This window comes from Brevundimonas sp. (assembly GCF_029946145.1).
Taxonomy (GTDB): Bacteria; Pseudomonadota; Alphaproteobacteria; order Caulobacterales; family Caulobacteraceae; genus Brevundimonas.
On record NZ_JAQSDY010000005.1, the window covers coordinates 1 to 54,345 of the forward strand.

Below are 54,345 nucleotides of genomic sequence, written 5' to 3' on the forward strand. Positions count from 1 at the left end.
CAATCGTGCCGATGTTGCAGTGCGGCTTGTTACGTTCGAACTTTTCCTTGGCCATGGCCAAAACTCCTGTGGCCCGGGAAGGGGCGATTGGGTCAGCTTGAGAATTCTGGAGCGGGTAGACGGAATCGAACCGACATATTCAGCTTGGAAGGCTGCTGTACTACCATTGTACTATACCCGCACGGAGACTGCGTCGGGCCGTAAAGCCTTCCGCAGCCGACCCGATGTGGGGTCCGGACCTTCGTTTCGAAACCGCGTGGTGGGGGAAGCAGGACTCGAACCTGCGAAGCTTACGCAGGGGATTTACAGTCCCCCCCCTTTGCCACTCGGGACATTCCCCCAGCGCGTTTTCGAACCGTCGGACCGATGCGCCGGCGACCTTTCGGCCGTCGAAACAACAAAAGCTCTCGGTGTCCCGCGTCGCCTGGTTTAGGAGGGGCGCCAGACCCGAAAGCCCTCAGGGCTCCAAATCGGAGGGCGTCTTATAGTGTCGAGAAATCCAGAACGCAACGACCGGAAATCGGGCAAAAAACCGGTTTTCGGCGACAAGTCCGCGGCTCGCCCGGGCGGGCCCGGAGCCGGCGCCAAGGGCCCGTCAGCAGGTGGTCCTGACCGCGGCGGCTGGAACCCGAATCCCAAGCCGAAGACCTTCAATGATTCCGCGCCGCGCCCGTCACGGGCCAAGGCGGACGCCGACAATTTCGTCTGGGGCCGTCATCCGGTCCTCGCCGCCCTGGCCAATCCGGCCCGCAAGGGCATGGGCCGGCTGCTGGCGACCGCCGACCGCGCCGCCGAGCTTGAGCGCGATCAGGCGGCCCACGGCCACAAGATCGAGATCATCGAGATCCAGGCCCTCGACCGCATGCTGCCGCCCGGCGCCGTCCACCAGGGCCTGGCCTTCAAGGTCCAGCCGCTGGAAGGCGTGGCGCTGGAGGATATCGCGGGTGACGGCGGCGTCATCGTCATGCTGGATCAACTGACCGACCCCCAGAACGTCGGCGCCATCTTCCGCTCGGCCCTCGCCTTTGGCGCAAAGGGCATCGTGGTCCAGGACCGGCACTCCCCCGCCCTCGCCGGAGCCCTGGCCAAGGCGTCGGCCGGCGCCACCGAACGCCTGCCCTGCGCCCGCGTGACCAACCTCAGCCGCGCGCTCGAGAAGCTGGCCGATCTCGGCTGGCGCGCCGTCGGTCTGGACGGCTCGGCCGAACTGACCCTGGAACAGGCGCTGGACAGCCGTCCGACGGTGCTGGTCATGGGCTCGGAAGGCGACGGCCTCCGCCGTCTGGTGGCCGAGCATTGCGACGTGCTGGCGAAGATCCCCATGCCCGGCGGGTTCGAAAGCCTGAACGTCTCCAATGCGGCGGCCGTGGCGCTGTACGAAGCCAGTCGGAAGCAGTCCGGCTGATCCGGCATTGATGCCCGACTGATCCTGTCCTAGAGCGCGCCCATGGAATTTCTCTCGTCTCCCGAACTCGCCAGCCAGGCCTCCGCCCTCGGCCAGGTGCTGATGATCGACCTGGTGCTGGCGGGCGACAACGCCGTCGCCGTCGGCCTGGCGGCCGCCGCCCTCGCGCCCGAGCAGCGCAAGAAGGCGATCCTGATCGGCCTCGCCGCCGCCGTCGTCCTGCGCATCGGCTTCGCCCTGATCACCGTGCAGCTTCTGGCCATTATCGGCCTGCTGCTGGCGGGCGGCATCCTGCTGCTGTGGGTCTGCTGGAAGATGTGGCGCGAACTGCAGGAGCAGCGCACCCACGATCAGGCCGAGGCCGAGGCCGAGCTTGAAACCGCCCTGTCCGCCCACCACGGCGGCGGCCCGCCGCCCGAGGCCCTGGGCCTCAAGCGCAAATCCTTCGGCGCCGCGCTGCTGCAGATCATGATCGCCGACGTGACCATGTCGCTGGACAATGTGCTGGCCGTCGCGGGCGCCGCGCATGAACACCCGTGGATCATGGTCTTCGGCCTGATCCTGTCCATCGGCCTGATGGGCGTGGCCGCGACCTTCATCGCCAAGCTGCTGACGAAGCATCGCTGGATCGGCTACGTCGGCCTGGTCATCGTCCTCTATGTCGCCGTGCACATGGTCTGGGACGGCGCGCGGTCGGTGGTCGTGCGAACCGACCGGATGGACGCGTTCAACGCCGCCGCCCCGGCCTTCCTGGACATCAGTGAAGAAGAGAAGGCCAAATACCTGAAGGGTGTGAGCGGCGAGGAGAGTTCGGCCCCCGCGACGGGGTTGCCGGCCAGGCCGGCGGAGTCTCCACCCCCGGCCGCGGTGGCCCCGCCAGCGCCCTGATACGAAAAAGGGCCCCGGTGCAAACCGGGGCCCTTTTTCTGTCCGGCGCCACGACGCGCAGGCTCAGGCCCCGCCGAACCGCTCCGACCATTCCGCGACCTGCACGTCCTCGATCTTGGTGAACAGCACCCCGGCGGCGGCCACGGTCTGGCCGCGCGGCAGGACGTCCAGCAGCCGCTCGTCCGCCGTCGGCCAGCTCAGGTCCGTGGCCCCGACGGCGGCGCCGATCCTGACCGCCGAGTCCGGCATCACCGGTGCGGCCAGACGCGCGAACAGGGCCACGAGGTTCAGGCCTGTGCGCACCCCCACCGCCGCCCGATCCACGTCGGTCTTGAAGGCGGTCCAGGGCGCGGCCTCCTGCAGATATTCATTGCCCAGCACCCAGACGGCGCGCAGGGCCACGGCGGCCTTGCGGAACTCCATGGCCTCGAACCAGGCCGTGGCCTCGGCGATGCCGGCGCGCAGGTCGGCCTCCAGCTTCGCCTCCAGAGGACCGGGCTGGCCCGCGTCGGGGACGACGCCGTCGAACTTGGACTCCGCGAATTTGACGATGCGGTTGACGAAATTGCCCAGCACGTCGGCCAGGTCCTTGTTGGTCGTCGACTGGAACTGCTCCCAGGTGAAGGCGGCGTCGGAATGCTCGGGTCCGTAGGCCGTCAGGTGCCAGCGCCAGTAGTCGGCCGGCAGCAGCTCCAGCGCCTGGTCCATGAAGACGCCGCGCTTCTGGCTGGTCGAGAATTTGCCGCCGTACCAGTTCAGCCAGTTGAAGGCCTTCAGCGTATCGACCGTCTTCCACGGCTCGCCCGAACCCAGAATGGTCGCCGGGAAGCTGACGGTGTGGAAGGCGACATTGTCCTTGCCCATGAACTGGACGTAGCGGACGTCGTCGGCGCCCTCGTCCGTCCGCCACCAGTTGCGCCAGGTTCCGCCGGTCGCATCGGCCCATTCCTCGGTCGCGCCGATGTATTCGATCGGGGCGTCGAACCAGACATAGAAGACCTTGCCCTCCATGCCGGGACGCGGCCCGCCGTCGGGACCGACCACCGGCACGCCCCATTTCAGGTCGCGGGTGATGCCCCGGTCGATCAGGCCTTCGTCGAGATGCTTCAGGGCGATCGAGCGCGCCAGGGTCTGCCAGTCCGTCTTCGACCCGATCCACGCCCGGATGCGGTCGGCCAGTTTGGTCTGCAGCAGATAGAGGTGCCGCGTGTCCCGGACCTCAAGGTTCCGTGAACCCGACACGGCTGAATACGGGTCTATCAGGTCGGTGGGGTCCAGCAGCCGGCCGCAGTTGTCGCACTGATCGCCGCGCGCGCCGACGTGGGCGCAGTGCGGGCAGGTCCCCTCGACATAGCGGTCGGGCAGGAAGCGGGCGTCGTCGACGGAATAGATCATCCGGTCGACACGCTCCTCGATCAGGCCGTTCTTCTCCAGGACCTCGGCGAAATGCTGGGTCAGGCGATGGTTCGGGGCGTTCGAGGAGCGGCCGAACCAGTCGTAGCTGAGGCCGAAGGCCTGACCCGCCGCCTTCTGGATCTCGTGCTGCTCGTCGCAATAGGTCCGGACGTCCTGCCCGGCGGCGGCGGCGGCCAGCTCGGCCGGGGTGCCGTGCTCGTCGGTGGCGCAGATGTAGAGCACCTCATGCCCCTGCGCCCGCTTGAACCGGGCGTAGACGTCCGCCGGCAGCATGGAGCCCGCCAGATTCCCCAGATGCTTGATGCCGTTGATGTACGGCAGCGCCGAGGTGATGAGGATGCGGGCCATGGGAATCCGGTCGTAAAATGAGCGCTGGATATAGAGGGGCGAAGCGGGCGCGTCACCTTCTCCCTCCCTTTCATGGGGAGGGAGAACGCTAGCTTGGCAGCCTCTTCGCCACTCGCACGAACCGTCCCGTCAGCAGCGCCGACGACACCAGACTGGCGATGATCACCGCCCAGACCAGGCCGTTCACGCCGATCTCGTGCGCGAACCACCAGCCCAGCGGCATCATGATCAGGCTGTAGGCGGCGAAATGCATGATCGTCGGCCACCACACGTCGCCCGCCGCGCGGTTGGCCGAGGCCGAGACCACCTGGATGCCGTCGGCGACGAAGAACAGGGTCGTCAGCACCAGGGCGGGGATCACCACCGCCAGCAGTTCAGGGTCCCGGTTATAGGCGCTGGCGATCAGGGGCGCGCCCGGCCACACGACCAGCGCCACGATCAGCGTCAGGGCGACCACCACGCCGATTCCGACCAGGCCGGCGCGCAGCACGCCGCGCCCGTCCCGCGCTCCGTAGGCCCGACCCACCAGCACCGCCGTCGCCGACGACAGGCCCATCGGGACCATGAAGACGATGGCCGAGACGTTCAGCACGATGGCCCAGGCCGAGGTCTCGATCGCCCCCAGCTGGCCGGCGATGAAGGTCATGGCGGCGAAGGCGCCGACCTCGATGAAGTACGAACTGCCGGCGCCGTAGCCGACCTTGCGCTGCTCCCGCTCGTCGGACCGGTTGCGCGCCGGACGGCGGAACACGCCCAGCGCCCGCGCCTCGGGCAGGCGGACGATGTAGACGATCAGGAAGACCGCCAGCGACGTCCGCGCGACGAAGGTGGCCCAGGCCGAGGCCGCGGCGCCGTCGATCCCGAGGCCGAGGATGTCAGGCACCAGCAGCAAATTCAGCGCCAGATTGACGCCATTGGCGATCCACATGGCCCACATGCCGGCCCGCGGCCGATGCAGGGCCTCGAGGAAGAATTGCGCCGCCACGCTGACCAGATAGCCGGGCATCGACAGGGCGAAGACCACCAGCACCGGCGAGGCCCCCTCGCCCAGCCCCGGAGCCAGACCCATGTGCTTCAGCGCCCACGGCCCGACCAGGATCAGACCGATCATCGAGATCACGCCCAGCTGGAGCGAATAGGTCACGCCCCGGCGCAGCACCCCGCCGACCTCGCCGCGCCGCCCCTGGCCGATCAGGCGGGCGGTCATGACCTGCACCCCCATCATCAGGCCGACGGCGGTGGTGACGATGATGGCCGTGGGGGCGAGGGCCAGCGAACTGAAGGCCAGCTCCAGCCCCGAGTAGTTGCCCACCACGATCACGTCGGTCAGGCCCATGGTCATGATGCCGATTCGCGCCAGCACCACCGGCCATGCCAGGTGCAGCAGCTCGCGCAGGGTCGTCCGGGTCTGGGTGTTGAAGCCGATCATGGGACGGCGGACAGGCCACGGCCGCGCAGCAAGGTCAACCAGGGAAAGCCGGGGGATCCATAAGCTGGACCACGACGGACATCCGCGCCACGGTCATTCCGGGCGTTGTTGACGTGAGGGCCCGCACCGGAGACGTTGGTCCTCTCGCTTCGGGAGATATCCATGCTGGACCTGCTGTTCGCCGCCGCCCTGATCACCGCCCCGGCTCAGCAGGACGAGCCTCCGTGCGAAGCCTATGACTCCGACCAGCTGAGCATCGGCGTAGCCATCGCGCCCGGCCGCCCCGGGGGGGAGATTCCGATCCACGCCAACGACGGCCTGCACGGCATGATCGCCGTGCCCCTGAAATGCTTCAGCGGGTGGACGTCCTCCAGCCCCGCCGTGACGATCGCGCCCGAGCGCCAGCGGGTCGTCATCGGGCGCGGCGCGACGCCCGGCGAGGATGTGGAGATCACGGGGACGCTGGGCTCGCGGACCGTGCGGACCCGATTCCGCATCGCGCCCGCCGAGGGGCCCGTTCTGACGGGCTTCTGGTCCCAAGCCTCGGTCGATTGCGGTGGGCCGGTTCCGCGCGATCCGCTGCGCGAACTGCGGTTCAACAGCGACGGGCGCTTCGCCGTCACCTTTGTGCCGTTCGAGGTGCGCCAGGATTACTGGGGATCGGTCGAGTTCGATCCGGCCGCGGGGCGCATCGGCTTCGTCGTCGAACGCGGCAACACCGTGCCGGCCGGCCTGATGCTGAAGGGTCGTGCTCGGGTCGAGGAGGATGGCCGGCTGGCGCTGGACGGCGTCTATTTCGGCGGGCTGGAGTCCGCGCCGCCCGCCGAAGGCTGCCGCTACGTGTTCCAGAAGCGCTAGGGCTTTTCCCGGCGCGGCAAGCCCCCTACACCAGCGGCATGCCCAAGCTGACTTCCGCGATCGATCCGCACAGCCCCGCCTTCAAGGTCCTGGACGCCCACAACCGGGCGCTTCGCGACGAACTCCATGCGAAAGTCGCGAAGGCGGCCCGCGGCGGAACGGACGCCAGCCGCGACCGCCACGTCTCGCGCGGCAAGCTGCTGCCCCGGGACCGCGTCGACCGTCTGCTGGACCCGGGCTCGCCCTTCCTCGAGATCGGCCAGCTGGCCGCCAACGGCATGTATGGCGACGCCAGGGATCCCGACGGAGCGCCCGGCGCGGGGATGATCTGCGGCGTCGGCCGGGTGTCCGGCCGCGAGGTCATGATCGTCGCCAACGACCCGACGGTGAAGGGCGGCGCCTACTTCCCCCTGACCGTGAAGAAGCACCTGAGGGCGCAGGAGATCGCCGAGCAGAACAACCTGCCCTGCGTCTATCTGGTCGATTCCGGCGGGGCCAACCTGCCGCACCAGGCCGAGGTCTTCCCCGACCGCGACCATTTCGGCCGCATCTTCTTCAACCAGGCCCGGATGTCGGCGAAATCGATCCCCCAGATCGCCTGCGTCATGGGCTCCTGCACGGCAGGCGGCGCCTATGTCCCTGCCATGTCGGACGAGACGGTGATCGTGCGCGAACAGGGCACCATCTTCCTCGCCGGCCCGCCGCTGGTGAAGGCCGCCACCGGCGAGGTCATCTCGGCCGAGGAACTGGGCGGGGCCGAGACCCACGGCCGCCGCTCGGGCGTGGTCGACTATGTCGCCGAGAACGACGAGCACGCGCTGGAGATGGTCCGCACCATCGTCGACAGCCTGAACACGGTGAAGACCGTCGCCATGGACGTGCGCGAACCCCGCGCCCCCGCCTATGACGCCGAGGAACTGTACGGCCTGATCCCCGACGACGTCCGCGCCCCCTATGACGTGCGCGAGGTCATCGCCCGGCTGGTCGACGGCTCGGAGTTCGACGAGTTCAAGGCCCTGTACGGGACCACGCTGGTCTGCGGCTTCGCCCGCATCTGGGGCTATCCGGTCGCCATCCTCGCCAACAACGGCGTGCTGTTCTCGGAAAGCGCGCTCAAGGGGGCCCACTTCATCGAACTGGCCTGCAAGCGGAAGATACCGCTGGTCTTCCTGCAGAATATCTCGGGCTTCATGGTCGGCGGCAAATACGAGGCCGAGGGCATAGCGAAGAACGGGGCCAAGCTGGTCACCGCCGTCGCGTCGGCCGAGGTTCCGAAATTCACCGTCCTGATCGGCGGCAGCTTCGGGGCCGGCAACTACGGCATGTGCGGCCGCGCCTTCGGGCCGCGCTTCCTGTTCACCTGGCCCAACAGCCGGATCAGCGTCATGGGCGGCGAACAGGCCGCCGCGGTGCTGGCCACCGTCCACCGCGACGCCGACAGCTGGACCCCGGAACAGGCGGAAGCCTTCAAGGCCCCGGTGCGACAGAAATACGAGGACGAGGGCAATCCGTACCACGCCACCGCCCGTCTGTGGGACGACGGGATCATCGATCCGGTCCAGACCCGCGACGTGCTGGGCCTGGCCATTTCGGCCAGCCTGAACGCCCCGATCCCGGAGACGACCTTCGGCGTGTTCAGAATGTAGGACGACGCCGAACCGGCTCGTCCAGCGCCCACCGATGCGAGTCCGGGCCGAAGGGCAGGTCGAACAGATGGGGCGCCCCGCTGTCCGGATCGGGATGGGCGTGCAGTTCGAAGGCCGACAGCAGGGCGCGGCGGGTGCGGTCGGCGGCGAGGCCGTTCAGCCCCTTGCGCTGCAGGATCCGGCCGATGACCACGTCGCGGTGGGCGGCCCCGCCCTGATCCACCAGCTGTTGCCGGATTTCGGCCGCCAGTTTCGCCTTGACGGGCGTCAGTCGCGCCGGTCTGCGGTTTCGCGGTGCTGGCGCCATCTCGTCCCCGCTGTTCGCGTTTGTCTTTTCGCCAATCAAGTCCCGTGCGATGGGGCTGTCAAGGAACGCGGCTCCGCTGCCAATCGGCGAGCGATGCGTTACAGTCGAATATCCCCAAGGACGCGACCCATGACCGACAAGCCCACCGAAGCCGACCTCAACGCCCTCGACGTCACCCCCGGCGAGGCGGCCGAGATCAACGCCATAGCCCACCCGCTGCTGGCCGACCCGGCGCCGGACGCCAATGACGATCTGGTGCAGATCGATTCCACCGCCGACGGCATCGTCTTCGTCACCATCAACCGGCCGGACAAGCGCAACGCCTTCGACGCCCCGACGGTCGCCGCCCTGTACGAAGCGTTCGAGACCCTGCACGGGGCTGACAATGTACGTCTGGTCTTCGTCCGCGGCGCGGGCGGGACGTTCAGCGCGGGCGCCGACCTGGTCTGGATGCAGGATGCGGCCGACTGGTCCGAAGGCGACAACCGCGACGACGCCATGGGTCTGGCGAAGATGCTGAAGGCCCTGCACGACGTCCCGGCCCTGACCTGCGCCATCGTCGAGGGCGCGGCCATGGGCGGCGGCGCGGGCATCGTCGCCGCCTGCGACATGGCCGTGGCCGTCGAGGGCAGCCGCTTCGCCTTCTCCGAGGTCAAGCTGGGCCTGATACCGGCGACCATCGCCCCCTATGTCGTCGAGGCCGTCGGCGCCCGACGCGCCCGCCAGCTGTTCCTCTCGGCCAACATCTTCGACGCCGACTATGCGGCCCACGCCGGCCTGATCGACATGGTCCTGCCCGAGGGCTCGGTCGACGAGTTCATCTCCATGCTGACCGACAGCATCAGCGCCAACGCCCCCGGCGCCATGGGCGAGGCCAAGCGGCTGGTCAACGACATCGCCGGCCAGAAGATCGACCACGGCCTGATGGAAGAGACCGCCAAACGCATCGCCCGCGCCCGCGTGTCCGCGGAGGGGCAGGAGGGCGTCCGCGCCTTCCTCGAAAAACGCAAACCCAACTGGGCCCAATAAGACCAATGGCGGGGGGCGCTGCGACCACGGCGGACAGGCCGAAACGGGTGCGTGCGGCGAAACCCAAGGGGCCGCCGTGCGCCAATTGCGAGGCGGCGCTGGTCGGCGCCTTCTGTCATGCCTGCGGACAGAAGGCGCATCTGCACGACAAGCTCAAGCACCTGATCGAGGAGTTCGCCGAGGGCATCGCTCACTTCGACGGTCGGCTGTGGCGCACCCTGCCGCTGCTGGCGCTCGATCCCGGGCGCCTGAGCCGGGAATGGATGGCGGGACGCCGCGTCCGCTATGTCGCGCCCCTGCACCTGTTCCTGTTCGCGGTCTTTCTGCTGTTCCTGATCCCGAATTTCACGGGCCGGCACATGTTCGATTTCGGCCACGACCCCGAGGTGGCGGAGCGCGCCGCCAGCTTCACCACGCGCGGATCCGACGGAACACTGAAACGGATCAACCCCAACGATCCCGAAGCGCTGCGCAACGAGATGAACCTGTCCGGGCCGGTCGTCGGCATGATCGAACTGGTCACGAAGCTGGGCAAGAACCCGCAGTACTACGGCTACAAGATGGAGGCCCTGGCCTACAAGCTGTCGTTCGTGATCGTGCCCATCTCGGTCGCCATCCTGTGGCTGATGTATGCGTGGCGGAGGCGGTTCAGCCTCTATCACCATGCGGTGGTCTCACTTTACGGCCTGGGCTTCGTGGCCCTGTTGCTGGCGTTGACCAGCCTCTTTCCGGGGCCGGTGACGACGGCTCTGAACCTGCTGATCTTCGCCCTGGCCCCGATTCACGCCGCCCGGCACCTGCGCGGCGCCTATGGCGGCGGCTGGATCCAGACGATCGTGCGCACTCTCATACTCGGCCTCCTGACGGCCTTGTCCTTCGGCGGATTTCTGCTGGGCGTCATGTTCCTGGGCTTGACCAGCTAGCCGCCTCGGGCTTGACGCGGCCTTGACGGAGCCCGGGCGTCAGGGATGGTGCGCGGCTTTCGCGAAAACCATACACAGATCCGGGCTCAACGGAATCAGACAGGGGTATCGATGTCGGGGGAACTGGAAACGGCGGCGCTGGCGTCCGGCGGCGGCTGGCTGAAGTGGAAGCGCGAGCACGCGGACATCCCGCCGGGCACGCCCTGCGCCAACTGCGAGACGCCGCTGGCCGGTCCTCACTGTCATGAGTGCGGCCAACTGGCCGAGGACTTCCACAAGTCCGTCTGGAAGCTGATGGTCGAGGCGGTCGAAAGCCTGCTGCACCTCGACGGCCGGCTGTTCAGCACCCTGCCCGGCCTGATCCGCCGCCCCGGCAAGCTGACCCGCGACTATATGGAGGGCAAGCGCGCCTCCCAGGTCGCGCCGTTCCGCATGTTCCTGGTCATCCTGCTGATCGCCTTCTTCGTCGGCCACGCGGCCATGAAGGCCGGAGCCAACCATCAGGAATCAACCGATGGCGATCACGCCGCTTCGGCCTCCGGACGCTCGACCAACCTCAACACCCGCGTCATCCCGCCCGGCAGCGCCGCCATGGCCGAGTTCGAGCGCGATGTCATGGCCGACCCCGACCTGACCGCAGCGGAGAAGCAGACCCAGCTCGCGGCCGCCCGGGGCGACTGGGTCGGCTTCAGCCGCAATCTGACCGCCGATGTGACCGCCAAGGCCAGGGCGAACGCCGCCGAGGCGCCGAAGATGAAGGACGGGCCCGACGCGGAAAACCTCAGGGGCTTCAAGGAGTGGATCGAGACGCGGCAGGCCGCGATCAAGGACGACCCCGAGCGGTTCGCCCTGATCATGGAGATCTGGGCCCACCGCGTCGCGATTCTGGCCCTGCCGGTGTCGGCCCTGATGCTGACGGTGCTGTTCGCCTTCAACCGGCGTTTCTACGTCTTCGACCACGTCATCTTCTCGATGCACTCGCTGTCGTTCCAGCTGCTGCTTCTGATCATGATCATGGCGCTGAGCGTCCTGACGCCGCTGGCCTGGTGGCTGTTGTGGCTGGCTCCGGTGCATCTGTTCCTGCACATGAAGGGCGCCTATCAGCGCAGCGTCTTCGGCACCCTGGCCCGGATGTTCGTCCTGTTCACCCTGACGACGGTGACCTTCAGCCTGCTGGCCATCCTGTGGCTGTACCTCGGCTTCAACGAGATGGCCGGACACTGATGGCGGCGGCGGCGGCCAGCGGCTAGAGAGACCCCATGTTCAAATCCGTCCTGGTCGCCAATCGCGGCGAGATCGCCTGTCGCGTCTTCCGCACCGCCCGCCGCATGGGCATCCGGACCATCGCCGTCTATTCCGAAGCCGACGCCAAGGCCCTGCATGTCCGCGAGGCCGACGAGGCCGTGCTGATCGGCCCCGCCCCGGCGCGCGAATCCTATCTGGACGCCGCCAGGGTGCTGGCCGCGGCGAAGGCCACGGGCGCCGAGGCCATCCACCCCGGCTACGGCTTCCTGTCCGAGAACGCCGATTTCGCCGAGGCCGTGACCGCCGCCGGTCTGGTCTGGATCGGCCCGCCGCCGGCCGCCATCCGCGCCATGGGCCTGAAGGACGCGGCCAAGACCCTGATGATCGCGGCCGGCGTGCCCGTCACCCCCGGCTATCAGGGCGAGGACCAGTCCGAGGAGACCCTGACCGCCGAAGCCGCCCGCATCGGCTATCCCGTCCTGATCAAGGCCGTCGCCGGCGGCGGCGGCAAGGGCATGAAACGCGTCGACCGGGCCGAGGACTTCGCCGCCGGCCTCGCCAGCGCCCGGCGCGAGGGTCAATCGTCCTTCGGCGACCCGCGCGTGCTGATCGAGACTTACATCACCCGCCCGCGTCACATCGAGGTGCAGGTCTTCGGGGACAGGCACGGAAACGCCGTCCACCTCTACGAACGCGACTGCTCGCTGCAGCGCCGCCATCAGAAGGTGATCGAGGAAGCCCCCGCTCCGGGCATGGACGCCGCCACGCGCAAGGCGGTCACCGACGCCGCCGTCCGCGCCGCCCGCGCCGTGAACTACGAGGGCGCCGGCACCATCGAGTTCATCGCCGACGCCTCGGACGGGCTGAAGGCCGACCGCATCTGGTTCATGGAGATGAACACCCGGCTGCAGGTCGAACATCCGGTCACCGAGGCGATCACCGGCGTCGATCTGGTCGAATGGCAGTTCCGCGTCGCCGCCGGCGAACCCATTCCGCTGAAACAGGACGACATCCCCCTGAACGGCTGGGCCATGGAAGCGCGTCTCTACGCCGAGGATCCGGCGCACGGATTCCTGCCCAGCATCGGCCGGCTCGACCATTTCGTCATGCCCGAAGGCATCCGCGTCGACACGGGCGTCGAGGAAGGCGGCGAGGTCAGCCAGTTCTACGACCCCATGATCGCCAAGCTGATCGTCCACGCCGACACCCGCGAGGAAGCCGCCGACGCCCTCGCCATCGCCGCCGGCGAGGTCGAGGTCTGGCCGGTGAAGACCAACGCGGGCTTCGTGATGAAATGCCTCGATCATCCGCGTTTCATCGCCGGCGATGTCGACACAGGCTTCATCGCCGCCGAGGAAGCCGATCTGGCCGCCTCGCCCCTCTCGGCCCTGGGCCTCGAGGACGCCGCCCGCTTCCTGCGCGCCGCCGACGCCGCCTCCGCGGGGGACGATCACGCCAGCCCGTGGGACGGCTGGAACGGCGCCATCGGCTTCCGCGCCAACGCCCCCGCCACCTCGACCCAGCGCGTCATCGTCAATGGCCGGCCGCACGACGTCCCCCTGCTGACCAATGAACAGCCCGTAACCAGCTATGTCGCGCTGTCAGCGGGCGAGGGCGTCGTCTTCGAGAACGGGTCGGCCTTCGAGATCCGCGCCTTCGTCCCCGCCGGGGCCGGGGGCGGAGCCGCCTCCGACGGCGCCCTCCGCGCACCCATGCCCGGCAAGATCGTCGCCACGCCCGCCAAGGCCGGCGACACGGTGACCAGGGGCCAGCCCATCGTCGTGCTGGAGGCCATGAAGATGGAGCACGCCCTCGTCGCCCCGTTCGACGGCGTCGTGGGCGAAGTCGGCGTCTCGGTGGGCGATCAGGTCGCGGACGGGACCGTGCTGGCGGTGGTGACGGCAAGCGGCTCGCAATAATTCCGTGCATCCCCGCGAAGGCGGGGACCCAGTGCTTTCGTGGGGCACGGTGTATGGGATCGACGGCCGACAAACCGGTGACGCAATCCAAAACCTGGGTCCCCGCCTTCGCGGGATGCACGGCCGGGGTTCAGCCCGCTACCAACCCCACCCCGCCCATCGGGGTCGTAATCTGGGCATCGTCAAACGTCGCGATCAGCGGCATTCCCCGGCGGATCGCTTCCTTCACCGTCGGAACCTGCAACGAGGCCCGGTGCGACGCCTCGTCGGTCCAGACCTCGGTGACCCAGATGGCGGTCTCGTCAGCCGGGTCATGGGCGACGATGTAGCTGAGGCAGCCCGGCATGGTCCCGAGGCTCTCCAGCAGGATCGCCGTCAGGGCGTCGCGCTGGCCGGCCAGGGCCGTCATCTTGCCGATCAGTCCGTACATCGAAGCCACTTTCAGCCTGGCGTGGACGGGCGGCGCGAGGCCCAGGCTGGCCAGTCCCGCCAACCCCGCCGTCACGACTCGCCGGTTCACCCGCATGGCGATAAATCTAACGGCATTGGGCCCGCAGGTCTCCCGCCTCGCGCGGATAGTGCTAAAGCCCGGCCATGGCTCTCCACATGATCAAGCTGTGCGTCGGCGTCGCCAGGGTCGAGACGCTTGAGCGCCGCGCCGCCAAGGGTCAGTGGCTGACGGTCAACACCCGGATGACGCCCAAGCGCGCGGCCGAGCTTGAAGACGGCGGCTCGCTGTTCTGGGTCATGAAGGGCTCGGTCACCTGCCGCATGCCGATCCTCGACATCACCACCAAGGGCGAGGGCAAGACCTCGCACTGCCTGATCAAATTGTCCCCCGACGTGATCCGCACCGCGCCCCAGGCCCGCCGGCCCTTCCAGGGCTGGCGCTATCTGGAGCCGAAGGACGCGCCGATGGATCTGTCGACCCTGGACGCCGGCGAGGTGCCGCCCGAACTGGCGAAACAGCTGCGCGAGATGGGGGCGTGGTGAGAGTGGCTAGTGGCTAGTGGCTAGTGAAGGACGATCGCGATCCGCCGGCCCCGAAACAGACACCGACCTCACCAACCACTAGCCACTAGCCACTAGCCACTAATCACGCCGCCCGACTCCCCCTACGGTGCCGCCCATGCCCGCTCCCCGCTCCGACCGGCTTGAAGACGCCCTGCACCGCATCTTCGAGGGCGGCAAGAACACGCGCGCCAGCTGGTTCGCCCTGACGGGCGGAGAGACCCTGTTCGCAGAGGGCGACGGAGCCGACACCCTGTACCTGCTGCGCAGCGGCCGCCTCGGCGTCTTCCGCCGCGATCACGACGAGGACCGGCCGCCCCAGTTCGTCGGCGTCATCCGGCCTGGCGAGCCGGCGGGCGAGATGGCCATGCTGGCCGGCACCGTCCACACCGCCGACGTCGTCGCCCTGCGCGACTGCGAGGTCCTGGCCCTGCCCCGCGACGCCTTCTTCGAGGCCGCCCGCACCGAGCCCGACCTGATGGTCGAGCTGTCGCGGTTGATGATCCAGCGCGCGCGGGACCGCCGGTCCGGCGGGGGCGAGCCCAGCGTGTTCGGCTTCGTGTCCGCCCGCCCCCGCCCGATCCGCGCCTTCGTCGAACGCATCGCCGCGGCGATCGAGGCCGACGGCTTCACCTGCCAGGTCATCGACCATTCGGCGCTGGCCTCGGCGGCCGAGTGGTTCAGCCGGGTCGAGGACGCCCACGACTTCGTCCTCTATGTCGCCGAGCAGGACGAACCCGCCTGGGCCGCCCTTTGCGCGCGCCAGGTCGACCGCGTGTTCGTGGTCGGCGCCGGCCTGCTGGCGCCGCCCAACCGGCCCCTGCCCCACGCCGGGGTGCTGGACGCCCAGCGCCGCACCGACCTGATCCTGCTGCGCGACCCGCGCATGTCGCGGCCCGCCAACACCTCTGTCTGGCTGGACGCCGTCCAGCCGGGCCGGTGGTTCCAGTGCGTCGAGGGCGACCAGGCCGACGCCGACCGGATGGCGCGGGTCGTCACCGGCTCGGCGGTCGGCGTGGTCATGTCGGGCGGCGGCGCCCGGGCCTATTCCCACATCGGCGCCCTGAGGGCCCTGAAGGAAGCCCGTGTGCCGATCGACTTCGTCGGCGGATCGTCGATGGGGGCGGTGATCGCCGCCGGCCCCGCCCTCGGCTGGACGCAGGAAGAGCTGGAAGCGCGAATCCGCAAGGCCTTCGTGGAAAGCGACCCCTTGTCGGACCTGACCTTCCCCATGCTGGCCATGACCCGGGCGCACAAGGTCGACCGGCTGCTGCTCGAGGCCTATGGCGACATCGATCTGGCGGACCTGACCCGGCCCTTCTTCGCCGTTTCGACCAACCTGACCAGCGGCAGGATCGAGGTGCATCGGCGCGGGCTGATGCGACGGGCCATCCGCGCCTCGATCGCCATTCCCGGCCTGTTGCCGCCCATCGTCATGGATGATCAGGTGCTGGTCGATGGCGCCGTACTCAAGAACCTGCCAACCGATGTCATGCGTCAGATGCACAGCGGTCCGATCATCGGCATCGACATGTCTGAGGCGCGCGGCGTGGATGCGGCCCTGATCGAACACCCGCCGTCGATCTGGCGGCTGATCGTCACCGGGGCGTGGCGGCGCGGGCCGCCGATCGTCTCCATCCTGATGCGGTCGGCGACCCTGACCACGGATGCGGACATCGAGAGCTCGCGCGCGGCGACCGACATCCTGATCCAGCCCACGCCCGACGGGCTGGATATCCGCGACTGGAAGGGCTTCGACGCCGGTGTGGCCGCGGGCTATCAGGCCACCCACGAGGTGCTGGCCCTGCTGGACCGGCCGGTCACCGCCTTGCGCCGTCGCCGGTCGATCAGCGACGTCGCGCAATCAGAAACAGCCGCGGGAACGGCAACAGCGTCGCTCCGTCCGGACGTGCTGGCAAAACTTCGGCGAGGCGCGCGGCGAGGACGGAAAGAAAAGCCCGGCTCATAGACGGGTCGTCCGCCAGCGCCGACAGACAGGGCCGCAGGGCGGTCCCCTTCATCCACTCCAGCACGGGGTCAGGGCCGCCGAGGACATGCAGATAGCGCGTCGACCAGATATCGAGGCTGTCGCAGTCCAGGGCCAGCAGGTCGTAATAGATTTCGGCGGACAGCAGCGGCGCGATCGTCCCGACCCCGGCCAGACGGTCGGCCCACGGCCCCTGCCGCGCGACCTCCCTCATCACCGTGTGGTGGACGGTTTCATGGGCCATCGGCATCTGCACGGCGACGACGCCGCCCGGCGCGACGGCCTGCGCGAGGCGGGGAAACAGCGTGGCGTGATCCGGAACCCACTGCAGCGAGGCGTTGGCGACGATCAGGTCGGGCGGGACTTCGGGAACCCAGCCGGCCAGGTCGCCCGATCGCCAGTCGACATCGGGCCCCGCCGACCGCGCCTGATCCAGCATGGCCGCGCTGGAATCCAGCCCATGGACAACGGCCCCGGGGTGGCGTCGTTGCAGCTGGATGGCGTGCTGACCCGCGCCGCAGCCCAGGTCCCAGATCTCGCGCGGCGAAAGGTCTGGCGTCAGGCGCGCCAGCAGATCCTGGGCGGCGCGGTCGCGCTCGGCTTCGAACCGTTGATACTGCAGGGGATCCCAGCCCGTGTCGGGCCGCCGGCGGGACGTGTCGGTCATGCCGCGAACGCCCTCCACCAGGTGAGGATGGTACCGCCTCTCAGGCTTGAACTGAGGACCTCCGGTTCCACAAACCGGCGCTCTAACCAACTGAGCTAAGGCGGCGCAATCAGCGCGAGGGCGGTATCTACCGGGACAGCTCCGCCCGATCAAGCGACCGGGCGGGAATATTCGCCGCCCGTGGCCTCAGGTCCAGCCGCGGCTGGCGATATACTGCTCCAGCGCCGCGATGCGGGTGGAATCGGACGGGTGGGTCGAGGCGAACTCGGGGTTGGAATCCTGACGCTGTTGCGCCATCAGCCGCCACAGGGCGACGGCTTCCGACGGCTTGTAGCCGGCGCGCTGCAGGTAATCGACGCCGAGGCGATCAGCCTCCAGCTCATGATTGCGCGAGAAGGGCAGCAGGAAACCCAGCTGGGCTCCCAGCCCGCCGATAGCGCCCGCGGCGCGGCCGTAGTCGCCGGCCGCGCTCTGAACGCCGCTGAGCCCGATGTTGGTGAGCGCGGTCGTCGAGTAGCGCTCGGCGGCGTGACGCGCGATCACATGGCCGACCTCGTGCCCCAGTACGGTCGCCAGCTGGTCGTCGTTGCGAACCAGGGCCAGCAAGCCCGTCGTCACGCCGATCTTTCCCGACGGGAGGACGAAGGCGTTGGGGCTGTCGCTGACGAACAGGGCGTATTCCCAGCGACGGTCGGTCAGGCCCGCGGCCTGAACGATCCTGTCGCCCACACGACGGATGCGCGCATTTCCGGCGGCGTCGGACGACACCCGCTGCGTCCGCAGCGCCTCGGCCCAGGCGGCTTCGGACTGTTGCGTCAGCGCGCTGTCGTCGACGATCAGCAGCTGGTTGCGGCCCAGGGTCTCGTTATAGGCGCAACCGCCCAGGGTGGCGACGGAGCAGGCCAGCACGGCGGCGGCGGCGAGGGATCTCATGGTGCGTCTCCTGAATGGCGAGCCCGTAATGTCCGGCGCCGGGAAAGGCTCCGCGCAAAGAAAAACACCCCGGGGTTTCCCCCGGGGTGTTCCTTAGGTCGGGTCTCGAGGTCCTATCCGTCCGCGAGGCGGAAGCGAACCGTGAACCGCGCCTGGCCGCCCTGGGCCACACCGTCGACGGTGCGAGGCGAGAACCGGGCCCGGGACATCGAGCGCAGCGCCGCCTGGCCGAAGCCGGCGCCGGCCGGTTCTTCGGAGACGATGCTGCAGTTCGTCGCCGCGCCATTCGCGCCGACGGTGCAGAGCAGCGTCGCCGTACCAGACTCGATCCCGCGACTCTGGGCCCGTTCCGGGAATTCCGGCTGAGGCTGACGGCCCCACGTCACATTGTTGATGACGGCGGGACGCGGCGGGGCCGGCGGAGCCGGAGGCGGGGGCGGTCCGGGTACGATGACGGGCGGACCCGTATACTCGACCCGGTCCTCCTTCTTCGTCGGTTCGATCGGCAACGTCACCGGAGGCGGCGGAGCGTTCGGAACGGCGACCGGGGGACGCACCTGCAGCTTGGGCGGCGGGGGCGTGTCCGGCGGAGGCGGCGGCGGCGGGGGCGGGGGCGGGATCGGCTCGATGATCTCCACGTCGACCGCGTCGTCGGAGTAGTTGATCTCCTTCAACTTGAACCGCGCGTTGATGAAGTAGAAGGCCAGCACGGCGAACAGCAGGGCGACGATCAGCAGGCTGATCAGCAAGACCCCTGGCGGCACGCCGAACAGACCTTTCGGCTTCGGTGCGTCATACCTTGAGCGGTGATATTCAATGTCTGTCATGATTCACCAGCCTTACTGCGGCGCATTGTCTTCACCCACCAGGGCAACGCTGTAGAAGCCGTTGTCCTGCAGCGAATTCATGACCTGCATGAAGTCGCCGTAGCGGGTGCCGCGGTCGGCGCGGATGAAGATCCGCTCGTCCGCAGGATTGCGTCGACCGATCTGCCCCGTCAGTTCGGGACCGATCTGTTCCAATTCGACCGGGAAGTCGCCGAGATAGGCCCGACCATTGCTCGTGATCGAGATGTAGATCGGAACCGGCGGGTTCGTCTGGGGCGGAGCGACAGCCGTTGGCAACTTCACTTCCACGGAGGGGGTCGCCAGGGGCGCCGCCACCATGAAGATGATGAGCAGAACAAGCATGATGTCCACGAACGGCGTGACGTTGATCTCGCTGTTCTGCTCGACGTTGTACTTGCCGCCGCCGCCGCCCGAGAGTTTGGCGGCCATCTGGCTTACGCTCCCTTGTCGAGGTTACGCGAGATGGCGTTGGTCAGTTCGGCCGAGAAGCCGTCCGAACGCGTGCCGTACGCCGAGATGCGGGTGTTGAAGTAGTTGTAGAAGATAACCGCCGGGATGGCGGCGAACAGACCGATGCCGGTGGCCAGCAGCGCCTCGGCGATGCCGGGGGCGACGACGGCCAGGTTGGTCGTGTTGGTGTTCGCGATGCCGATGAACGAGTTCATGATGCCGTAAACGGTGCCGAACAGACCGATGAACGGACCGGTCGAACCCACCGAGGCGAGGAACTGCTGACCGCCCGAGAGGCGCTTGGCCAGGCCGGCCTGAACGGCGGCGACGGCTTGTTGCGAGCGCATCAGGGCCGAGTCGGCGTGATCGCCGGTGACCGAAAGACCCGCCTGACGCGACAGCTCGATTTCGTCGGTCGCCGCGGCGGCCATGTCGGCCAGCGGGTTGCCGTCGAACTCGTCCGCCGTCGCGACCTTGCGCATGTCGGCAATGGTGCGGGTCTGGCGGAAGGATTCGAGGAACTGGTCGGTCTTGCGGTTCAGCGAGCCGAACTCGAAGATCTTGATGAGCAGCAGGACCCAGGTGAAGACCGATGCGAGCAGAAGGCCCACCATCACGGTCTTAACGACCGGGTCGGCGTCCATGAACATGCTGGCCGGGGTCATCTTGCCGTGGTTTTCACCACCGACGACCGCGGGATCGGCGGCGTCAGCAGCCGGAGCAGCGGCCGGGGCGGCGGCGACGGCGTCAGCGGCCGGGGCCGCTGCGACGGCGGCCGGATCGGCTGCGGGGGCGGGGGCATCCTGCGCGAGAACCGGCGTACCAGCCATGAGGACGGCGGCGCCGGCCATGGCCAGGAGGATGTTGGTTTTCTTGATATCGAACATAGTTCGCCAGTTCCTGCTGTGTTGGTCTGACTGTGGAACCCAAAAGAAACGGCCGCAGACGACGACCGCTCTCGATGAAATTCTCGCCCGCAGCGACAGGGTCAAAGGACCCCGGTCTGCGGAACGCCTGCTGACGCTTCCGGTTGCCAAATGGCTTCCGGCGCGGCGCCGACGAACCGGGGAAACCGTTTTCCCCTCCCCGCCGACCGCCCGCAAAGGAAAGCGGTCAAGCTCCTTTGGCGAACGCATACCAGAGCGTCAAGTGCGGGACGGCGCTTTTCCCCTCGCGGGGGAGCCAACGCCCCGATCACTGAACATCAGGGCCGAAAGCGACAATTTCGTGATGGCGGCGGGCGCCGCTCCGGCGTCGACAGGGAGGCGGTGGTGCCTGGGGGCGGATTCGAACCACCGACACGTGGATTTTCAATCCACTGCTCTACCAACTGAGCTACCCAGGCGCACGCTTCGCGGCGCGGAGGCGGCGTCTATAGGCGAGCGGTTCGGGGGTGTCCAGCCGTGAGATCAGTCTTCTTCCGGGTCGTCCGTCGGGACGTCCCCACCACTGTCCGGCAGGACGTATCCGCCGGTGAACCAGCGCTGCAGATCCACATCGGCGCAACGTTTGGAGCAGAACGGCTTGTATTTGTCGTCCGCCGGGTGGCGACGACAGATGGGGCAGGTCGCCATGATCACTCCGCTTCGACGACGTGTTCGCTGATCCGCAGGCTGTCGTCAGGCTTCAGATGGGCGCGCGGCCCCAGTTGCGCCACCAGCGGCGCGGCCAGTCTGGCGACCTGATCGGGGCATCGCGCGGTGACCCGGGCGCGGGTCGTGTCAGATAGTAGTTCGAATTTGATCCGGCGCGTCACTTCCTGCGCGGCCTGATGAGGCCAGAAGGCCTGGAGATGCGGATCCCGATAGAGGATCTCCTCCAGCGGCGTGCGTTCCCAGGGCAGGGCCAGCTGCAGCACGCCGAACCGGTTGACCGGCCCGTAGACGATCCTCGGATCATCGCCGAACGCCGCCTTCGCCGCCTTCAGGATCGCCGCACCGTCGTGGCCCACGCCGATCAGGTCGATCGCCACCAGTCCGCCCCAGCGCCTCAGCCGGATCGCGCGGGCCGCCTCCAGCAGTCCCCGGCGATTCGCCGCGTCCCGTTCCCGACCCCTGGCCATGTCATGGCTGTTCAGATCGATGTCGACCGTGACCATGGCCCGGGTCCGCTCGACGGCGATCGAACCGCCTTGAATGACGGGATGGGTCCGTGAGTCCTCGACGGCGGCCCAGCCGGCCTCGATGGCCGCCTTGCCGGTCACCGGCGTGACGCCGGGCGCCAGCCGGGCCAGCGTTTCCGCCAGCGGCGGCGCGGGCGTCAGCAGACGCGGTTCGCCGCTGGCGGGCCCGATCCACCGCACCACCGGCGTCTTCATTGCGCGGCGCTCGGAGACCACCTCGACCTCGACCTTGGCCCCCACGGGCGCATCCAGCCCGCCTCGCAGGGACATGAAGGCCTCGCCGCCGGGGCCCAGATCGACGAAGGCGCCCTTCAGGCCGGGAGCCGCCTGACGCACGCGCGCCACCGAACGCGCACCCAGCCGCGTCTGCGGGTCGTCGCGCCCGCTCTCGATCAGCAGGTGTTCGAAATGGCCGTCCCGCCGGATGGCGGCCCTCAGTTCGCCCGGCGTGTCGTCGAGGAAGACCTCGACGCTCACGCCCGCCAGCCCGCGCCGTTCAGCAGATTGACCGTCTCGAACAGCGGCAGGCCCATGACGGCGGGATAGCTACCGACCAGACGGGTGACGAAGGCCCCTGCCCGGCCCTGAATGCCGTAGCCGCCCGCCTTGCCGCGCCATTCGCCCGAGGCGACATAGGCGGCGATCTCGGCGTCGGACAGGACCTTGAACGACACCCGGGTGTCGACGACCCGGTGCGTGGTCCGCACCCCGGCGGTGACCGCCACGCCGGTGAAGACCCGGTGGTTGCGGCCCGACAGCAGTTTCAGGAACCGGACGGCCTCGGCCTCGTCGGCCGGCTTCTCCAGCAGCCGGCGGCCCACGGCCACCACCGTGTCGGCGGCCAGCACCACGGCGTCCGGCGCCCCCGCCGCCACGGCCTCGGCCTTGGACACAGCCAACCGCGCGGCCAGACGCGTCGGCGTCTCGTCCCTCAGCGGCGTTTCGTCGATGTCGGCGGGATCGACCCGGTCGGGCGTGATCCCGACCAGCGCCAGCAGTTCGATGCGGCGCGGACTGGCCGAAGCCAGCACGAGTTCAGGACGCGACAAGCGCGCGCCCTTACTTGAAGCGGTAGGTGATGCGGCCCTTGGTCAGGTCATAGGGCGTCATCTCGACCAGGACCTTGTCGCCGGCCAGCACGCGGATGCGGTTCTTGCGCATCTTGCCGGCGGTGTGGGCGATGATCTCGTGGTCATTCCCCTCGAGCAGCACGCGGAAGGTCGCGTTCGGCAGCAGTTCGCTGACGACGCCGGGAAACTCGAGCAGTTCTTCCTTAGCCATGCGGCCTCTCGCGCCCAGTGAATACGAGTCTGGACGCGCGCCGGGCGAAAGCGCGCGTCGTCAAAGAGCGGGCCTAATGCCCGAAAACGCCGGGATAGTCGAGATCAACCGCGCCGGTACAGCGCCGTCACCAGGGTGAACAGCCGCCGGGCCGTCTCGTGGTCGATGGCGATCTTGCCGTCCAGCCGGGCTTTCAGCAGTTCGGCCCCTTCATTGTGCAGGCCGCGCCGGCCCATGTCGACCGCCTCGATCTGGGCCGGGGAGGTCCCGCGCAGGGCTTCGTAATAGCTGTCGCAGATCAGGATATAGTCGCGGATCACCCCTTTCAGCGGCGTCAGCGACAGGCCATGTGCCCGGTTGAACCCCGGCCCCGTGATGTCGAACACCAGCTTGGTGTCCAGCAGCGACAGCTTCAGCGCATAGGGGCCGCCCGCCGCGCCGGCCGGTTCGAAGCTGTTTTTCTCGACCAGGTCGAAAATCGCCACCCGCCGCTCATGCTCGATCTCGGCAGTCGCGGCCGGCAGGGTCGCGGCGTCCAGATCCACCGAAGCGAGGCGGTGCTCGCTCACGCGGGGTCCGCCTCTTCCGACAGATGGGTCGGCGCGTTCTTGGCGGGCCAGCGCTCGGACAGGTCCGTCAGCACGGCGTCCATGCATTCGACGTCGATCCGCAGGTCGCCGCCGCCCGCGAACATCAGGATGACACGGCCGCCCGGCGCCTCGTCCGGCACGAAATCCATGGCCAGCAGCTCCAGCGCGCTTTCGGGCAGGCGCGGCAGGCGGCGGCTCTTGACCGCCACCACGTCGCCGAACTGCATCGCCGCCATCACCCGGGTGCCGCCGCATTCCCAGCAGAACCGGCTGAGCTTCAGAGTCACCCGCCGCGCCGCCGGCTCCCAGACGATGTCGACCGGACGCAGGATCGCGTCCTGCAGCGCCGCCGAGATGATGTGCAGGTCGTCTGCGTCCTCGACCAGCAGACGCAAGGGTTCCGGCGGCGTCGCCGCCGCGTCGGCCTCGTGCTCCTGCGCCTCAGTGGTCATTCCCGTCGTCCTTGATGCGCCGGATCTGCGCTCCGCAGGCGCTCAGCTTTTCTTCCAGCCGTTCGAAGCCGCGGTCCAGATGATAGACACGGCCGACCGTGGTCTCGCCCTCGGCCGCCAGGCCCGCGATCACCAGGCTGACCGAGGCCCGCAGGTCGGTCGCCATGACCGGCGCGCCATGCAGCACGGGCACGCCCCGCACCACCGCCTCGCCGGCGTGGACCGAGATGTCAGCCCCCAGTCGCGCCAGCTCGGGCGCGTGCATGAAGCGGTTCTCGAAAATGTTCTCGTGAATGACGCTGTCGCCCTCGGCCGTCGTCATCAGGGCCATGAACTGGGCCTGCAGATCGGTGGCGAAGCCCGGATAGACCTCGGTTGCCACATCGACCGCCTTCAGCCGCACCGCCGGATCGCGCTTTACGATCACGCCGTCCGCCGTCGGCGTGATCTCCACTCCCGCCTCGACCATCTTCTCGCTCAAGGCCGTCATCAGTTCGGGACGGGCCTTCGTCAACCGCACCTCGCCCCCGGCCATGGCGGCCGCCACGGCGTAGGAACCCATCTCGATCCGATCCGGAATCACCGACCAGGTCACGCCGCCCAGCGACGGGACGCCGGTGATGACCAGTTCGTCGGTGTCGATTCCGTCCACCCGGGCGCCCATCGCCGTCAGGCAGCGCGCCAGATCGCCGATCTCGGGCTCCCGCGCGGCGCGTTTCAGCACCGTCACCCCATCGGCCAGCACCGCCGCCAGCAGGGCGTGTTCGGTCGCCCCGACCGAGACGAACGGAAACTCGATCTCCGCCCCCTTCAGGCCGTTCGGCGCACGAGCGGTGACATAGCCTTCGTCCAGCTCGATCTCGGCGCCGAGCGCCGTCAGCGCCTGCAGATGCAGATCGACCGGCCGCGCGCCGATGGTGCAGCCGCCGGGCAGCGACACCTTGGCCTCGCCGGTGCGCGCCAGCAGCGGCCCCAGCACATTGAACGAGGCCCGCATCTGCCGGACCAGATCGTAGGGCGCGAACGTCGAGGCGATCCGGCCTGAGTGGAACAGCGTCTCCTGCCCGTCGGCGCCGTCCCGCTCGGTGACCTCGACGCCCAGCTCGCGCAGGAGGCGGCCAAGAAATTTCGTGTCCGCGAGGCGCGGCATGTTGGTGAGCAGCAGCGGCTGATCGGTCAGGATCGACGCGGCCATCAGCTTGAGGGCGGAGTTCTTGGCGCCGCTGATCGGAATGCTTCCGTTCAGCCGGGCGCCGCCGGTGATGGCGATACTGTCCATGTCGTCTCTTGCGACCCCGTGCAGAGCGCAAGGGGGGATCGGCTATCTAGCGCGGACGGCTGCGGTTGCGAAAGGCCGACGGCGGCGCCGGCGATGACATTCAGTTGCGCGGCGTTGCCGGCTTGACCGCCCTGCTCGCGGCCTTGCGGCGTCTCAGATTGTCGCGAAGCGCCGTGGACAGCCGCTGGGCGCGGGCTGTGGCGGGAGTTTTCGCCGGGGCCAGCGGATCCGGCAGGCTTGTCGGCAGTTGGGGCTGAGGCCCTGCGATCTTCGACTCATCCATGGGTCGAAGAGAGCCCGCGTCGAACTTTTCCGCAAGCGGGCGCATTCTGGGCTTCCCCCATTGTCCCCGGTTGGCTATAGGGCCGCTTCCTCAGATCAGGCCGCCGTAGCTCAGTGGTAGAGCGCATCCTTGGTAAGGCTGAGGTCGTGGGTTCGATTCCCCCCGGCGGCACCACTCTGAAACCCTTACGGGGCCTGACTTTCGCGGTCAGGCCCCGTTTGCTTTTCGGGGCCTCGGGAACCGTGACTCAACAAAAAAACCCCGCCGGCGACGCCGGCGGGGCTTTCGTTATTCTGAGCCCAGGCTCAATCGCTTTCGGAATCGTCATCCGTGGCGACGACGACAACGCCGATCAGGACGGCGGCGCCGATCAGCAGAACCGGCAGCGGCACGCCGGCGAACTCGCTGGATTCCGCCGTCGAGGCGCCGATGCGGTCGCCAACGCGAGCGGCGGCGTTGGTGTTGGCTGCGGCCGCTTGACCGGCGATGAGCAGCAGGCCCGCCGTAACGGCGGCGATGGTTTTCTTCATGTGATGACTCCGGTAGCCGTGGTTAGAAGGCAGGCGACCCACCCTGACGGTGAATCGAAGGGTGTCATGCCATACAACTATCGGCATTGCGAGCCGGTTGCCGACAATAAGCTTGGCCGTGGCCACGGAAGCTCAGTGGCCCGCGGATCGCCATGGCTCCCGCTTAAGGTGAAAGGCTGAACTGCCTGTCGGGCGCAGTCGTCAGTGTTCCGAGCGTTCCAGCTGAACCAGCGGTCGCCTGTCCGGCGGTCCATCGGGCCGCATGACCCGGGACTCGAACCGGGCCGCCGCGCCGGGGCGATATCCCGGGAAGACGTAGCCGCTGTCGTCGAACGCCGCCCCGCCGTAGGTCTGGCCCAGGGCGTAGCCGTCCCCATAACCATAGCCATAGCCATAGCCATAGCCGCCATAGGGGTAGCCGTTCTCGGTCTGGCGGTAGCTCAGGCTCAACCGGCCGTGCTCGCCCAGCGGCAGGGAGACCGCCGCGCCGTAGTCGCGATAGCCTCCCGTGCCGACGCTGATGCTGACCTCGCCATGCGGCAGGCCGTCGTCCAGCGGCTCGCCCCGATCCCGGGCATAGGGGGTGTCGTCCACGGACCGCGAGGCGATCCAGCGATCGATCTGTTCGTCGGTGGTCAGATTGTGGGGCACGCCCGCCTGGGCCGCACCCTCGACCGACGGCGCGAGCGGCCGGGTCGTCGCCGCCAGATCGACGGAGGTGGCGGGAGCGGTGGCCACCACGCCGTCCGGATCACCGGTCGTCAGGGCTCCGGCCATCAGCAGTGCGGTGATCAGCATGCGCCCAACTCCAGTACAAAAGGCAGACTAGCCCCAAATAAGGCCTGAGCGTGATCCCGAAAAGCGTCCGCGGTTTCGGGGCGCGATCACGCACCCCCAAAACCCTCCGGCGCGAAAGCGCCCGGGGGTCAGGCCTTGCCGTCGCCGCGGCCCAGGGGGTCCGGCAAGGGCGATCCCTCCGGCACGAAGCTGAGCGCTGCCGAATTGATGCAATAGCGCAGACCGGTCGGCCCGGGCCCGTCGGGAAAAACATGCCCCTGATGACTGTCGCAGCGGGCGCAACGGGTCTCGACCCGGCTCATGCCGTACGACCGGTCGGTGATCGCGGTCACATGCGTCGGATCGACGGGCTCGGTGAAGCTGGGCCAGCCGGTGCCGCTCTCGAACTTGGTCCCCGTGCGGAAAAGCGGCAGGCCGCATTCGCGGCAGCAGAACACCCCTGCCCGCTTCTCGCCCAGCAAGGTCCCGCAGAACGGGGCCTCGGTGCCGTGCGCCAGCAGGACGCGCTTCTCCTCGGCCGTCAGATCAGCCTCCAGCGCCACGCGCTGACTCTCGCTGGGCGGCGTCAGGTCGTAGCCTGTCGGGGACCTCGGGGTCGGGGCGATGTCGGGGTCTGTCATTCCCTGCAGGTAGGGGGCGGCCGGGACATTCGCAAACCCGGTCTCCGGAACCGGGTCCCCGGGCGCGTCGTTCCCTAGCCATGAGTGACAAGCCCGACCCTGACCTGATCGTTGACCCGCTGACGCCCAGGGCGAAGCACGGGGTCGTCGTGGTCAAGGACCCGCCGGAGGCGGCCATGAACCTGACGGCCGACGCGGCCGAGATCTCCGGACTACGCCTGATCGACGCCGCGGACCGGGCGCGAGAGCGCGACTGACGCAAGCAGAAGGGCCGGCCAGGGTTTCCCTGACCGGCCCCACCGTGTCTCCGCAGGCTGGATCAGCCGCCGAACAGGCTGCCCACCCAGGTCCGCACCGCGGTCTCGTCGGCGGGGTTGCCCGTGTAGGCCAGGCCCTGCGCGGGGGTGTAGGGCTGGTTGTTGGGGCGCGGACGCGAGGTCCAGGCCTTGTGGCCGTAGCTGAGGTCCGAATAGTTCGACGGCAGACGCATCACCGTCGGCTCGACGAAGATCGAGTCGGTGGCCGTGGTCGAACCGGCGATGCGCACGTTCGGCAGCTTGGACAGCAGGTCCAGCGTGTCGAGGCACCCGCCCGAGCAGCCGGCGTCGACCAGAACGATCACCGGACCCTGCACGGGATTGGGGGCTCCGGTGTCGGCCACGGCGGCGCGACCCGCCAGGGTGAAGGTCGGCTGTCCGGCGGCGATGGCGGCGTCGAAGGCGGCCACGATCTCCCGGGTCTGTTCGATCACCGGACCGGCTTCCTGCACGAATTGCGGATCAGCCTCCATGCGGCCGAGGGCGGCGGCGTACCAGTCGCGGTTGCCCTGGGTGGCGCGGTAGGTCAGTTCGCCGGCGGCGGGCTGGCGGCTGACGGTGAACTCCGGGGTCCAGATGCGGTTGGCCAGGCCGTAGCCCCGCGCGGTCGAGGAGTTCAGGCCGGTGCCCGAGGCGGCGCGCAGATCCAGCACGAAGCCCTGAGGCCCGCGCAGGGTCGCGGCCTGGCCCTCGACGGCGGCGTTGAACGCCTGCCAGCCGGAGCCGTCGGCGAAGGAGTGCACATGCACCCATGGCCGTCCGTTGACGGTCTCGACCGCCAGCGGCGTCGCCGGGGGCATGTAGACGGTGGCGCGATAGGCGGCCTCGAGGTCTCCGGCGACAACCGGGATCGGGCGAATCTGGAGTTCACGCGGACGGCCGCGGCCCGACTGGAAACTGCACACCGACGGCACGCCTGCGGCGAAGGGGTTGTTGCGGTTCCAGAACAGATAGGGCGCCGAGGTCACCCGGCCGGCCTCGGTTTCAAGATTGCCTTCCCACAGGTCCAGCTTCTTGCGGGCGAATTCCTCGATCGGGGTCAGGTTGCAGTCAACCACCGCGTCGCCGATGCGCGGCGCGCCGCGCGTGCCCGGCTTCACATAGGTGACGACATATTTGCCGCCCCGCCAGCCGGTGGTGAAACCAGGCCAGCTGGTGCCGAAATAGGGCCCCATGCCCTCGAAGGTCGGGGTGATGGCGATGTTGGAGTCGCGGAAGCCCGCCGCATAGTAGCGCATCAGATAGGCGTGGGCGTCGCCGCTGTTGGCCTGACCCGCGCGGCCCAGTGCATCCTGCAACCCCGTGTCGAGCCAGCCGCGGAAGGTCTGGCTCGCGGCGCCGGACACGGCGGGCGCCGGATGGTTGGCGGCCAGCTCATCGTGAGCCCTCTGCAGGTCCTGTCGGGCCAGGGCGCGGAAGTCCTGCGCCGCGACCGATCCGGCGGTCATCGCCAGGGTCAGGGCCGCAGCAGCGGCGAAAGTAAGCATGCGGGACATCAGTCGGGCTCCGGGCCAAAAAAAGCGGGACGGGGGAGAGGACGAAAATGAACGGGCGTCGATGAACAGGACTGGAACGGCTTTAACCCCATCGATATGGGCTTTGCCAAGCCCGAACGCCGACCGGTTGAAAGCCCCTTTGGTTTACTCACGCCAGATCGCGGCCTAATCGGGGCAGCCGCTTCACGCCGCGATCACGTTCGCCTCAGATTCAAAGACACATGTTCTCCAAAATCCTGATCGCCAATCGCGGCGAAATCGCCGTCCGCATCATCAAGACCTGCCGCCGGATGGGCATCAGGACGGTGCAGGTCTATTCCGAGGCCGACGCCGGTTCCCTGGCGGTCGAGATGGCCGACGAATCCGTGCTGATCGGCCCCGCGCCCGCCGCCCGGTCCTATCTGCTGCAGGACCGGATCGTCGACGCCGTGCGCCGGACGGGAGCCGAGGCGGTCCACCCCGGCTTCGGCTTCCTCAGCGAGAACGCCTCGTTCGCGCGCCGGCTCGAGGCCGAGGGCATCACCTTCATCGGCCCCAACCCCCACGCCATCGAGGCCATGGGCGACAAGATCACCTCCAAGAAATTCGCCGCCGAGGCGGGGGTCTCCACCGTCCCGGGCCACATGGGCCTGATCGAGACGACGGAACACGCCGTCGAGATCGCCAACCAGATCGGCTATCCGGTCATGATCAAGGCCTCGGCGGGCGGCGGCGGCAAGGGCATCCGCGTCGCCCATTCCGATGACGACATGGCCGAGGGCTTCGCCGCCGTGAAGGCCGAGGCGCTCAACGCCTTCGGCGACGACCGCGTCTTCCTTGAGAAATTCATCATCGACCCGCGCCACATCGAGATTCAGGTGCTGGGCGACAAGCACGGCAACGTCGTCCACCTGTTCGAGCGCGAATGCTCGATCCAGCGCCGCAATCAGAAGGTCATCGAGGAGGCCCCCTCTCCCCTCCTCGACCCCGGGACCCGCGCCGCCATGGGCGCCCAGGCCGTCGCCCTGGCCAGGGCAGTGAACTACGACAGCGCCGGCACGGTCGAGTTCGTCGCCGGTCAGGATAAATCGTTCTTCTTCCTCGAGATGAACACAAGACTTCAGGTAGAACATCCGGTCACCGAACTGATCACCGGGGTCGATCTGGTCGAGCAGATGATTCGCTCGGCATGGGGCGAGACGCTGGCGTTCCGGCAGGACGATCTGAAGATCAACGGCTGGGCCATCGAGAGCCGGATCTATGCCGAGGATCCCTACCGCGGCTTCCTGCCGTCGATCGGCCGGCTCATCAGATATGAGCAGCCGGAAGAGGGTCCGCACGAGGACGGCTATACGGTGCGCAATGACTCCGGCGTCCGCGAGGGCGACGAGATCTCGATGTTCTACGACCCCATGATCGCCAAGCTGTGCGCCTGGGGTCCGACCCGCGACGCCGCCCTGACCGGCATGGCCCGGGCGCTGGAGGACACCCACCTGCAGGGCGTCGGCCACAACATACCGTTCCTCTCGGCCGTCATGGACCAGCCGCGGTTCCGCGGCGGCAATATCTCGACCAGCTACATCAAGGACGAATTCCCCGACGGCTTCCACGGCCTCCAGCCCGACGCGCGCCAGACCCGCATCATGGTCGCCGCCGCTGTCGCCATGAACGAGATCGCCGCCGAACAGGCCGGCGACCCGTCCGACCGCACCGACTGGGTCGTGCTGATCGACAAGACCCCCCACGGCGTCGATCTGTCGTACGACGCCGACGAGGCCCTGCTGCTGGCCTTCACCGGCGGCGGCCACGCCCGGCTGACGGAGATCGACTGGCGCCCGGGCCTGGCCCAGTTCCGCGCCGAGCTGGACGGCGAGCCCTTCACCGCCGAGGTCGCCCGCGTCGCCGATGGTTTCATCATCCGCCACCGCGCGGCCCGCGCCCGCGTCCGGGTCCTGACCCCGCACACGGCCGAGCTTTACGCCCGCCTGCCGGAAAAGGTCGCCGCCGACACCTCGAAACTGGTCGTCTCCCCCATGCCCGGCCTCGTCGTCGCCATTCCCGTGACCGTGGGCCAGGAGGTCAAGACCGGCGAGACCGTCGCCATCATCGAGGCCATGAAGATGCAGAACATCCTCAAGGCCGAACGCGACGGCGTGGTGAAGGCCGTCAGCGCCGCCGCCGGCGACCCGGTGGCCGCGGATGATGTGCTGGTGGAGTTCGGATAGGGCTGCCTGGCGCCAGATCCGAAGTTCATTCCGGCGCGCGAAACGGACAGTGACGCATCAAGGCTGCTGCCCGATCGGGAGCCATGCGCCTTCGCCGGTCAGGACTTCCACGATCCCACCCATCCAGAGGCCCGTAATCAGCAGCAGGACGCCGATGGTCACCTGGCGCCCGTAGGCTCGTCCCCCCGCCATAATGGCTGTCGGAATCTTGACGGCCATGTTGGTGGTTAGCGCCAGGACCACCCCGATCGCGGCTGGGGCCATCGCCATCCGCCCTCCTTCCAGAAGCGTGGCCATGGACACCGAAGCCGCCTGCGCATCGGCGAGACCCAGCACCGTGGCGCCAATCAGGGCTCCAGGGGCCCCGAGCCAGCGGATGAGCAGTTCGGCGACAAGGCTGAAGGCCCCCATCAGGGCCACGAACAGGAGAACCGCTCCGCCGTTGAAGGTCCGGCCGAGGGTTTCACCGCTTGCTGTGTTCGGCGTGCGGCGCACGAGCCATACGGCGTAGACGAGCATCAGGAGGGCGGACAGGCCCAAAGGGATCGCCAGGGCGACGATGAGGGGCGGGCTGACGGCTGCAATGAGCGCCAGGAGATAGCCAAGGCTGCCGATCATGGAGGCGATGGCGCCCGCCGCGCTGGCTGCCGTCAGATCAGGTTGAGTCCTGGCGCGCGCCCCCATGGCGGCGACCGTGGCCGTGCTTGAGACAAGCCCCGAGGCGAGGCCGGCGATCAGCAGCCCATACCGCCCGCCCAGCAGACGCTGTGCGACATGGCCCAGGAAGCCGAGCGCCATCCCCACCACGGCGAGACGCCAGAGGGTGAAGGGATTGAGCAGGCCGAACGGATCGACCGGTCGATTGGGCAGGAGGGGAAGAATGACCAGGGCCGCGATCGCGATAACCAGGGCGTCCAGGAGTTCCTGCTCCGTGATCCGGTCACGCACCAGGCTGTGCAATTGCCCCCGAAACGCCAGCAAGGCGGCAACCACGACGCCGACTCCCAGCGCGACGGAGGGCCGGGTCTGCGCCAGAACTCCAAGGGCGTAGGTCACGACAAGCGCCACCTCGCCGGTGAGTCCGGGATTCCTGCGATCTCCGAGCCAATAGGCCGCGAGGGCGCCGAGGGCGACAAAGCCCCCGGCCAACAGGACAAGGCCGGGATCGCCGATCAGGGCCGCAACACCGCCCAACAGTCCAACCAGTCCAAAGGTGCGCAACCCGGCCGCCGCACGGGTTCTGCCATCACCCTTGCGCCGTTCGCGCTCGAGGCCGATCAGCAGTCCGATCGCCAATGCCACCACCAGCGGCCATTCGGGTCGGTTCAACCAGGGCGCGGGGTCATGAGCCGGCATGGAGTGACGCGCGGGGCGCGGTCTTCACTGGAGGCCCGCCAGCCGTGAGCGGCGTCCGAACCAGGCTCCTCCAGGCCGCGAGGTTCCCGACACGGGCCCGGACCGATTCATTTGGCGGGTTTGTCATTGGATCCCTGACGACTTGTCGGCCTGGCCGGCGCCGGCGCTTCAGTTGTCGTGCCGTCGAAATGCTCCTTGACGGCCGCGGCGTCCGCCCTGGTGGCGCGCACCACGCCGTCACGATGCTGGGGCGGCGCATAGAGCGTATAGAATTTGAGCGACTTTGAGCCGGTGTTGACGATGTTGTGGCTCGCGCCGGCCGGTACGACGATCGCATCGTCGCGCTTGATCCTGGTGCGTTCGCCATCGATCCAGACCTCACCCTTGCCCTTCTCGACCCGGAAGAACTGGTCATTACCGACGTGGGTCTCGGCGCCGATCTCCTCTCCCGCCTTCAGCGCCATCAGCACCAGTTGCAGGTGCTTGCCGGTATAGACCACGCGCCGGAAGGCAGAGTTCTCGACGGTCAGGTCCTCGATATCCTCGACAAAGCCTTTCACAGGAGCTCTCCTCGTCTGATCCTGCGGACGCCGACGCATCGGGTAACGTCAATCAAGGCAACGACCGCGTCGTGAACGCGCAGAGACCTCAGCGCTCGCACGCCACGTCCAGGCCGGGGCCCGCCAACCCTGACCCTCGCGCATTCGCAGACCTTGTCCTTGATCGAGATCATGTCGGCGACAGGCCCGGCGCCCTGGCGCAGCAGTCAGTCGACCGGGTGCGCCCCGGCCCAGAAGGGCTTCAGATCGACCACGTCCTTACAGGCCCTCGCGGCGGATTTGATGGACCGACGCTTGTGCGGAGCGGTTCGCCCGTCATGCGTCGCGCCTCGGATGCCGAACCGCTTGAGCAGCGCGCTGCCAGTGGCATGATCGGTCAGGCGTCCAAGATCGGTCTGAAGGCGTTCAACGGCTTCCACGAAAGCCTCGAGCCGCCCGGACGCGACCGGGCCGGGAAACAGGCCGCCGAGGAACTCCGCCGTATACCGAAGGTTCTTCGCGGCGATCCGAACGGCATGGCGACCCGAGGCGTCGAGATGCGCCAGATGCGCCCCCCGACGTTTCAGGCGGCGCCGACTGCGGCGAAGCCTGCGGACGGCGAACGGCAGAATGGCCTCGCGACGCAGCGCCGCCGTGGCGGCATCGGATAGCCAGAACCCGGCGCTGGTCCAGGCCGTGAGATCCAGCATCAGTTCCCGCAAGGTGGGCGATCGAAGATCCGCGACAAGCACATCGTAAATCTGTTTCCGGTGCGGGTTGAGTTTGGCGATCAGGTCCGCATCGTTGCTCAGTCCAATCAGCACATCGATATTCCGCCCATCGCCAAACATCCGGGCCGCCCGTTTCACACGCCCGGCCAAGGCCCGGGATTCGGGATCGGACAGCAAGGGCTTGAACAGATCCAGCGCCGTTCGAAGCCGCCTCAGCGCGACCCGGCATTGATGGAGCGTTTCGGCTTCAGGCTCAGCCAACAGTCGCGTTTCGTTCAGTCGATAGTGGCGTATGCATGCGTGGCAGATCGCCTGAAAGGCCGCCTGCACCGGGACGTCCCCGGTCAGAGCTGTCCTTTCCGCCTTGACCGCCTCGCCACGCCGCTGTTCGTCCAGCGTATAGCCGCGCTCCGCCTTGCTCTGGACGCCGATACGCAGGGGGCTCATCGCCCCGATCCCGGCGGCCAGATCGAATAACGACCTGAGCGGTCCAGCCTTCAGTTCGATCTCGATCTCGTGGATCGGAACCGACCGGCCGTGCGCCCGGATCGCCCCGAAGTCACTGACGAGCTCCAGCTGCGCGCCTGCCCGATCAACGCGCCACATTCGTCGATCGACATCGGTCGTGAATTGAACCTCCAGCGGCAGATCACAACTCGAGGCCCCGGCCAGTTCGGCGATCAACGCTCGCGTCGGCGGGTCGAGCTCGGGAAGATCGCCCGAAACCTCGGACTCCAGCTCAGGTCGGGTGAACAATCCCGCCGCTGCGGCGCTCTCGAACTTTATCGTCTGAATACAGCGCGCGCCTTCCTTTCGGACCCTGAGTGTCACCCCGGCTGTCCAGAGGCGCCTGTCGGGGGTGTCGAAATAGGTCGAGACCAGGCGGCGCTGTCCGACTGGTGAACCGTAGGCGATGGCAAGCTGACGCCGGACCTGGTCGACGGGGCCATCCATCTCCAGCTTCAGTTCAGTCTCCTCGGCAATGTGCTCGCGCATGCCCGGGTCTCACGCCTTGGCGATTCTGATCGAAGGAGGGAGGACAGCTGACATTATGGACTCCATTCGAGCGGACATCCGGGCTCGGGGGCTGAACAGCACACTAACACCAGACGTTCGGAACCGCTGGTTCGAGTAACAATCGGACCTTCCGCCCTCACAACCACCGCACCCTCGGCCCCTGCTCCCCCTCCGGCGCGTCGATCAGCAGGTCTGTCACCGCCCACACCAGCGCGTCCGCCCGGTCCAGCGACCCCGCCCCCTCCATCTCGCCGGCGAAGGCCATCAGCTCTTCCTCCAGCGCCGACAGCGGGACGCCGTCGGCCGGGGCGTGGCGGACGCGGCCCTGTTCGTAGAGGGCGGCGACGGGCTCGGCGCGGACGCGCTTGCCGCGGGTGGCGCGGACCTCGCGGACCCGCAGGGCGCAACCCGCGGTCCTGAGCACGGCGCTGACCATGTCGCCGCCCTGGTTGACCTCGGCCACGATGGCGGTCGCGCCGAACTCCTGCGCCGCGCGGACGGCGCGGCGGGCCCACTGGTCGGGGCTGAGGCCATGGACCGAGCGGTCGGCCAGGACCACCGCCTCGCGCACGCCGTCGGGACGGCGGCGCGAGCCGGCGACGATGATGCCGCAGGCGTCGCCGGTCGTGGTGGTCGTGGGGTCGAGGGCGACGACGACTCGGTCGAGGGGCGCACACACGGCCTCTCCCTCCCCCTCCGGGGGAGGGCTCGGCGACGCGGGATCGGCGTCCGGGTCTCCGGCCCTTCCCACCCGGTCGCTTCGCGACCCCCCTCCCCCGGCGGGGGAGGGAGAGGCGCTGGCGTTCCCCCTCGCGACCGCCATCATCTCCGCCGTGAACAACGCCCCGTCCAGATCGACGATCCGGCCCTCGATCTCCTGGGCCTCGCGGCGGGTGCCGCCGTAGAGGGCGCGCAGGGCCTCGACGAAACCGGGCGACAGGTGGTCGGCGTTGTCGGCCGTGCCGGCGTGGCTGAGGGCGCAGGAGGGCTCGTCGCGCAGGGCGACCAGCGCCCGGGTGGGGCGCGGAGTGGTCGTCACGACCAATCGAGGGGCGCTATCGCTCGCGCCGCGGGCGCCCGCTGCTTGAGCGCCGTCCTTCGCCACACCCGGCAGCGGCAGCCTCAGCCCCATGCGGAGAAGCGCCAGCGTCTCGGCCGCGCCGCGCGATCCCACCGAGGGCCAGGCGCAGAATTCGTCGGCCCAGGCGGCGCTGAACTGGGGGCCGCGCAGGCTGTCGGGGTCCTCGGCCGAGAAGGCGTGGGCGATGCAGCCGCCGGCGAAGACCAGACGCCGCCGCGAGGGCTCATAGGCGGGGCGGGTCGCCCGGGTCCAGCGCGGCAAGGCGCGCAGGCCGGACGGGCCCTCGATCATCACCTCGCGCACGTCGTGCAGGGTCGGACCGACCAGGGCGACGCGGCCGCCGGGGCCGAGGATCTCGGCCTGATCCGCCAGCCAGCTGGCCCCCGCGAGGGTCTTGCCGGCGCCGCGTCCGCCGAGGAACAGCCAGGTGGACCAGTCGGAGCCGTCGGGGAAGAGACCGGGCGGGCGCTGGGCGGGGCGGAGATCGAGGGCGTCGCCGGGACCCGCGTAGTCGGTGGCGAGCTCGGGCGGCCCGGCGACAAGGGAGCGGCCGCGCGCGGTGCCGATCAGGATGCGGGTGATCAGCCCGGCCATACGCAGGTCGGCGGCGCAGGCCTCGCGGCGCCCCTCGACGGCCGAGACCTCGGCCTGGCCGAGCAGGGTCTCGACGGCGCCGCGAGGATTCTTGCGGTCGAGGACGAAGGCGCGGTCGCGATGCTTCAGCCGGATGCGGTCGTCGGGCAGGTTCTCGAGCGTGATCGGCTTGGGCCCGGCCGGCAGAAAGACGGCGCCGGGCGCGACGCGATCATCGGGCCAGCCGCCGGCCGGCCTGCAACGCTGGTCGGGCGCGCCGGTCCGGCGCTTCAGCCGGCCGGACAGCGAGGCCTTGCGGTTGATGGCGCCGGTGTGGACGCCGTATTTGACGGCCAGGACCTTGCGCGGGACACCGGCCCGTTCTTCCTCGAACAGGGCGTCCCACTGGTCATCGGTGAGTTTGCTCTTTGTCATGCCGGCATTGTCCGGCGGGGCCCTCCTGCGGCTCGCAGATGACGCTGCTCGCGCCCCGAAGGCACGGCGGATCAACGGGTTGGTCTGGAAAAATCATCGGGCTGGAGCTTTATTCCGTACGTCCCCGCGAAGGCGGGGATGCACGGATGGGGTGGGTCGCGGACCGCCCGACCGTCCCTAGCCCGCGGCCGCCAGCGTCTCGACCGGAGCCGGCATTGTCACCTCGATGGCCTGCATCAGGGCGTTGGGGGTGATCGGCTTGGCCAGATGGCTGTCGGCGCCGGCGTCGGCGGCGTCCCGGACGTGCTGGGCCATGGCGTTGGCGCTGAGCATGATCAGCGGAGTGCGGGGACGGCCTTGCGCCTGTTCCACGGCGCGGATGCGGCGGGTGGCGGTCAGGCCGTCCATCACCGGCATCTGCATGTCCATCAGGATCAGGTCGAACCCCCCGGCGGTGAAGGCCTCGACCGCCTGGGCGCCGTCGCCGACCGTGGTCACCTGCATGCCGCCGCCCGACAGGATGGCCTGGACGACGCGCTGGTTGACCGGGTGATCCTCGGCCAGCAGGACGCGCAGCGGCTCGGCGCCGATCCATGGCGACAGGCCGACGGCCACCGGGCCGCGCTCGGCGTCGCGATGGCGGGCGGCGTCATTGGCGGCGTCGTGGGCGGCGACCGAGCGGGTGCGCGACAGGGGGAGGGTCACGGTGAAACAGCTGCCCTGACCCGGTGTGGACTCGGCCACGATCTCGCCGCTCATGATCTCGACCAGCGAACGGCAGATGGACAGGCCCAGGCCGGTGCCGCCGAAGCGGCGGGTGATGGTGCTGTCGGCCTGGTTGAAGCGCTGGAACAGGGCCTCGCCGGCGGCGGCGTCGAAGCCCACGCCGGTGTCGCGCACCGTCAGGGTCAGCAGGGCGACGCCGGGCTCGGGCGTGTCGTCGGCCACCTCGATCGAGACCGAGACCTCGCCGTCGGGGGTGAATTTGACGGCGTTGGACAGCAGGTTGGACAGCACCTGACGGATGCGGGTGGCGTCGCCCAGGAAATCGCCGCGGGCGCCGGGCCCGCGGGCGACGTGGAAGGCCAGACCCGCGGCCTCGGCCTTGACCCGGGCGGTGTCGATGACGCCGTTCAGCTCGCGCTCCAGGTCCATGTCGCCGATGGCGAAATCCAGATGGCCGGCCTCGATCTTGGCGACGTCGAGGATGTCGGACACCAGCCGTTCCAGGGTCACGCCAGACTGTTCGATCAGCTGGACCAGTTCGCGCTGGTCCGGCGTCAGATCGCCCCGGGCCAGCGCCCCGACCAGGCCGATGACGCCGTTCAGGGGGGTGCGGATCTCGTGGCTCATATTGGCCAGGAAGTCGGTCTTGGCCTGGTTGGCGACCTCGGCGGCGGCCTTGGCCTCCATCAGTTCGCGCTCGGCGGCGACCCGGTCGGTGACGTCGCGGGCCATGCCGTAGACGCGGTCCCCGACCCGCCGCGCGCGCCATTCCAGGATGCGATAGCCGCCGGCCTTGTGCCGATAGCGGTTCTTGAAATCGACCACGGGATCGCACGGCCCGCGGTTCTCGACCTCGACAACGCTCTCCAGCGTCGTGACCTGATCGTCGGGGTGGAGCAGGCGCAGCAGGGGCAGGCCTTCCATCTCGTCTGGACGCCAGCCGAGGACGGTCTCCCACGACGGGCTGGCCCGGACCACCCGTCCGTCCAGCTCGCGGATGACCAGCAGGTCCAGCGACACGTCGAAGAAGGTGCTGACAACCAGCGGGTCGGCGTCCTGTTCCGGGCTGGTCAGCGGGGATGGCATCAAGCAAAAATCCTGGCGGGTCTGCGGACGTACCCGATTCTGCACCCGCCAAGGTTAAGGGGGCCCTCGCAACAGTCAAAGTTTCGCGCTCGCCAATTGCGACTGTATCCGGCGCCGGGTTCCGTCGTAGGAAAGCGATGTTCGATACCGGAGGGCGCGGCCATGGGCCGCCGCCGGGATGCGATCGCCGTTCAGTGGGGGGCGGCGGAGATGACGACCCGTCCACACGGGCGTTCGGGGAACCAACAGTCATGGGCTCGCTTATCCGCGCCAACGCCGCGCGCGCGGCGTCAAGGACGACGACCGCAAAGGTTTCGACCACCAAGGGCCACGCGGGAGACGTGACCCTGGGCGAACGCCTGCGCTACGCCTTCGACAAGAGCATGGCGGCCGGGCCGGTGGCGCTGGCCGGCTGGCTGGCTCTGGTGTCGCTGGTGACCATCGCCCTGGCCGCGACGGTGCTGGCTCTGACCCGGCTGGGTCCGGACGGCGGCTTCGGTTTCGGCGAGGCGGCCTGGCAGTCGCTGATGCGGACCATGGACGCCGGCACCATGGGCGGGGACTCGGGCTGGGTCTTCCGCTTCGTCACCCTGTTCGTGACCCTGATGGGCATCCTGGTCTTCTCGGCCCTGATCTCGATCATCTCGGCCGGGCTCGATTCGGCGCTGGAGGGGCTGCGCAAGGGCCGCTCGCGCGTGCTGGAGACGGACCACACCGTCATCCTGAACTGGTCGCCGTCGATCTTCGACATCCTGTCCGAACTGGTCATCGCCAACGCCAGCCGGAAGAACCCGCGCATCGTCATCATGGCCGACAAGGACAAGGTCGAGATGGAGGACGAGATCGCCGACAAGGTCCCCGCCCTCGGCAACACCCGCATCATCTGCCGCAGCGGCGACCCCACTGACCTGTTCGACCTCAGCCTGGTCAACGCCCAGACCTGCCGTTCGATCATCGTCGTCTCGCCCGAGGGCGCCGCCGACCCCGACAGCCAGGTCATCAAGACCATCCTGGCCCTGACCAACGATCCGCAGCGCCGGGTCGAACGCTATCGCATCGCCGCCGAGCTGCGCAGCGCCGACAACGCCGAGGTCGCGCGCATCGTCGGCGGGGACGAGGTCCAGCTGGTCCTGGCCGACGACCTGATCTCGCGCATCGTGGTGCAGTCCAGCCGGCAGGCCGGGCTGTCGGCGGTCTATTCCGAACTGCTCGATTTCGACGGCTGCGAAATCTACACCACCGAGCTGGAAGAGCTGGTCGGCGTGACCTACGGCGACGCCGTCATGGGCTATGAGGACTCGGCCCTGATCGGCCTGCGCTATCCCGACGGCCGGGTGCGGATGAATCCGCCGATGGACGAGGTCATCATAGCCGGCAGCCGGGCGGTCATCATCGCCGAGGACGACGCCGCGATCCGGCTCAGCCCCCTGCCCGACGATGCCATCGACGCGGCCGCCATCCGCAAACCGGCGACCGTCAGGCGCACCGCCGAACGGGTGCTGGTCATCGGCTGGAACCGGCGCGGCCCGATGATCGCCTTCGAGCTGTCGCGCTACGTCAAGGCCGGCTCGGTCCTGACCATCGCCGGCGACGTGCCCGGCCTGGCCGAGGAGATCCGCGCCATGCCGCTCGGCTCGAAGAACATGAAGGTCGAGACCCGGATCATCGACACCAGCCACGCCGCCTCGCTGGAGGCGCTGCAGCCCCTGACCTACGACAGCATCATGGTGCTGGGCTATTCCGACCACATGGAGGCCCAGTCCGCCGACACCCGGACGCTGATCACCCTGCTGCACCTGCGCAAACTGTCCGAGCGGCTGGGCGAGCACATCAGCGTGGTCTCGGAGATGATCGACATCCGCAACCGCGAACTGGCCGAGGTCACCCGCGCCGACGACTTCGTGGTGTCCAACCGGCTGGTCAGCCTGATGCTGGCCCAGGCGTCCGAGAACGAATACCTGTCCGCCATCTTCGACGACCTGCTGGATGAGGACGGCTCGGAAATCTACATGCGGCCCGTCGGCGACTACGTCGATCTGGACCTGCCCGTCAGCTTCTACACCATCGCCGAGGCGGCCCGCCGGCGCGGCGAGACCGCCATCGGCTACCGCCGCCGCCGTCCGGACGACGGCGCCGACAGCCGCAACATGGGCGGGGTGGTGGTGAATCCGACCAAATCGGAACGCCTGTCTTATGAGCCGGAAGATCGGGTGATCGTGCTGGCGGAGGACTAGCCACACTCTCTCCATCATTCCGGGGCGCTCGAAGTGCGAACCCGGAACCCAGGGGACCGGACTCGCTGCCTGCTGCTGCGTTCACGCTCGTGCGAGCCTCCTGGGTTCCGGGTTCCGCTGCGCGGCCCCGGAATGACGGCGGGAGGGTGAGCCAATATCTACGCCCGCAGTAGACCCTGCACCGGCGCCGCGCCCTTCACGGTTTCGCCGAACACCCGCCGGAAGCTGGTCCTCAGCGCCTCGTCCGCCTCGTCCATGGTCGCCGGCACGCCCAGATCGACAAGGCTGGTCACCCCGTGTTCGGCGATGCCGCAGGGCACGATGCCGCCGAAATGGTCCAGGTCCGGCTCCACGTTCAGACTGATGCCGTGGAAGCTGACCCATTTGCGCACCTTGACGCCGATGGCCGCGATCTTGTCCTCGCGCGACCAGCCGGGGCCTTTCCGCTCGACCCAGACGCCGACGCGGCCCTCGCGCACGTCGGCCGGTACGCCGAACTCGCCCAGGGCGCCGATGATCCACTGCTCCAGACCGCGCACGAAGGCGCGCACGTCCTTGCCGCGCGCGTTCAGGTCCAGCATCACATAGGCCACGCGCTGGCCGGGCCCGTGATAGGTGAACTGCCCGCCCCGCCCCGTCCGGTGCACCGGAAACCGCGTCGCATCCAGCAGGTCCCCGTCCTTCGACGACACCCCGGCGGTGTAGAGCGGCGGATGCTCCAGCAGCCATACCAGTTCGGGCGCCTCGCCCGCGGCGATGGCCGCCGCCCGGGCCTCCATGGCCGCGACCGCCGCCTCATAGCCGACAAGGCCCTGCGACACCGCCCATTCGACCGGCCGGCCGTCGGCGCGGGCCAGTTTCGATGCGGCTGAGCTTAAGGCTTGGGAAAGCATGATGCACCCAATGTGGGGGTCAGGAGCGCCATGCAAGTCCAGACCGCGCCAGTAGAGTCAGTAACCGAGTCCCCCATGAGCCAGATCGAAGCCGTCGAAGTCGAGATCTCGGTCGTCCTGGGGCGCTCCGTGCTGCCGATGAGCCAGCTGCTGCGAATGGGCCGCGGGGCTGTGATCCCGCTCGACGCCTCCGAGTCCGACGAGGTCTGGATCCTGGCCAACAACCACCCGGTCGCCCGCGGCCAGATCGAGATCCGCGAGGACCGCATCGCCATCACGGTGACCCGGGCGGCGGATGTGTATGACTTCATGGCGGGCGCGGCGTAGGAAGTGGCTGGTGATTAGTGGCTAGTGGCGGGTGTTTAGGGACTGATCGGGCCTGAACCAGCGTTCGCGGTAAACCGCCGCCTCTGACGCCGCGGCCACTAGCCACTAGCCACTAATCACTAGCCACTCATCACCCCCTTCCCTTCCCCGCATCTCTCCGCTATCAGCCCCCCTCCGATGCGAGCGGTCGTGGCGGAATTGGTAGACGCGCAGCGTTGAGGTCGCTGTTCCTTAACCGGAGTGGAAGTTCGAGTCTTCTCGACCGCACCATCGAAACAACAGGGCGAATCTCGGCTACGATTGAGCTGACATAAAAGCAGGGAGGCCAAGCGTGACTGCCACCGCGAACGCCCCCCTGCCGCCTTCCTCCGACGACATCGACCACGACGCCCTGGACGAGGACTACGTCCTCACGGCTTCGTTCGTCGAAAAGGTCATCGACGCGTCCGACGCCGGCGACGGCGTCAAGCTCCGCTCCCTGCTGGAAGACCTTCACCCGGCCGACGTGGCTGACCTGATGGGCTTCCTGACGGTCGAGCATCGCGCCGTCGTGGTGCTGTGGCTGCCGCCGGAGCTGCTGGCGGAAACCCTGCCCGAGCTGGACGACGGCATTCGCGAGGAGGTGCTGGAGCGCGTCCCGCACCTGACCCTGGCCGAGGCCCTGCAGGAACTGGATTCCGACGACGCCGCCGCCGTGGTCGAGGATCTGGAAGACGACCAGCGCGAACGGGTGCTGGCGGCCATGCCCGAGGTCGATCGCGCCGCGATCGAGAACTCCCTCCGCTACGATGAGGATTCCGCCGGCCGACTGATGCAGCGCGAGGTCATGGCCGCGCCGTCGTTCTGGAACGTCGGCGACACCATCGACCACATCCGCAAGCAGGGCGAGGATCTGCCCGAGCTGTTCTTCGACATCTATATCGTCGACCCGTCGAACAGACCGGTCGGCGGCCTGCCGGTCAGCGGCCTGCTGCGCGCGGCGCGGTCGATCGCCCTGACCGACATCATGGAGCCGATCAACGAGATCGCGGTCGACCAGGACCAGGAAGAGGTCGCCTACATCTTCGAGAAATACCACCTGATCTCGGCCCCCGTCATCGACGCGGAAGGCCGGCTGGTGGGTCAGATCACCGTCGATGACATCGTCAACATCATCCAGGAAGAGAACCGCGAGGACATCCTGCGTCTGGCCGGCGTGTCGGACGAGGACCGCGGCTCGTCGGTGTCCGAGATCGTGCGCGGCCGCGTGCCCTGGCTGGCCATCAACCTGGCCACGGCGATGCTGGGGGCCAGCGTCATCGCCTTCTTCGGCGCGACCATCGAGCAGATCGTGGCCCTGGCGGTGCTGATGCCCATCGTCTCGGCCATCGGCGGCAACGCCGGCACCCAGGCCCTGACCGTGACGGTGCGCGCCCTGGCGACGCGCGAACTGAACAGCTCCAACGCGCCGCGGACCTTCCGGCGGGAACTCGCGGTCGGCCTGGCCAATGGCCTGGTGCTGGCGCCCCTGATCGGCATCGCGGCCGCCCTGTGGTCGGGTGACTGGCGGATCGGGGCTGTGATCGCCCTGTCCATGGTGCTGAACCTTGTGGTGGCCGCCACGGTCGGGGTGCTGACGCCCCTGACCCTGTCAAAGCTGAAATTCGACCCCGCCGTCTCCTCGGCCGTGTTCGTGACGGCGACGACGGACTTCTTCGGATTCCTGATCTTCCTTGGTCTCGCCACGCTTGTGTTGATCTGATCACGGCCGGAGCGAAATCGGTCGAGCTGGACGTAGTCCAGCTCGGCTCAGATTTCGCTCCAGCATAATGCTGGACCATTTTTTGGGTTCGGGTCCTTCGACCCGAAACAAAAATGGTCCGGCCCTTGCTGGCTCTCTTGACGGGCGAGCACGCCCGTCTCGATTTGGGTCAATCCGTGTCCGATGCGACCACGCCACGTCTGAAAGTCTCCCGTGAGGGGGTCGTCCTCATCAAGAGTTTCGAGGGCTTCCGTCCGCACGCCGTCCGCGGCGGCGACGGGCGCTGGATCATCGGCTATGGCCACACCGCCTCGGCCCGCGAGGGTCTGGGCGTGGGCGAGCAGGACGCCGAACTGCTGCTGCAGTACGACCTCCTCCCGGTGGTGCGGGCCCTGAACGAGCGGGCGCCCGCCAGCCTGAACCAGCACCAGTTCGACGCCCTGGCCAGTTTCGCCATCTCCGTCGGGGTCGAGCGGTTCCTTGCCTCAGACGTTCTGCAACGCCTGAACGAGGGCCAGGCCGGACAGGCCGCCGACGCCCTGATCGGGTGGCCGGAGGCGGCGTCGCCCGAATCCCGCCTGCGCCGCCGCGCCGCCGAGCGCGCCCTGTTCGTCGCCGATCCGGCCTCGGCCGTCACCCTGGCCGACCTGCTGGCGGCTCCCTTGCCGCCTCCGCCGGTTGAATCGGCCAGGCCGCAGGCCGAGGCTCCCGACGCGCGCGCCGCCGCGGTCGCCGCCCTGCTGGGCGAAACGGCCGGGCCGGAGGCGACGCCCGCCGCCGATCCGGAGCCGTCGCCCGGGACAGAGCCCGTTCCGGCTGCGTCTGCGCAACCCGTCGCGGCCATCAACGCGGTTCATCTCAGCCGCTATTCGCCCTACGCCGCCGCCATCATCGGTCCCCTGCCCGGTTTCGAGCCTGTGGCGCCCGCACCCGCGGTGGAGCCGGAAGCGGCGCCTGTCGAGCCCGCTCGACCGGAGACGGTTCCGGTCGAGGCGGAGCCGCAGGCGCCGGTCCCGAGCACGACCGGGGCGCCTGACCTGACGCCCGTCATTCCGCTGGTTTCGCCGGCGCCCGCGATCTCGCCCTTCCCGCCGATGGACCAGCCGCTGGTTCTGACGCCCCTGACCGAGGCTGACATGGTCCAGGCCGACCGTCCGGCCTGGCCCGAGGAAGCTCGCGCCGCGCCGGCCGCCGTCGAGGAGACCGCGCTGTTCGAGGACGAGCCGACGCTGTCGGTCCTGCGCCACGAGGTCGAGCCGACCCAGCCGCGGCGGTTCGACTGGAGCGAAACCGGCGCCTTCCTGATCATGGGCGGCGTCGGTCTGGCCGCCTGCGGGGCCTCGGCGGCCGCCTTCCGTCTGGCGGTCGAACAGCCCTCGCCCATGGGCGAGACCAGCGTCATCGCCTGGGCCCTGGCCCTGATCGGCGTGATCTGCGTCGGCGTGTCCTCGTGGAACCTCTACGTCCGCTGGGGCAAGCCGGACTGACCCTTCTTCTCCCCCGGGAGAGGGTTTGAGCGACTTTGCGGCAGCGGCGCGCGGTGCTACCCCCGCCGACATGAGCATTCCCAACGCCCCCCAATCGATGGATTTCGGCCTCGGCGACAACGCCGACATGATCCGTGAGACCACCGCCCGCTGGGCGACCGACCGCCTCGCGCCCCTCGCCGCCGAGATCGACGAGACCAACGCCTTCAGGCGCGAGCTGTGGCCCGAGATGGGCGAACTGGGCCTGCATGGAATCACCGTCGAGGAAGAGTACGGCGGCCTCGGCCTCGGCTATCTCGAACACGTCGTGGCGATGGAGGAGGTGTCGCGCGCCTCGGCCTCGATCGGCCTCGCCTACGGGGCCCACTCGAACCTGTGCGTCAACCAGATCCGCCGCTGGGGCACGGACGAGCAGAAGCGCAAATACCTGCCGAAACTGATCTCGGGCGAGCACGTCGGCTCCCTCGCCATGTCCGAGGCCGGCTCGGGCTCCGACGTCATGTCGATGCGCACCCAGGCCCGCAAGGACGGCGACCGCTACGTCCTGAACGGCACGAAATTCTGGATCACCAACGCCCCTCACGCCGAGACCCTGGTGGTCTACGCCCGCACCGGCGAGGGCAGCGGCGGCGTCACCGCCTTCCTGATCGAGAAGGGCATGAAGGGGTTCAGCGTCTCGAAGAAGCTGGACAAGATGGGCATGCGCGGCTCGGACACCGCCGAACTGGTGTTCGAGGACTGCGAGGTCCCGGAAGAGAATGTCATGGGTCCCGTCGGCGGCGGCGCCGGGGTGCTGATGAGCGGCCTCGACTATGAGCGCGCGGTGCTGTCGGGCGGTCCGCTGGGCATCATGCAGGCGGCGATGGACGTGGTCCTGCCCTACGTCCGCGAGCGCAAGCAGTTCGGCAAGGCCATCGGCAGCTTCCAGCTGATGCAGGCCAAGGTCGCCGACATGTACGTCGCCCTGAACTCAGCCCGGACCTATGTCTACGCCGTGGCCCGCGCCTGCGACGCGGGCAGGACCACCCGCTACGACGCCGCGGGCGCCATCCTGCTGGCCAGCGAGAACGCCGTGAAGGTCAGCCTCGAGGCCGTCCAGGCCCTGGGCGGCGCCGGCTATACGAAAGAGTGGCCGGTCGAACGGCTGGTCCGCGACGCCAAGCTGTACGACATCGGCGCGGGGACGAACGAGATCCGCCGCTTCCTGATCGGGCGAGAGTTGTTAGGTGGATAGGACGCTGACGGGCCTCGGGCTTTTCCTGACCGGGACTCTGGCGCTGGTGGTCTGCGTACTATGGGCCCGACGGTTGAACCGCGCGCTTCACCGGCGCGACAAAACGCCCGGAACGTCGTTCGAGCCGAACCTTGACCCGGACGATCGCTTCCAATTCTACCAGATCTGGTGGCGGTTGTTGATCGCCCGACTGCCTGGGGATCGGCCCGGACTGCGGCGAGAGGTCATCCTCTTCCGCTGTCTGCAACTGGCGGCCATTATCACTCTGATCGGCGCGTTTGCACTCATGTCGGCTGCCTGAATCCCCTACTCCGCCTTCGCCTCAGCCGGGCAGTCGCCCAGCCGTTCGGCGTTCATCACCATGGTGACCTCGGCCATCTCCGGGCTCGGCGGGGGCGTCATCCGGCTCTTCACCTCCATCGTGTAGTTGCGGGTGAAGTCGCCTGAGACCCGGGTGTCCGTCTCCGTGCGCATGCCGTCGGCCGAGGTGCAGACCATATGGCCGACCATGGCGTCGCCCTCGCGGCGGAAGGACTGCTGGTCGCAGGTCATGCCCGAGGACTCCGGAGCGCCCTGGGGCGTCTCGAACTTCGCCTCTCGGATGCAGGTTTCGACCGCCGGCGCCTCCATGCCGGACGGCATCCCGCTCATCCGGGTCGTGACGCGCCACAGGCCGGGCGTGGGCCCGGAGGGCATACCGGCGGCGGTTGCGTTTCCCGCCGCGTCGCTCGCCTTTCCAGCCGGCGAGCCGTCGCCGCCCTGCCCGCAGGCCGCCAGCGAGAGGGCGGCGAGCCCGGAAATCAGACCGATGGTGCGCATGTCGTTCCTCCACCCAGACCCGACCCCTAGCACATTCCGGGACCTGGCTGAACCGCTCGGCAGGAGACCGGGAACCGGGGCGGACCGGCGATGGTTGGTTGAGACGCACGGGAGACAACCCTTGCCTCCCGAATCCGTCGCCCGGCGCATGATGTGAGCGACAGCCAGATTGACGTTTGTTAAGTGGCGCCCGCCTGCGGTCGCGCCTAGATCGGACCATCTCCTCCGGACGCCGCCGATGCCCGACTATGACTATCAGAGCGACACCCGGCCCTTCTCGCAGGTGATCGAGGACATCGGCGCCCGGGACGAGCCCAAGCTTTACCTCGGCGAGCTGGTCAACGCTTTCGGCGAGCGCGGCTTCGGCGCCCTGATGCTTTTCTTCGGCCTGTTGAGCGTCGCCATCGGCATCATCCCGGGAACCACGACGGTCCTGGGCGCGCCGCTGTTGCTGATGGGCCTGCAGCTGACGATACGCCAGGACCAGCTTTGGCTGCCGCGCTGGGCCCTGCGCCGCTCGATCGAGCGCGAGACCTATCGGCAGGGCGTCGCGAGGGTGCTTCCGCGGCTGAGAAAGATGGAACGGCTATCCCGGCCCCGCCTGTCAATCATGACCAGCGAGCTGTCCGAGGTTCTGATCGGCGTCGCCACCTTCCTTCTGGCCTGCATCCTGATCCTGCCGCTGTGGGGCGGCAACCTGATCCCGGCCCTGATCATCTCCGCCTTCGGCTTCGGCCTGCTGCAGCGCGACGGTCTGGCCATCCTCATCGCCTGGACCGCCGTCGGTCTGATCTGCACGGCCGGCCTGGTCGTCTGGCTGGCCTGGACCTGGGTCTCGCCCTATCTGCTGCCTGTCTGGGAGTGGCTGAACGGCCTGCTGCCGCAGCTCTGGGCGTGGCTCACCGGCCTGTTCTGAACGACGAAACGCCGGAGAGGTCTCCCCCTCCGGCGCTTGTTCGAACCCGAAACAGTCAGTTGCGGAACAGCGACAGCACCAGCTGCGGCGTCTGATTGGCGATGCCCAGAGCCTGAACCCCCAGTTGCTGCTTCGTCTGCAGAGCCTGAAGTTTGGCGCTTTCCTTCGCCAGATCGGCGTCGACCAGATTGCCCACTCCCGCCTCCAGCGCGTCCGACAGCTTGCCGACGAACGTCAGGTGGGTCGAGAGCGCCTTCGACTTGGTGCCCAGCCGCGCGAGCGAGGCCGAGACCTTGTCGATGGAGGTGGAGACGGCCGTAAGCGAAGCCGCCGCCTTGGTCAGGGTGTCGATCGACTGCGTGGTCGCGATCGTCACATTCGCGCCGCCCAGAGCGAGAACCTCCGCGCCAACCGTCAGGCTGGACGTGCCCGTCACGTTCGCCAGGGCCTGGAACCCCGTCGCTCCCGTCTTCAGCAGGTTGACCCCGTTGAATTCGGCATTGCCGGTGACCGTGGCGATCTGGTCGCGAAGGGCCTTGAAATCCTCGTTCAGAGCCGCGCGCGCCGACGTCTTGAGTGACGCGTCCGTCGCAGCGAGTGCCTTCTCCTTCAGTTGGAGCAAGAGGTCAGAGACCGTCTCGCCCGCCGCCAGGGCCACATCGACCGCGGCGATGCCACGATCGAGCGACTGTTTGACCGCGCCCAGCGCACCGATATCGGCGCGCTGCCCCTGGGCGATGGCCCAGATGGCTCCGTTGTCCTTGGCGCTGGAGACAGATTTGCCGGTGTTGATCCGGTTCTGCACCTGCGACAGGGAGGCGTTGGTCGCGTTCAGGTTCTGGAGCGCGATTTGCGCGCCCGTGTTCGTGTTGACCGACATAACCATCGGCTGTCCTTCCATTCTGGTCGGGTGAAGAACGGCCTTCTGGCCGTCGAACCAGTTCTGGTTCGCGCACGGCAACGCAAGGATCGGGCCGGGTTATCGGCCGATCAGCGCCAGTCTTTTCAGAGGCTTGTCGAGAAAAATGGAAGAGCCCGGCAGGTCTGACCCGCCCGGCCCGGCGCGTCTTGCCTACCCGGCCGGCTCAGGCGGCTTGCGCGGATCCGGGGCCCGACAGACCCTGCATGACCATCTTGTTGATGTCGATCAGGGCTTCGAAATCGTCCTCGTTGCGCATGATCGCCGACGAATGGCGGCTGACGAACAGACTGATCGAGATGATCTGGGCCCGCAGGTTCTTGTCCATCGCATTGTCCGGATTGGCGCAGTCGGTCGCCAGCGCCGACCACAGCCGGCGGTTCCAGTCGAGCGCGTCGATCCGGGTGGCGAGGTCCGTCGGGTCCACGGTCGAGGCGTGCATCAACGCCCGGGTCACCTGCCCGAACAGCCGGTATTCCGTTTCACGCGGGTTTTCAGCCCGCGTGGCCGCGGTCTTGTACGCCTGCAGCGACATTCGCCAGCCCTTCCTCGTAATCCACCAGTTTTCGCGCCGCCATCAGGGCCTTGTAGTATTCGCGCGCCATGACGTGACGCGACGCCGCCACGCAATCGGCCAGAACCTTCGGATTGCGCGTCGCGCCCATGAACTCGGTCAGACGCATCGCGAACTCGTCGTAGACCTTGGGCGCCTGGGCCTCGTCCAGATACATCATCATGACCGGAAAATAGACGCGGGTCGCCGGGCTGTTGACGTCCTCGGGCTGGAGGATGTCCTTCTCACGCAGCACCGAGGCCTTGTTCTGGAGGATCAGAACGCCGCGACGGTCGCCATTCTGAACCACCGCGCCGTTGAGCACGAATTTCTCGCCGGGTTTGAGCGACAGCTTGAGCGGCATTTTCGGGAGCGTCTCCTGACAGGCTCGCGGCGACGTTAGGAAGCCGGGAACGAACGCAAGCTAAACAGTCGTGGTTAACCATGTCTTGTGACCCCGGCGGCGATCCTTCCGGGACACTTTCGGGATCGATCCATGTCCGCAGCCGATCTGGCTCCAGAACTCGTCCACGCGCCGCAGCTGGCCGCCCAGGGAATGGTCGGCGACTCCGCCTCTCCCGAGGCGATCCGCAAGCTGTCGCGGCAGCTGGCCAATCCGAAACTGGCGGTGAAGGCCCAGCGCAAGGGGCTGGAAAAGCTGAAGGCCGCCCTGGTGGCCATCCGCGCGGGCGACTTCGCGTTGGGGGCCCGGCGGGCGCTGGACGCGCTGCGGATCGACGAGACCAGCGGCCTGGCCTGGCACGTCCTGGCCATCTGCCGCGAGAAGTCGGGGGATTTCGGCCAGGCCCTGCTGGCCTATGAGGCGGCGCTCAAGCTGCTGCCCAACGAAACCGACGTGGCCCAGGACCTGGGCCGGCTGGCGCAGCAGATGGGCTATCTCGACATCGCCGAGAAGCTCCTGATCAAATATCTGGCGGCCGACCCCGGCCACATCGAGGCGACCAACAACCTCGCCTGCGTGCAGCGCGACCAGAAACGCTATGGCGACGCCGTCGAGACGCTGCGCGCCCTGCTGGGGGTCGAACCCGAATCGCCGGTGCTGTGGAACACCCTCGGCACGGTGCTGAGCGACCAGGGCGACATGACCACCGCCCTGACCTTCTTCGAGGAGGCGCTGCGGCACGACCCGACGTTCGCCAAGGCCCGCTACAACCGCGCCAACGCCCGCCAGCCCCTGGGCGACGCGGTCGGCGCTCTCGAGGATGTGGACGCCGCCCTGCCTGGCGCCGAAAGCCCCTATGAGCAGGCCATGATGACCATGGCGCGGGCCATGCTGCTGATGACCCTCGGCCGCATCCCCGAAGGGTTCGAGGCCTATGAGGTTCGGCTGGACCCGCATCTGCCCGAGGCCATGCGGGTGGCCGTCGAGGCCCCGCGCTGGGACCCGAAGACGGAGGACATCCGCGGCAAGCGGCTGCTGATCGTGGGCGAACAGGGCATCGCCGACGAAATGGTGTTCGGAACCTGTATCGGCGACGCGATCGAGGCCGTCGGGCCGGACGGCAAGGTCTTCGTGGCGGTGGAGCCCCGGCTGATGGGGATGTTCCAGCGCGCCTATCCCGACGCGGTCTTCGGCGCGCACCGGGCGGTCAAGCTGGAGGGGCGGATCACCCGCTATGTGCCCTTCGTCGAGGAGATCGAGGACGGCGTCGATCTGTGGATTCCGATGGCGTCGCTGCTGGCCGTCTATCGCCCGTCGATCGACCGGTTCCCGAACCGCCGGGGCTATCTGAAGCCGGACCCGGACAAGGTGGCCCACTGGCGTACCGAACTGGAAAAACTCGGACCCGGCCTGAAGGTCGGCCTGCACTGGAAGAGTCTGGTCCTGACCGGATCGCGGGCGCGCTACTTCTCCAGCTTCGAGCGCTGGCGGCCCGTGCTGGAGACGCCGGGCGCGATGATGGTCAACCTGCAGTGCGGCGACGTGGCCGACGATCTGGCGGCGGCCGAGGCGGCGGGGATTTCCATCTGGACGCCGCCGATCAACCTCAAGGACGACCTGGAGGATGTGGCGGCCCTGTCGGTCGCCCTGGATCTGGTGATCGGACCGGGCATCGCCGGGACCAATCTGGCGGCGGCCGTGGGCGGAACGGCCTGGATGATCACCGCGCCCGACGACTGGCACTATCTGGCGACGGACAAATACCCCTTCTATCCGCACCTGCGCTTTTTCAGGCGCGACGGCTTCGACGCCTGGGAAGGCGCGATCGAACGGCTGCGGACGGCGCTGGACGAGGCGGTCAAGGTCGGGAACGCCGGATAGCGGCGGGGCGTTGAACTCCCGAACAGGGAGCGACCTCATGCCCGGCCTCGACGACTATTCGGACGATCAGGAACAGTCGGAAGTCTTTGACGAAACCCACATCGACGATGAGGGCGACGGCGACATCCTGCTGGACGAGGCCGATCCCGTGCTCGACGTCACCCAGGCCGACGGCGACGCCGACGAGGAAGAGTTCGACGAGGACGCCGAGGACGATCTGGACGAAATCCAGGGCGCCGCCGGCATCGAGTCGGAGGCCGACGCCCTGTTGGGCGTGGACGGCGAGCGCCTGACCGAGATCGACGGCGAAAGCACCGGCGGCCGGGGGCCGGACGAGGTCGAGCTGGTCTATACGGGCCTGATGCGCAACGTCCGCGGAGCCCAGGCCAGCGCCGCCCACTGGGAAGCCAGAACCCTGTCGGACGACGACATCGCCGGCCTGGGCTACGGCCCCGACGGCGACGAAGATCACCCCGCGAAATAAGGAGGGCGGTCATGACCACCCAGACGCACAAACCCGATCATCAGCAGTCTCCCGCCGACGACGAGCCCCACGCCCGCAAGGCGGAACGGGAGCACGGCAAGCCGGACCAGCTTTGCGAAGGGGAACGCCACGCCGAGGACCGCCAGGAGGCGTTGCTCGACGAGGGCCTTGAAGAGACCTTCCCCGCCAGCGACCCGGTGTCCGCCAAGCGGATCACGTAAACCCGGCGACGCCCCGCCGACTCCTCCCCACATCGTGGGGAGGAGGACCGCCCGCGCGACTCAGCGCCCTCCCCGAACTTTTCAGCGCGACGCCGAAAGGACGATGACGTACGTCCGCATGCGCGCGCTTTCTCCCTCCCCTTCATGGGGAGGGATGTCGGCGCGAAGCGACGACAGGGTGGGGTAAGGCTGGACAATTCCCCACCCGGTCGCTGCGCGACCTCCCTCCCCACAAGGGGGAGGGAGAAGGAGACTCACCTGCCTCTTGTCCTATCCCTTGACCCGCCAGGTCGCGCCCGTCGGACCGTCCATGACGACGACGTTCAGCGCATTCAGCCGGTCGCGGATACGGTCAGCCTCGGGCCAGTCCTTGCCGGTGCGCGCCGCGGCCCGTTGCTCCAGCAGGGTTTCGACCTCGGCCTTGAAGGCGTCGTCGACGCCGGCGTCGAACCAGGTCGCCGGCTCGGCCTGCAGCACGCCCAGGATCGCCGCGGCCGCGATCAGCTCGCCCTTGGCCCGCGCCACCACGCCGTGATCGCCGGCCGTCATGGCCCGCTCGATCTCGCTGGACAGGGCGAACAGGGTCGCCATGGCGCCCGGCGTGTTGATGTCGTCCTCGATGGCCTTGAGGAAGTCCTCGGGCGGCTCGTCGCCATTGGCCTCGACCCCGGCGGCGCGATGCAGCGCGCCATACAGCCGGTCCAGCGCCTTGCGGCTCTGGTCCAGCAGCGACTGGTTCCAGTCCAGCGGCTGGCGATAATGGGCGCTCAGCAGGGCCCAGCGCACCACCTCGCCCGGCATCGACTGCACCAGATCGTGCAGCAGCAGGACGTTGCCGATCGACTTGGACATCTTTTCCGCATCGACGGTCAGGAAGCCATTGTGCATCCAGTAGCGGCTGTATTCTGCGTGGGCGTTCGGCTCATGCGCATGGCCGTGGGCGCAGACGCCCTGGGCGATCTCGTTCTCGTGGTGCGGAAACACCAGGTCGATGCCGCCGCCATGGATGTCGATCGGCAGGCCCAGCGTCTCCTCGATCATGGCCGAGCATTCGATATGCCAGCCCGGACGCCCCTCGCCCCACGGCGACGGCCAGGACGGCTCGCCCTCCTTCGAGGGCTTCCACAACACGAAGTCGTGCGGATTCTTCTTGTACGGCGCGACCTCGACCCGCGCCCCGGCGATCATGTCGTCCAGATTGCGCCCGGACAGCCGACCGTAGGTCTCATAGGACGAGACGTCGAACAGCACATGGCCCTCGGCCGCATAGGCGCAGCCCTGCTCCATGATGGCGCCGATCTGTCTGACGATGGCGTCCATATGGTCGGTGACGTGCGGCGCCAGGTCCGGCGGCGAGACGTTCAGCCGGCTCATGTCCTCCAGATAGGCGGCCTCGTAACGCGAGGTG

The 54,345-nt window shown here is 68.4% G+C and carries 52 protein-coding genes, 6 tRNA genes and 1 pseudogene (1 of these 59 only partly in view); 24 read left to right on the forward strand and 35 right to left on the reverse strand.

Translation table 11 applies throughout. The features are described from left to right. Nucleotides 1–107: 107 nt before the first annotated feature. Nucleotides 108–181: transfer RNA gene (locus tag PSV23_RS01030), tRNA-Gly, on the reverse strand. 76 nt (nucleotides 182–257) lie between these two features. Beyond that, nucleotides 258–341, reverse strand: a tRNA-Tyr gene (locus tag PSV23_RS01035). 146 nt (nucleotides 342–487) lie between these two features. On the opposite strand from PSV23_RS01035, the gene rlmB reads away from it, so the two are divergent. Then, nucleotides 488–1,405: a 23S rRNA (guanosine(2251)-2'-O)-methyltransferase RlmB gene (gene rlmB / locus PSV23_RS01040; protein ID WP_300465654.1), complete on the forward strand. Its 918-nt coding sequence runs from the start codon at nucleotides 488–490 to the stop codon at nucleotides 1,403–1,405. A gap of 42 nt (nucleotides 1,406–1,447) precedes the next feature. Then, on the forward strand, nucleotides 1,448–2,293 hold the full coding sequence (locus PSV23_RS01045; RefSeq protein WP_300465655.1) for a YjbE family putative metal transport protein: 846 nt from the start codon (nucleotides 1,448–1,450) through the stop codon (nucleotides 2,291–2,293). A 63-nt stretch (nucleotides 2,294–2,356) separates the two neighbouring features. On the opposite strand, the gene metG is transcribed toward PSV23_RS01045, so the two are convergent. Beyond that, nucleotides 2,357–4,057, reverse strand: a complete 1,701-nt coding sequence (gene metG, locus PSV23_RS01050; protein WP_300465656.1) for a methionine--tRNA ligase — start codon at nucleotides 4,055–4,057, stop codon at nucleotides 2,357–2,359. A gap of 88 nt (nucleotides 4,058–4,145) precedes the next feature. Continuing rightward, nucleotides 4,146–5,486, reverse strand: coding sequence for an MATE family efflux transporter (locus PSV23_RS01055; RefSeq protein ID WP_300465657.1), 1,341 nt, complete (start codon nucleotides 5,484–5,486; stop codon nucleotides 4,146–4,148). A gap of 162 nt (nucleotides 5,487–5,648) precedes the next feature. Here PSV23_RS01055 and PSV23_RS01060 point away from each other — a divergent pair, with 162 nt between their 5' ends. After that, nucleotides 5,649–6,344: a hypothetical protein gene (locus tag PSV23_RS01060; RefSeq protein WP_300465658.1), complete on the forward strand. Its 696-nt coding sequence runs from the start codon at nucleotides 5,649–5,651 to the stop codon at nucleotides 6,342–6,344. Between the two features lie 38 nt (nucleotides 6,345–6,382). Then, nucleotides 6,383–7,990, forward strand: coding sequence for a carboxyl transferase domain-containing protein (locus PSV23_RS01065; RefSeq protein ID WP_300465659.1), 1,608 nt, complete (start codon nucleotides 6,383–6,385; stop codon nucleotides 7,988–7,990). Here PSV23_RS01065 and PSV23_RS01070 read toward each other — a convergent pair. Beyond that, nucleotides 7,980–8,297, reverse strand: coding sequence for a hypothetical protein (locus PSV23_RS01070; RefSeq protein WP_300465660.1), 318 nt, complete (start codon nucleotides 8,295–8,297; stop codon nucleotides 7,980–7,982). The genes PSV23_RS01065 and PSV23_RS01070 overlap by 11 nt on opposite strands. A gap of 129 nt (nucleotides 8,298–8,426) precedes the next feature. Between PSV23_RS01070 and PSV23_RS01075 the strand changes: the two genes are divergently transcribed. From PSV23_RS01075 to PSV23_RS01090, 4 genes are all read left to right on the forward strand, one after another. Beyond that, a complete protein-coding gene (locus tag PSV23_RS01075) occupies nucleotides 8,427–9,326 on the forward strand; it encodes an enoyl-CoA hydratase-related protein (protein WP_300465661.1) in 900 nt (299 codons plus the stop codon). A 5-nt stretch (nucleotides 9,327–9,331) separates the two neighbouring features. Continuing rightward, a complete protein-coding gene (locus PSV23_RS01080) occupies nucleotides 9,332–10,249 on the forward strand; it encodes a DUF3667 domain-containing protein (RefSeq protein WP_300465662.1) in 918 nt (305 codons plus the stop codon). 111 nt (nucleotides 10,250–10,360) lie between these two features. Continuing rightward, entirely contained in the window at nucleotides 10,361–11,473 is a 1,113-nt protein-coding gene (locus tag PSV23_RS01085; protein ID WP_300465663.1) for a DUF3667 domain-containing protein, read from the forward strand. Nucleotides 11,474–11,508: 35 nt separating this feature from the next. Next, nucleotides 11,509–13,413: a biotin carboxylase N-terminal domain-containing protein gene (locus tag PSV23_RS01090; RefSeq protein WP_300465664.1), complete on the forward strand. Its 1,905-nt coding sequence runs from the start codon at nucleotides 11,509–11,511 to the stop codon at nucleotides 13,411–13,413. A gap of 130 nt (nucleotides 13,414–13,543) precedes the next feature. Here PSV23_RS01090 and PSV23_RS01095 read toward each other — a convergent pair whose 3' ends face one another. Beyond that, a complete protein-coding gene (locus PSV23_RS01095) occupies nucleotides 13,544–13,939 on the reverse strand; it encodes a putative quinol monooxygenase (RefSeq protein WP_300465665.1) in 396 nt (131 codons plus the stop codon). A 68-nt stretch (nucleotides 13,940–14,007) separates the two neighbouring features. On the opposite strand from PSV23_RS01095, the gene PSV23_RS01100 reads away from it, so the two are divergent. After that, nucleotides 14,008–14,406, forward strand: a complete 399-nt coding sequence (locus PSV23_RS01100; RefSeq protein ID WP_300465666.1) for a DUF1489 domain-containing protein — start codon at nucleotides 14,008–14,010, stop codon at nucleotides 14,404–14,406. 136 nt (nucleotides 14,407–14,542) lie between these two features. Beyond that, nucleotides 14,543–16,393 carry a patatin-like phospholipase family protein gene (locus PSV23_RS01105; RefSeq protein ID WP_300465667.1) on the forward strand — a complete coding sequence of 617 codons (1,851 nt, stop codon included), beginning with the start codon at nucleotides 14,543–14,545 and terminating at the stop codon, nucleotides 16,391–16,393. Between the two features lie 238 nt (nucleotides 16,394–16,631). Here the strand turns inward: PSV23_RS01105 and PSV23_RS01110 are convergent. From PSV23_RS01110 to murA, 14 genes and pseudogenes are all read right to left on the reverse strand, one after another. Then, nucleotides 16,632–17,078: pseudogene (locus tag PSV23_RS01110) on the reverse strand (methyltransferase domain-containing protein); the annotation flags it as partial. A gap of 28 nt (nucleotides 17,079–17,106) precedes the next feature. Continuing rightward, nucleotides 17,107–17,183, reverse strand: a tRNA-His gene (locus tag PSV23_RS01115). 81 nt (nucleotides 17,184–17,264) lie between these two features. Next, the gene (locus tag PSV23_RS01120; protein WP_300465668.1) at nucleotides 17,265–18,011 is read right to left on the reverse strand and encodes a M48 family metallopeptidase; all 747 of its coding nucleotides are present in this window, start codon (nucleotides 18,009–18,011) and stop codon (nucleotides 17,265–17,267) included. Nucleotides 18,012–18,124: 113 nt separating this feature from the next. Next, nucleotides 18,125–18,838: an energy transducer TonB gene (locus tag PSV23_RS01125; protein ID WP_300465669.1), complete on the reverse strand. Its 714-nt coding sequence runs from the start codon at nucleotides 18,836–18,838 to the stop codon at nucleotides 18,125–18,127. A 12-nt stretch (nucleotides 18,839–18,850) separates the two neighbouring features. After that, the gene (locus tag PSV23_RS01130; protein WP_300465670.1) at nucleotides 18,851–19,288 is read right to left on the reverse strand and encodes a biopolymer transporter ExbD; all 438 of its coding nucleotides are present in this window, start codon (nucleotides 19,286–19,288) and stop codon (nucleotides 18,851–18,853) included. Between the two features lie 5 nt (nucleotides 19,289–19,293). After that, nucleotides 19,294–20,196 carry a tonB-system energizer ExbB gene (gene exbB / locus PSV23_RS01135; RefSeq protein ID WP_300465721.1) on the reverse strand — a complete coding sequence of 301 codons (903 nt, stop codon included), beginning with the start codon at nucleotides 20,194–20,196 and terminating at the stop codon, nucleotides 19,294–19,296. Nucleotides 20,197–20,578: 382 nt separating this feature from the next. Then, nucleotides 20,579–20,654 (reverse strand) — tRNA-Phe (locus PSV23_RS01140). 64 nt (nucleotides 20,655–20,718) lie between these two features. Then, entirely contained in the window at nucleotides 20,719–20,886 is a 168-nt protein-coding gene (locus tag PSV23_RS01145) for a DNA gyrase inhibitor YacG (protein ID WP_300465722.1), read from the reverse strand. Beyond that, nucleotides 20,886–21,908, reverse strand: a complete 1,023-nt coding sequence (locus PSV23_RS01150) for a ribonuclease E/G (protein WP_300465671.1) — start codon at nucleotides 21,906–21,908, stop codon at nucleotides 20,886–20,888. Before PSV23_RS01150 ends, PSV23_RS01145 begins: the two co-directional genes overlap by 1 nt. Beyond that, a complete protein-coding gene (locus PSV23_RS01155; RefSeq protein WP_300465672.1) occupies nucleotides 21,905–22,480 on the reverse strand; it encodes a nucleoside triphosphate pyrophosphatase in 576 nt (191 codons plus the stop codon). The genes PSV23_RS01150 and PSV23_RS01155 overlap by 4 nt, the downstream gene beginning before the upstream one ends. A 10-nt stretch (nucleotides 22,481–22,490) precedes the next feature. Beyond that, complete coding sequence (gene infA, locus PSV23_RS01160; protein WP_013269122.1) at nucleotides 22,491–22,712, reverse strand: translation initiation factor IF-1; 222 nt, start codon at nucleotides 22,710–22,712, stop codon at nucleotides 22,491–22,493. Between the two features lie 104 nt (nucleotides 22,713–22,816). Beyond that, on the reverse strand, nucleotides 22,817–23,281 hold the full coding sequence (locus PSV23_RS01165) for a UPF0262 family protein (protein ID WP_300465673.1): 465 nt from the start codon (nucleotides 23,279–23,281) through the stop codon (nucleotides 22,817–22,819). After that, nucleotides 23,278–23,754, reverse strand: a complete 477-nt coding sequence (locus tag PSV23_RS01170; RefSeq protein ID WP_300465674.1) for a DUF2948 family protein — start codon at nucleotides 23,752–23,754, stop codon at nucleotides 23,278–23,280. Before PSV23_RS01170 ends, PSV23_RS01165 begins: the two co-directional genes overlap by 4 nt. After that, nucleotides 23,744–25,033: a UDP-N-acetylglucosamine 1-carboxyvinyltransferase gene (gene murA, locus PSV23_RS01175; RefSeq protein WP_300465675.1), complete on the reverse strand. Its 1,290-nt coding sequence runs from the start codon at nucleotides 25,031–25,033 to the stop codon at nucleotides 23,744–23,746. Before murA ends, PSV23_RS01170 begins: the two co-directional genes overlap by 11 nt. Before the next feature lie 382 nt (nucleotides 25,034–25,415). On the opposite strand from murA, the gene PSV23_RS01180 reads away from it, so the two are divergent. After that, a tRNA-Thr gene (locus PSV23_RS01180) sits at nucleotides 25,416–25,490 on the forward strand. Nucleotides 25,491–25,621: 131 nt separating this feature from the next. On the opposite strand, the gene PSV23_RS01185 is transcribed toward PSV23_RS01180, so the two are convergent. The 3 genes from PSV23_RS01185 to msrB all read right to left on the reverse strand — a co-directional run bounded on the left by PSV23_RS01185 (nucleotide 25,622) and on the right by msrB (nucleotide 27,264). Beyond that, nucleotides 25,622–25,846, reverse strand: a complete 225-nt coding sequence (locus PSV23_RS01185) for a hypothetical protein (RefSeq protein WP_300465676.1) — start codon at nucleotides 25,844–25,846, stop codon at nucleotides 25,622–25,624. Nucleotides 25,847–26,047: 201 nt separating this feature from the next. Further along, complete coding sequence (locus PSV23_RS01190; RefSeq protein ID WP_300465677.1) at nucleotides 26,048–26,644, reverse strand: hypothetical protein; 597 nt, start codon at nucleotides 26,642–26,644, stop codon at nucleotides 26,048–26,050. Between the two features lie 128 nt (nucleotides 26,645–26,772). After that, nucleotides 26,773–27,264 (reverse strand): peptide-methionine (R)-S-oxide reductase MsrB, encoded by a 492-nt coding sequence (gene msrB / locus PSV23_RS01195; protein ID WP_300465678.1) that lies wholly within the window; start codon nucleotides 27,262–27,264, stop codon nucleotides 26,773–26,775. Between the two features lie 80 nt (nucleotides 27,265–27,344). Here msrB and PSV23_RS01200 point away from each other — a divergent pair, with 80 nt between their 5' ends. Continuing rightward, nucleotides 27,345–27,521 (forward strand): hypothetical protein, encoded by a 177-nt coding sequence (locus PSV23_RS01200; protein WP_300465679.1) that lies wholly within the window; start codon nucleotides 27,345–27,347, stop codon nucleotides 27,519–27,521. Nucleotides 27,522–27,583: 62 nt separating this feature from the next. Here the strand turns inward: PSV23_RS01200 and PSV23_RS01205 are convergent, their stop codons facing one another. Beyond that, a complete protein-coding gene (locus tag PSV23_RS01205; protein ID WP_300465680.1) occupies nucleotides 27,584–29,077 on the reverse strand; it encodes a hypothetical protein in 1,494 nt (497 codons plus the stop codon). A 221-nt stretch (nucleotides 29,078–29,298) separates the two neighbouring features. On the opposite strand from PSV23_RS01205, the gene PSV23_RS01210 reads away from it, so the two are divergent. Beyond that, complete coding sequence (locus tag PSV23_RS01210; RefSeq protein ID WP_300465681.1) at nucleotides 29,299–31,281, forward strand: acetyl/propionyl/methylcrotonyl-CoA carboxylase subunit alpha; 1,983 nt, start codon at nucleotides 29,299–29,301, stop codon at nucleotides 31,279–31,281. Nucleotides 31,282–31,338: 57 nt separating this feature from the next. On the opposite strand, the gene PSV23_RS01215 is transcribed toward PSV23_RS01210, so the two are convergent. The 5 genes from PSV23_RS01215 to PSV23_RS01235 all read right to left on the reverse strand — a co-directional run bounded on the left by PSV23_RS01215 (nucleotide 31,339) and on the right by PSV23_RS01235 (nucleotide 38,825). Beyond that, entirely contained in the window at nucleotides 31,339–32,610 is a 1,272-nt protein-coding gene (locus PSV23_RS01215) for a DUF4010 domain-containing protein (protein ID WP_300465682.1), read from the reverse strand. Nucleotides 32,611–32,744: 134 nt separating this feature from the next. After that, nucleotides 32,745–33,197, reverse strand: a complete 453-nt coding sequence (locus PSV23_RS01220) for a cupin domain-containing protein (RefSeq protein WP_300465683.1) — start codon at nucleotides 33,195–33,197, stop codon at nucleotides 32,745–32,747. A 206-nt stretch (nucleotides 33,198–33,403) separates the two neighbouring features. Beyond that, the gene (locus PSV23_RS01225) at nucleotides 33,404–34,903 is read right to left on the reverse strand and encodes a CYTH and CHAD domain-containing protein (protein ID WP_300465684.1); all 1,500 of its coding nucleotides are present in this window, start codon (nucleotides 34,901–34,903) and stop codon (nucleotides 33,404–33,406) included. Nucleotides 34,904–35,060: 157 nt separating this feature from the next. Continuing rightward, nucleotides 35,061–37,013 carry a terminase large subunit domain-containing protein gene (locus PSV23_RS01230; RefSeq protein ID WP_300465685.1) on the reverse strand — a complete coding sequence of 651 codons (1,953 nt, stop codon included), beginning with the start codon at nucleotides 37,011–37,013 and terminating at the stop codon, nucleotides 35,061–35,063. 177 nt (nucleotides 37,014–37,190) lie between these two features. Continuing rightward, nucleotides 37,191–38,825 (reverse strand): ATP-binding protein, encoded by a 1,635-nt coding sequence (locus PSV23_RS01235; RefSeq protein ID WP_300465686.1) that lies wholly within the window; start codon nucleotides 38,823–38,825, stop codon nucleotides 37,191–37,193. Nucleotides 38,826–39,076: 251 nt separating this feature from the next. Between PSV23_RS01235 and PSV23_RS01240 the strand changes: the two genes are divergently transcribed. After that, on the forward strand, nucleotides 39,077–41,059 hold the full coding sequence (locus PSV23_RS01240) for a hypothetical protein (protein WP_300465687.1): 1,983 nt from the start codon (nucleotides 39,077–39,079) through the stop codon (nucleotides 41,057–41,059). A gap of 158 nt (nucleotides 41,060–41,217) precedes the next feature. Here PSV23_RS01240 and lipB read toward each other — a convergent pair whose 3' ends face one another. Next, nucleotides 41,218–41,952 carry a lipoyl(octanoyl) transferase LipB gene (gene lipB / locus PSV23_RS01245; RefSeq protein WP_300465688.1) on the reverse strand — a complete coding sequence of 245 codons (735 nt, stop codon included), beginning with the start codon at nucleotides 41,950–41,952 and terminating at the stop codon, nucleotides 41,218–41,220. A gap of 30 nt (nucleotides 41,953–41,982) precedes the next feature. On the opposite strand from lipB, the gene PSV23_RS01250 reads away from it, so the two are divergent. The 6 genes from PSV23_RS01250 to PSV23_RS01275 all read left to right on the forward strand — a co-directional run bounded on the left by PSV23_RS01250 (nucleotide 41,983) and on the right by PSV23_RS01275 (nucleotide 47,042). Further along, entirely contained in the window at nucleotides 41,983–42,279 is a 297-nt protein-coding gene (locus PSV23_RS01250; protein WP_300465689.1) for a FliM/FliN family flagellar motor switch protein, read from the forward strand. Between the two features lie 183 nt (nucleotides 42,280–42,462). Then, nucleotides 42,463–42,549, forward strand: a tRNA-Leu gene (locus tag PSV23_RS01255). A 61-nt stretch (nucleotides 42,550–42,610) separates the two neighbouring features. Beyond that, nucleotides 42,611–44,020, forward strand: coding sequence for a magnesium transporter (mgtE, locus tag PSV23_RS01260; RefSeq protein WP_300465690.1), 1,410 nt, complete (start codon nucleotides 42,611–42,613; stop codon nucleotides 44,018–44,020). A 176-nt stretch (nucleotides 44,021–44,196) separates the two neighbouring features. Then, the gene (locus PSV23_RS01265; RefSeq protein ID WP_300465691.1) at nucleotides 44,197–45,507 is read left to right on the forward strand and encodes a lysozyme; all 1,311 of its coding nucleotides are present in this window, start codon (nucleotides 44,197–44,199) and stop codon (nucleotides 45,505–45,507) included. Between the two features lie 70 nt (nucleotides 45,508–45,577). Then, nucleotides 45,578–46,741: an isovaleryl-CoA dehydrogenase gene (locus PSV23_RS01270; protein ID WP_300465723.1), complete on the forward strand. Its 1,164-nt coding sequence runs from the start codon at nucleotides 45,578–45,580 to the stop codon at nucleotides 46,739–46,741. After that, nucleotides 46,734–47,042 (forward strand): hypothetical protein, encoded by a 309-nt coding sequence (locus PSV23_RS01275; RefSeq protein WP_300465692.1) that lies wholly within the window; start codon nucleotides 46,734–46,736, stop codon nucleotides 47,040–47,042. Before PSV23_RS01270 ends, PSV23_RS01275 begins: the two co-directional genes overlap by 8 nt. 5 nt (nucleotides 47,043–47,047) lie before the next feature. On the opposite strand, the gene PSV23_RS01280 is transcribed toward PSV23_RS01275, so the two are convergent. Continuing rightward, on the reverse strand, nucleotides 47,048–47,560 hold the full coding sequence (locus PSV23_RS01280) for a DUF3617 family protein (protein ID WP_300465693.1): 513 nt from the start codon (nucleotides 47,558–47,560) through the stop codon (nucleotides 47,048–47,050). 238 nt (nucleotides 47,561–47,798) lie between these two features. On the opposite strand from PSV23_RS01280, the gene PSV23_RS01285 reads away from it, so the two are divergent. Next, complete coding sequence (locus tag PSV23_RS01285) at nucleotides 47,799–48,476, forward strand: exopolysaccharide biosynthesis protein (protein WP_300465694.1); 678 nt, start codon at nucleotides 47,799–47,801, stop codon at nucleotides 48,474–48,476. Nucleotides 48,477–48,531: 55 nt separating this feature from the next. Here PSV23_RS01285 and PSV23_RS01290 read toward each other — a convergent pair whose 3' ends face one another. The 3 genes from PSV23_RS01290 to flbT form a co-directional block, all read right to left on the reverse strand. Further along, the gene (locus tag PSV23_RS01290; RefSeq protein WP_300465695.1) at nucleotides 48,532–49,362 is read right to left on the reverse strand and encodes a flagellin; all 831 of its coding nucleotides are present in this window, start codon (nucleotides 49,360–49,362) and stop codon (nucleotides 48,532–48,534) included. 199 nt (nucleotides 49,363–49,561) lie between these two features. Continuing rightward, nucleotides 49,562–49,930, reverse strand: a complete 369-nt coding sequence (flaF, locus tag PSV23_RS01295) for a flagellar biosynthesis regulator FlaF (RefSeq protein WP_300465696.1) — start codon at nucleotides 49,928–49,930, stop codon at nucleotides 49,562–49,564. Then, nucleotides 49,890–50,312, reverse strand: a complete 423-nt coding sequence (flbT, locus tag PSV23_RS01300; protein ID WP_300465697.1) for a flagellar biosynthesis repressor FlbT — start codon at nucleotides 50,310–50,312, stop codon at nucleotides 49,890–49,892. The genes flaF and flbT overlap by 41 nt, the downstream gene beginning before the upstream one ends. Before the next feature lie 132 nt (nucleotides 50,313–50,444). Here flbT and PSV23_RS01305 point away from each other — a divergent pair, with 132 nt between their 5' ends. Genes PSV23_RS01305 through PSV23_RS01315 form a run of 3 tightly spaced genes read left to right on the forward strand, consistent with a single transcriptional unit; the run spans nucleotide 50,445 to nucleotide 52,937 of the window. Further along, nucleotides 50,445–52,232 carry a tetratricopeptide repeat protein gene (locus PSV23_RS01305; protein WP_300465698.1) on the forward strand — a complete coding sequence of 596 codons (1,788 nt, stop codon included), beginning with the start codon at nucleotides 50,445–50,447 and terminating at the stop codon, nucleotides 52,230–52,232. Between the two features lie 37 nt (nucleotides 52,233–52,269). Further along, on the forward strand, nucleotides 52,270–52,716 hold the full coding sequence (locus PSV23_RS01310; protein ID WP_300465699.1) for a hypothetical protein: 447 nt from the start codon (nucleotides 52,270–52,272) through the stop codon (nucleotides 52,714–52,716). A gap of 11 nt (nucleotides 52,717–52,727) precedes the next feature. Continuing rightward, nucleotides 52,728–52,937, forward strand: a complete 210-nt coding sequence (locus PSV23_RS01315; protein ID WP_300465700.1) for a hypothetical protein — start codon at nucleotides 52,728–52,730, stop codon at nucleotides 52,935–52,937. Between the two features lie 270 nt (nucleotides 52,938–53,207). On the opposite strand, the gene cysS is transcribed toward PSV23_RS01315, so the two are convergent. Further along, nucleotides 53,208–54,345 carry the 3' portion of a cysteine--tRNA ligase gene (cysS, locus tag PSV23_RS01320; RefSeq protein ID WP_300465701.1) on the reverse strand. It continues 272 nt past the right edge of the window, so only the last 1,138 of its 1,410 coding nucleotides appear in the window; its start codon lies off the right edge, out of view; its stop codon occupies nucleotides 53,208–53,210.

What these genes read in the sequence shown, in the direction of transcription:
- PSV23_RS01045 (WP_300465655.1), top strand. Translation starts at nt 1,448, where the DNA reads ATGGAATTTCTCTCGTCTCCCGAACTCGCCAGCCAGGCCTCCGCCCTC.
- metG (WP_300465656.1), bottom strand. Translation starts at nt 4,057, where the DNA reads ATGGCCCGCATCCTCATCACCTCGGCGCTGCCGTACATCAACGGCATC.
- PSV23_RS01055 (WP_300465657.1), bottom strand. Translation starts at nt 5,486, where the DNA reads ATGATCGGCTTCAACACCCAGACCCGGACGACCCTGCGCGAGCTGCTG.
- PSV23_RS01060 (WP_300465658.1), top strand. Translation starts at nt 5,649, where the DNA reads ATGCTGGACCTGCTGTTCGCCGCCGCCCTGATCACCGCCCCGGCTCAG.
- PSV23_RS01065 (WP_300465659.1), top strand. Translation starts at nt 6,383, where the DNA reads ATGCCCAAGCTGACTTCCGCGATCGATCCGCACAGCCCCGCCTTCAAG.
- PSV23_RS01070 (WP_300465660.1), bottom strand. Translation starts at nt 8,297, where the DNA reads ATGGCGCCAGCACCGCGAAACCGCAGACCGGCGCGACTGACGCCCGTC.
- PSV23_RS01075 (WP_300465661.1), top strand. Translation starts at nt 8,427, where the DNA reads ATGACCGACAAGCCCACCGAAGCCGACCTCAACGCCCTCGACGTCACC.
- PSV23_RS01080 (WP_300465662.1), top strand. Translation starts at nt 9,332, where the DNA reads ATGGCGGGGGGCGCTGCGACCACGGCGGACAGGCCGAAACGGGTGCGT.
- PSV23_RS01085 (WP_300465663.1), top strand. Translation starts at nt 10,361, where the DNA reads ATGTCGGGGGAACTGGAAACGGCGGCGCTGGCGTCCGGCGGCGGCTGG.
- PSV23_RS01090 (WP_300465664.1), top strand. Translation starts at nt 11,509, where the DNA reads ATGTTCAAATCCGTCCTGGTCGCCAATCGCGGCGAGATCGCCTGTCGC.
- PSV23_RS01095 (WP_300465665.1), bottom strand. Translation starts at nt 13,939, where the DNA reads ATGCGGGTGAACCGGCGAGTCGTGACGGCGGGGTTGGCGGGACTGGCC.
- PSV23_RS01100 (WP_300465666.1), top strand. Translation starts at nt 14,008, where the DNA reads ATGGCTCTCCACATGATCAAGCTGTGCGTCGGCGTCGCCAGGGTCGAG.
- PSV23_RS01105 (WP_300465667.1), top strand. Translation starts at nt 14,543, where the DNA reads ATGCCCGCTCCCCGCTCCGACCGGCTTGAAGACGCCCTGCACCGCATC.
- PSV23_RS01120 (WP_300465668.1), bottom strand. Translation starts at nt 18,011, where the DNA reads ATGAGATCCCTCGCCGCCGCCGCCGTGCTGGCCTGCTCCGTCGCCACC.
- PSV23_RS01125 (WP_300465669.1), bottom strand. Translation starts at nt 18,838, where the DNA reads ATGACAGACATTGAATATCACCGCTCAAGGTATGACGCACCGAAGCCG.
- PSV23_RS01130 (WP_300465670.1), bottom strand. Translation starts at nt 19,288, where the DNA reads ATGGCCGCCAAACTCTCGGGCGGCGGCGGCGGCAAGTACAACGTCGAG.
- exbB (WP_300465721.1), bottom strand. Translation starts at nt 20,196, where the DNA reads ATGTTCGATATCAAGAAAACCAACATCCTCCTGGCCATGGCCGGCGCC.
- infA (WP_013269122.1), bottom strand. Translation starts at nt 22,712, where the DNA reads ATGGCTAAGGAAGAACTGCTCGAGTTTCCCGGCGTCGTCAGCGAACTG.
- PSV23_RS01170 (WP_300465674.1), bottom strand. Translation starts at nt 23,754, where the DNA reads ATGACCACTGAGGCGCAGGAGCACGAGGCCGACGCGGCGGCGACGCCG.
- murA (WP_300465675.1), bottom strand. Translation starts at nt 25,033, where the DNA reads ATGGACAGTATCGCCATCACCGGCGGCGCCCGGCTGAACGGAAGCATT.
- PSV23_RS01185 (WP_300465676.1), bottom strand. Translation starts at nt 25,846, where the DNA reads ATGAAGAAAACCATCGCCGCCGTTACGGCGGGCCTGCTGCTCATCGCC.
- PSV23_RS01190 (WP_300465677.1), bottom strand. Translation starts at nt 26,644, where the DNA reads ATGCTGATCACCGCACTGCTGATGGCCGGAGCCCTGACGACCGGTGAT.
- msrB (WP_300465678.1), bottom strand. Translation starts at nt 27,264, where the DNA reads ATGACAGACCCCGACATCGCCCCGACCCCGAGGTCCCCGACAGGCTAC.
- PSV23_RS01200 (WP_300465679.1), top strand. Translation starts at nt 27,345, where the DNA reads ATGAGTGACAAGCCCGACCCTGACCTGATCGTTGACCCGCTGACGCCC.
- PSV23_RS01205 (WP_300465680.1), bottom strand. Translation starts at nt 29,077, where the DNA reads ATGTCCCGCATGCTTACTTTCGCCGCTGCTGCGGCCCTGACCCTGGCG.
- PSV23_RS01210 (WP_300465681.1), top strand. Translation starts at nt 29,299, where the DNA reads ATGTTCTCCAAAATCCTGATCGCCAATCGCGGCGAAATCGCCGTCCGC.
- PSV23_RS01225 (WP_300465684.1), bottom strand. Translation starts at nt 34,903, where the DNA reads ATGCGCGAGCACATTGCCGAGGAGACTGAACTGAAGCTGGAGATGGAT.
- PSV23_RS01230 (WP_300465685.1), bottom strand. Translation starts at nt 37,013, where the DNA reads ATGACAAAGAGCAAACTCACCGATGACCAGTGGGACGCCCTGTTCGAG.
- PSV23_RS01235 (WP_300465686.1), bottom strand. Translation starts at nt 38,825, where the DNA reads ATGCCATCCCCGCTGACCAGCCCGGAACAGGACGCCGACCCGCTGGTT.
- PSV23_RS01240 (WP_300465687.1), top strand. Translation starts at nt 39,077, where the DNA reads ATGGGCTCGCTTATCCGCGCCAACGCCGCGCGCGCGGCGTCAAGGACG.
- lipB (WP_300465688.1), bottom strand. Translation starts at nt 41,952, where the DNA reads ATGCTTTCCCAAGCCTTAAGCTCAGCCGCATCGAAACTGGCCCGCGCC.
- PSV23_RS01250 (WP_300465689.1), top strand. Translation starts at nt 41,983, where the DNA reads ATGCAAGTCCAGACCGCGCCAGTAGAGTCAGTAACCGAGTCCCCCATG.
- PSV23_RS01270 (WP_300465723.1), top strand. Translation starts at nt 45,578, where the DNA reads ATGAGCATTCCCAACGCCCCCCAATCGATGGATTTCGGCCTCGGCGAC.
- PSV23_RS01280 (WP_300465693.1), bottom strand. Translation starts at nt 47,560, where the DNA reads ATGCGCACCATCGGTCTGATTTCCGGGCTCGCCGCCCTCTCGCTGGCG.
- PSV23_RS01285 (WP_300465694.1), top strand. Translation starts at nt 47,799, where the DNA reads ATGCCCGACTATGACTATCAGAGCGACACCCGGCCCTTCTCGCAGGTG.
- PSV23_RS01290 (WP_300465695.1), bottom strand. Translation starts at nt 49,362, where the DNA reads ATGGTTATGTCGGTCAACACGAACACGGGCGCGCAAATCGCGCTCCAG.
- flaF (WP_300465696.1), bottom strand. Translation starts at nt 49,930, where the DNA reads ATGTCGCTGCAGGCGTACAAGACCGCGGCCACGCGGGCTGAAAACCCG.
- flbT (WP_300465697.1), bottom strand. Translation starts at nt 50,312, where the DNA reads ATGCCGCTCAAGCTGTCGCTCAAACCCGGCGAGAAATTCGTGCTCAAC.
- PSV23_RS01305 (WP_300465698.1), top strand. Translation starts at nt 50,445, where the DNA reads ATGTCCGCAGCCGATCTGGCTCCAGAACTCGTCCACGCGCCGCAGCTG.
- PSV23_RS01310 (WP_300465699.1), top strand. Translation starts at nt 52,270, where the DNA reads ATGCCCGGCCTCGACGACTATTCGGACGATCAGGAACAGTCGGAAGTC.
- PSV23_RS01315 (WP_300465700.1), top strand. Translation starts at nt 52,728, where the DNA reads ATGACCACCCAGACGCACAAACCCGATCATCAGCAGTCTCCCGCCGAC.